50 protein-coding genes (1 of these 50 only partly in view) are annotated in these 55,698 nt (G+C 66.8%); 28 read left to right on the top strand and 22 right to left on the bottom strand.

Annotated elements, in window-relative coordinates:
* The 7 genes from ACVOLJ_RS14050 to ACVOLJ_RS14020 all read left to right on the top strand — a co-directional run.
* A protein-coding gene (locus ACVOLJ_RS14050; protein WP_475279114.1) for a redoxin family protein crosses the window boundary here: on the top strand, positions 1-567 show its 3' portion. 237 nt of this gene lie to the left of the window's left edge; only the last 567 of its 804 coding nucleotides appear in the window; the start codon falls outside the window, past its left edge; the stop codon is at positions 565-567.
* A gap of 30 nt (positions 568-597) precedes the next feature.
* Entirely contained in the window at positions 598-1,440 is an 843-nt protein-coding gene (gene dsbG, locus ACVOLJ_RS14045; RefSeq protein ID WP_475279113.1) for a thiol:disulfide interchange protein DsbG, read from the top strand.
* Positions 1,441-1,953: 513 nt separating this feature from the next.
* A complete protein-coding gene (locus tag ACVOLJ_RS14040) occupies positions 1,954-3,372 on the top strand; it encodes a DcaP family trimeric outer membrane transporter (protein WP_475279112.1) in 1,419 nt (472 codons plus the stop codon).
* Between the two features lie 76 nt (positions 3,373-3,448).
* Positions 3,449-4,801 (top strand): arginine/agmatine antiporter, encoded by a 1,353-nt coding sequence (gene adiC, locus ACVOLJ_RS14035; RefSeq protein WP_475279111.1) that lies wholly within the window; start codon positions 3,449-3,451, stop codon positions 4,799-4,801.
* A 20-nt stretch (positions 4,802-4,821) separates the two neighbouring features.
* Complete coding sequence (locus ACVOLJ_RS14030) at positions 4,822-7,110, top strand: Orn/Lys/Arg family decarboxylase (protein WP_475279110.1); 2,289 nt, start codon at positions 4,822-4,824, stop codon at positions 7,108-7,110.
* 27 nt (positions 7,111-7,137) lie between these two features.
* On the top strand, positions 7,138-8,040 hold the full coding sequence (locus ACVOLJ_RS14025) for a cation diffusion facilitator family transporter (RefSeq protein ID WP_475279109.1): 903 nt from the start codon (positions 7,138-7,140) through the stop codon (positions 8,038-8,040).
* Positions 8,041-8,154: 114 nt separating this feature from the next.
* Complete coding sequence (locus tag ACVOLJ_RS14020; protein ID WP_475279108.1) at positions 8,155-8,595, top strand: RidA family protein; 441 nt, start codon at positions 8,155-8,157, stop codon at positions 8,593-8,595.
* A 159-nt stretch (positions 8,596-8,754) separates the two neighbouring features.
* Here the strand turns inward: ACVOLJ_RS14020 and ACVOLJ_RS14015 are convergent, their stop codons facing one another.
* The 4 genes from ACVOLJ_RS14015 to ACVOLJ_RS14000 form a co-directional block, all read right to left on the bottom strand.
* Entirely contained in the window at positions 8,755-9,297 is a 543-nt protein-coding gene (locus ACVOLJ_RS14015; RefSeq protein WP_481564399.1) for a hypothetical protein, read from the bottom strand.
* A gap of 84 nt (positions 9,298-9,381) precedes the next feature.
* The gene (locus ACVOLJ_RS14010; RefSeq protein ID WP_475279106.1) at positions 9,382-9,606 is read right to left on the bottom strand and encodes a hypothetical protein; all 225 of its coding nucleotides are present in this window, start codon (positions 9,604-9,606) and stop codon (positions 9,382-9,384) included.
* Complete coding sequence (locus ACVOLJ_RS14005; RefSeq protein ID WP_475279105.1) at positions 9,591-10,304, bottom strand: glutamine amidotransferase; 714 nt, start codon at positions 10,302-10,304, stop codon at positions 9,591-9,593. Before ACVOLJ_RS14005 ends, ACVOLJ_RS14010 begins: the two co-directional genes overlap by 16 nt.
* Entirely contained in the window at positions 10,301-11,074 is a 774-nt protein-coding gene (locus ACVOLJ_RS14000; RefSeq protein ID WP_475279104.1) for a YggS family pyridoxal phosphate-dependent enzyme, read from the bottom strand. Before ACVOLJ_RS14000 ends, ACVOLJ_RS14005 begins: the two co-directional genes overlap by 4 nt.
* A 77-nt stretch (positions 11,075-11,151) precedes the next feature.
* Between ACVOLJ_RS14000 and ptsJ the strand changes: the two genes are divergently transcribed.
* Positions 11,152-12,435 (top strand): MocR-like B6 salvage transcription factor PtsJ, encoded by a 1,284-nt coding sequence (gene ptsJ, locus ACVOLJ_RS13995; protein WP_475279103.1) that lies wholly within the window; start codon positions 11,152-11,154, stop codon positions 12,433-12,435.
* A gap of 46 nt (positions 12,436-12,481) precedes the next feature.
* Here ptsJ and ACVOLJ_RS13990 read toward each other — a convergent pair whose 3' ends face one another.
* The 7 genes from ACVOLJ_RS13990 to ACVOLJ_RS13960 form a co-directional block, all read right to left on the bottom strand.
* Positions 12,482-12,988, bottom strand: coding sequence for a hypothetical protein (locus ACVOLJ_RS13990; protein WP_481564398.1), 507 nt, complete (start codon positions 12,986-12,988; stop codon positions 12,482-12,484).
* Positions 12,989-13,067: 79 nt separating this feature from the next.
* On the bottom strand, positions 13,068-16,181 hold the full coding sequence (locus ACVOLJ_RS13985) for an error-prone DNA polymerase (RefSeq protein WP_481564397.1): 3,114 nt from the start codon (positions 16,179-16,181) through the stop codon (positions 13,068-13,070).
* A gap of 6 nt (positions 16,182-16,187) precedes the next feature.
* On the bottom strand, positions 16,188-17,597 hold the full coding sequence (locus ACVOLJ_RS13980; protein ID WP_481564396.1) for a Y-family DNA polymerase: 1,410 nt from the start codon (positions 17,595-17,597) through the stop codon (positions 16,188-16,190).
* Between the two features lie 9 nt (positions 17,598-17,606).
* Positions 17,607-18,221: a translesion DNA synthesis-associated protein ImuA gene (imuA, locus tag ACVOLJ_RS13975; RefSeq protein WP_475279099.1), complete on the bottom strand. Its 615-nt coding sequence runs from the start codon at positions 18,219-18,221 to the stop codon at positions 17,607-17,609.
* Between the two features lie 299 nt (positions 18,222-18,520).
* A complete protein-coding gene (locus ACVOLJ_RS13970; protein ID WP_481564395.1) occupies positions 18,521-19,528 on the bottom strand; it encodes a cyclase family protein in 1,008 nt (335 codons plus the stop codon).
* Between the two features lie 31 nt (positions 19,529-19,559).
* A complete protein-coding gene (locus ACVOLJ_RS13965; protein WP_475279097.1) occupies positions 19,560-20,210 on the bottom strand; it encodes a DsbA family oxidoreductase in 651 nt (216 codons plus the stop codon).
* 92 nt (positions 20,211-20,302) lie between these two features.
* Positions 20,303-21,253 (bottom strand): LysR family transcriptional regulator, encoded by a 951-nt coding sequence (locus tag ACVOLJ_RS13960; protein WP_481564394.1) that lies wholly within the window; start codon positions 21,251-21,253, stop codon positions 20,303-20,305.
* Positions 21,254-21,384: 131 nt separating this feature from the next.
* Here ACVOLJ_RS13960 and ACVOLJ_RS13955 point away from each other — a divergent pair, with 131 nt between their 5' ends.
* Entirely contained in the window at positions 21,385-22,272 is an 888-nt protein-coding gene (locus ACVOLJ_RS13955; RefSeq protein ID WP_481564393.1) for a sterol desaturase family protein, read from the top strand.
* Between the two features lie 9 nt (positions 22,273-22,281).
* On the opposite strand, the gene ACVOLJ_RS13950 is transcribed toward ACVOLJ_RS13955, so the two are convergent.
* Together ACVOLJ_RS13950 and ACVOLJ_RS13945 are read right to left on the bottom strand one after the other, a co-directional pair.
* On the bottom strand, positions 22,282-22,959 hold the full coding sequence (locus tag ACVOLJ_RS13950) for a helix-turn-helix domain-containing protein (RefSeq protein ID WP_475279094.1): 678 nt from the start codon (positions 22,957-22,959) through the stop codon (positions 22,282-22,284).
* Between the two features lie 80 nt (positions 22,960-23,039).
* On the bottom strand, positions 23,040-23,474 hold the full coding sequence (locus ACVOLJ_RS13945; protein WP_475279093.1) for a VOC family protein: 435 nt from the start codon (positions 23,472-23,474) through the stop codon (positions 23,040-23,042).
* 337 nt (positions 23,475-23,811) lie between these two features.
* On the opposite strand from ACVOLJ_RS13945, the gene ACVOLJ_RS13940 reads away from it, so the two are divergent.
* Entirely contained in the window at positions 23,812-26,607 is a 2,796-nt protein-coding gene (locus tag ACVOLJ_RS13940) for a beta-glucosidase family protein (protein ID WP_481564392.1), read from the top strand.
* Between the two features lie 142 nt (positions 26,608-26,749).
* Here ACVOLJ_RS13940 and ACVOLJ_RS13935 read toward each other — a convergent pair whose 3' ends face one another.
* Positions 26,750-27,655, bottom strand: coding sequence for a LysR family transcriptional regulator (locus tag ACVOLJ_RS13935; protein WP_481564391.1), 906 nt, complete (start codon positions 27,653-27,655; stop codon positions 26,750-26,752).
* A gap of 105 nt (positions 27,656-27,760) precedes the next feature.
* Here ACVOLJ_RS13935 and ACVOLJ_RS13930 point away from each other — a divergent pair, with 105 nt between their 5' ends.
* The 3 genes from ACVOLJ_RS13930 to ACVOLJ_RS13920 all read left to right on the top strand — a co-directional run bounded on the left by ACVOLJ_RS13930 (position 27,761) and on the right by ACVOLJ_RS13920 (position 31,572).
* Complete coding sequence (locus ACVOLJ_RS13930) at positions 27,761-29,119, top strand: MFS transporter (RefSeq protein ID WP_481564390.1); 1,359 nt, start codon at positions 27,761-27,763, stop codon at positions 29,117-29,119.
* Positions 29,119-29,505: a DUF4440 domain-containing protein gene (locus tag ACVOLJ_RS13925; protein ID WP_481564389.1), complete on the top strand. Its 387-nt coding sequence runs from the start codon at positions 29,119-29,121 to the stop codon at positions 29,503-29,505. The genes ACVOLJ_RS13930 and ACVOLJ_RS13925 overlap by 1 nt, the downstream gene beginning before the upstream one ends.
* Positions 29,506-29,661: 156 nt before the next feature.
* The gene (locus tag ACVOLJ_RS13920; protein ID WP_475279088.1) at positions 29,662-31,572 is read left to right on the top strand and encodes a CocE/NonD family hydrolase; all 1,911 of its coding nucleotides are present in this window, start codon (positions 29,662-29,664) and stop codon (positions 31,570-31,572) included.
* Between the two features lie 136 nt (positions 31,573-31,708).
* Here the strand turns inward: ACVOLJ_RS13920 and ACVOLJ_RS13915 are convergent, their stop codons facing one another.
* Positions 31,709-32,662, bottom strand: a complete 954-nt coding sequence (locus ACVOLJ_RS13915; RefSeq protein WP_475279087.1) for a helix-turn-helix transcriptional regulator — start codon at positions 32,660-32,662, stop codon at positions 31,709-31,711.
* Positions 32,663-32,753: 91 nt separating this feature from the next.
* The gene (locus ACVOLJ_RS13910; protein WP_481564388.1) at positions 32,754-33,107 is read right to left on the bottom strand and encodes a hypothetical protein; all 354 of its coding nucleotides are present in this window, start codon (positions 33,105-33,107) and stop codon (positions 32,754-32,756) included.
* 109 nt (positions 33,108-33,216) lie between these two features.
* Here ACVOLJ_RS13910 and ACVOLJ_RS13905 point away from each other — a divergent pair, with 109 nt between their 5' ends.
* The 7 genes from ACVOLJ_RS13905 to ACVOLJ_RS13875 all read left to right on the top strand — a co-directional run bounded on the left by ACVOLJ_RS13905 (position 33,217) and on the right by ACVOLJ_RS13875 (position 41,017).
* Positions 33,217-33,975 (top strand): SDR family NAD(P)-dependent oxidoreductase, encoded by a 759-nt coding sequence (locus ACVOLJ_RS13905; RefSeq protein ID WP_475279085.1) that lies wholly within the window; start codon positions 33,217-33,219, stop codon positions 33,973-33,975.
* 129 nt (positions 33,976-34,104) lie between these two features.
* Entirely contained in the window at positions 34,105-34,554 is a 450-nt protein-coding gene (locus ACVOLJ_RS13900; protein WP_481564387.1) for an MgtC/SapB family protein, read from the top strand.
* 180 nt (positions 34,555-34,734) lie between these two features.
* Positions 34,735-36,393, top strand: coding sequence for an L-lactate permease (gene lldP, locus ACVOLJ_RS13895; protein ID WP_481564386.1), 1,659 nt, complete (start codon positions 34,735-34,737; stop codon positions 36,391-36,393).
* Between the two features lie 50 nt (positions 36,394-36,443).
* Positions 36,444-37,208 (top strand): transcriptional regulator LldR, encoded by a 765-nt coding sequence (gene lldR / locus ACVOLJ_RS13890; protein ID WP_481564385.1) that lies wholly within the window; start codon positions 36,444-36,446, stop codon positions 37,206-37,208.
* Positions 37,209-37,225: 17 nt separating this feature from the next.
* Positions 37,226-38,365, top strand: a complete 1,140-nt coding sequence (gene lldD, locus ACVOLJ_RS13885) for an FMN-dependent L-lactate dehydrogenase LldD (protein ID WP_481564384.1) — start codon at positions 37,226-37,228, stop codon at positions 38,363-38,365.
* Complete coding sequence (gene dld, locus ACVOLJ_RS13880) at positions 38,362-40,068, top strand: D-lactate dehydrogenase (protein WP_481564383.1); 1,707 nt, start codon at positions 38,362-38,364, stop codon at positions 40,066-40,068. Before lldD ends, dld begins: the two co-directional genes overlap by 4 nt.
* Positions 40,069-40,135: 67 nt before the next feature.
* On the top strand, positions 40,136-41,017 hold the full coding sequence (locus tag ACVOLJ_RS13875) for a hypothetical protein (RefSeq protein WP_481564382.1): 882 nt from the start codon (positions 40,136-40,138) through the stop codon (positions 41,015-41,017).
* Between the two features lie 55 nt (positions 41,018-41,072).
* On the opposite strand, the gene ACVOLJ_RS13870 is transcribed toward ACVOLJ_RS13875, so the two are convergent.
* On the bottom strand, positions 41,073-41,366 hold the full coding sequence (locus ACVOLJ_RS13870) for an I78 family peptidase inhibitor (protein WP_475279078.1): 294 nt from the start codon (positions 41,364-41,366) through the stop codon (positions 41,073-41,075).
* 168 nt (positions 41,367-41,534) lie between these two features.
* Here ACVOLJ_RS13870 and ACVOLJ_RS13865 point away from each other — a divergent pair, with 168 nt between their 5' ends.
* Together ACVOLJ_RS13865 and ACVOLJ_RS13860 are read left to right on the top strand one after the other, a co-directional pair.
* Entirely contained in the window at positions 41,535-42,197 is a 663-nt protein-coding gene (locus ACVOLJ_RS13865) for a decarboxylase (protein WP_481564381.1), read from the top strand.
* Between the two features lie 93 nt (positions 42,198-42,290).
* A complete protein-coding gene (locus ACVOLJ_RS13860; protein ID WP_481564380.1) occupies positions 42,291-43,073 on the top strand; it encodes a CDP-diacylglycerol diphosphatase in 783 nt (260 codons plus the stop codon).
* Here the strand turns inward: ACVOLJ_RS13860 and ACVOLJ_RS13855 are convergent.
* Positions 43,070-43,642, bottom strand: coding sequence for a GNAT family N-acetyltransferase (locus ACVOLJ_RS13855; protein WP_481564379.1), 573 nt, complete (start codon positions 43,640-43,642; stop codon positions 43,070-43,072). The two genes, ACVOLJ_RS13860 and ACVOLJ_RS13855, sit on opposite strands and share 4 nt — an antisense overlap.
* A 246-nt stretch (positions 43,643-43,888) precedes the next feature.
* On the opposite strand from ACVOLJ_RS13855, the gene ACVOLJ_RS13850 reads away from it, so the two are divergent.
* Together ACVOLJ_RS13850 and ACVOLJ_RS13845 are read left to right on the top strand one after the other, a co-directional pair.
* Positions 43,889-46,615: a TonB-dependent receptor plug domain-containing protein gene (locus ACVOLJ_RS13850; RefSeq protein WP_481564378.1), complete on the top strand. Its 2,727-nt coding sequence runs from the start codon at positions 43,889-43,891 to the stop codon at positions 46,613-46,615.
* A gap of 110 nt (positions 46,616-46,725) precedes the next feature.
* The gene (locus ACVOLJ_RS13845; protein WP_481564377.1) at positions 46,726-47,352 is read left to right on the top strand and encodes a hypothetical protein; all 627 of its coding nucleotides are present in this window, start codon (positions 46,726-46,728) and stop codon (positions 47,350-47,352) included.
* A 29-nt stretch (positions 47,353-47,381) separates the two neighbouring features.
* Here ACVOLJ_RS13845 and ACVOLJ_RS13840 read toward each other — a convergent pair whose 3' ends face one another.
* Positions 47,382-48,023 carry a hypothetical protein gene (locus ACVOLJ_RS13840; protein WP_475279072.1) on the bottom strand — a complete coding sequence of 214 codons (642 nt, stop codon included), beginning with the start codon at positions 48,021-48,023 and terminating at the stop codon, positions 47,382-47,384.
* A gap of 184 nt (positions 48,024-48,207) precedes the next feature.
* Between ACVOLJ_RS13840 and ACVOLJ_RS13835 the strand changes: the two genes are divergently transcribed.
* Positions 48,208-49,368 carry an amidohydrolase family protein gene (locus ACVOLJ_RS13835; protein ID WP_481564400.1) on the top strand — a complete coding sequence of 387 codons (1,161 nt, stop codon included), beginning with the start codon at positions 48,208-48,210 and terminating at the stop codon, positions 49,366-49,368.
* Between the two features lie 97 nt (positions 49,369-49,465).
* On the opposite strand, the gene ACVOLJ_RS13830 is transcribed toward ACVOLJ_RS13835, so the two are convergent.
* Together ACVOLJ_RS13830 and ACVOLJ_RS13825 are read right to left on the bottom strand one after the other, a co-directional pair.
* Positions 49,466-49,912: a DUF3806 domain-containing protein gene (locus ACVOLJ_RS13830; protein ID WP_481564376.1), complete on the bottom strand. Its 447-nt coding sequence runs from the start codon at positions 49,910-49,912 to the stop codon at positions 49,466-49,468.
* A 161-nt stretch (positions 49,913-50,073) separates the two neighbouring features.
* Positions 50,074-50,955 (bottom strand): LysR substrate-binding domain-containing protein, encoded by an 882-nt coding sequence (locus ACVOLJ_RS13825; RefSeq protein WP_481564375.1) that lies wholly within the window; start codon positions 50,953-50,955, stop codon positions 50,074-50,076.
* A 94-nt stretch (positions 50,956-51,049) separates the two neighbouring features.
* Between ACVOLJ_RS13825 and ACVOLJ_RS13820 the strand changes: the two genes are divergently transcribed.
* Both ACVOLJ_RS13820 and ACVOLJ_RS13815 read left to right on the top strand, forming a co-directional pair.
* Entirely contained in the window at positions 51,050-51,751 is a 702-nt protein-coding gene (locus tag ACVOLJ_RS13820; protein ID WP_481564374.1) for an ankyrin repeat domain-containing protein, read from the top strand.
* A gap of 50 nt (positions 51,752-51,801) precedes the next feature.
* Complete coding sequence (locus tag ACVOLJ_RS13815; RefSeq protein ID WP_481564373.1) at positions 51,802-53,250, top strand: amidohydrolase family protein; 1,449 nt, start codon at positions 51,802-51,804, stop codon at positions 53,248-53,250.
* A gap of 33 nt (positions 53,251-53,283) precedes the next feature.
* Here the strand turns inward: ACVOLJ_RS13815 and ACVOLJ_RS13810 are convergent, their stop codons facing one another.
* A complete protein-coding gene (locus tag ACVOLJ_RS13810; RefSeq protein ID WP_475279067.1) occupies positions 53,284-54,213 on the bottom strand; it encodes a LysR family transcriptional regulator in 930 nt (309 codons plus the stop codon).
* A gap of 94 nt (positions 54,214-54,307) precedes the next feature.
* On the opposite strand from ACVOLJ_RS13810, the gene ACVOLJ_RS13805 reads away from it, so the two are divergent.
* A complete protein-coding gene (locus ACVOLJ_RS13805; RefSeq protein WP_475279066.1) occupies positions 54,308-55,501 on the top strand; it encodes an MFS transporter in 1,194 nt (397 codons plus the stop codon).
* Positions 55,502-55,698 lie beyond the last annotated feature (197 nt).

Below are 55,698 nucleotides of genomic sequence, written 5' to 3'. Positions count from 1 at the left end.
GGCGGGTATCACGTCATTGTTGTGGTCGGCGCGGGCTTCGCATGGGCGTTGTGGCGACTGCGTGGTCAACGCTCCCTGAGAGGGCCGGTACTGGGAAGCGCTCTGCTTGGGGTGCTGCTCTGGGTTGGCGCCAGCCAGGGGCTCGCCTACTGGCAGGCGCAGCGGATGCCGGTGCCTTCATTGGAGGTGGTTGATCTGCAGGGCAGAACGATTGATCTGCAGCAGTTTCGAGGCAGGCCGCTGGTGCTGAATCTATGGGCCAGCTGGTGCGGCCCGTGTCGGCGGGAGATGCCGGTACTGGCGGTGGCACAACAGGCGCATGCCGATATCCAGTTCGTTTTCCTCAACCAGGGCGAAACGTTTGAGGACGTGCAGACCTTTCTTGCGGCTGAACATATCGAGCTGGGCAACGTCCTGCTGGACGAGCCTGCGACCGCATCGGCCACACTGGGCGTCAAGGCGTTTCCGTCGACCCTGTTCTTCGATGCACAGGGGCGGCTGCAGGAACTGCATCTCGGCGAGCTGACCCAGGCGGGCCTTGAACACAAACTGCGCCAGCTGCGGTAGCCTGCGCTGGCATCTCACTTCGGAGTTTCCATGTTGTCGATTTCCCCGCGCATCGCGTACACGCTGCTGCTGCCGGCCATGATGGCGCTGGCCGCCTGCAGCCAGGCACAGACCCCGCCGGGCAAGGGGGCCGCCACGTCGGCCGCCGCTTCTGCCGCCGCACCTGCCAGCAAAGGAGATCTGCCGGCAGTCCTGAAGGGTGTCGAGAAACACGGTTTCGAGGTGGTGGCCGAATTTGATGCGCCGGGCGGCCTGCGTGGATTTGCCGGCATGGTCGGCGGCCAGCAGCCTGCGGCCGCCTATGTGACCGCAGACGGCAAGCATGTGCTGGTAGGCAGCATGTTCGATGCTGAAGGCAACGAGGTGGCGGCCGAGACGTTGGAGAAACTGGTGGCCGCACCGATGTCGACCAAAATGTGGAGCAAGCTGGAAAGCAGCGCCTGGGTGCGCGATGGCAAGGCCGATGCACCGCGTGTGGTCTACACCTTCAGTGATGCCAATTGCCCTTACTGCCACAAGTTCTGGGAAGCAGCGCGCCCTTGGGTGGACGCCGGCAAAGTGCAGCTGCGTCACATCATGGTGGGCGTGATCCGTGAGGACAGCCCAGCCAAGGCGGCCGCGATCATGGCCGCGCGCGATCCCAGTGCTGCCCTGCTGGAGAACGAGCATCAGTTCGATCGCGGCGGCATCAAGCCATTGGCCAGCATCAGCCGTGAGATCGCGGGCAAGCTGGATGCCAACCAGGTGCTGATGGTTGAAATGGGCTTCCAGGGCACGCCGGGCATCCTGTTCCAGGATGCACAAGGCCAGGTGCAGCGACGTGCCGGCCTGCCGCAGGGCAACGATCTGCAGGCGGTGCTGGGCCCGCGCTGAGGCGATCCGCACCCGCCGCAATCAACGACAGGCCCGCATGGCAACGTGCGGGCCTGTTGCGTTATGCGCCATCGTCGGCGCCGAAGCACTGCGCATGCCCGGATGCCGGTCACGTCTGAATCGTGACTGACATCAAGCATTTCGCCTTGATTCCAATCAAGGCCAAAAACGACAGTCGGACTAGCCTTGACGCATGGAATACAGCGTCACCGCGCGATGGACACTGCATGCGACGCGCGCCGAAACGCGCGTGTGCGCGGTGCCATTCACGACAGTCTCACCCCGTGCTTGTTACCCAGACCGCTGCGGTCGCCACCTCCTTGGCAGCACTGCCGCAGCGGAAGCTGTCTGGATGCAGGCTCGGCAGTGTCATTGTCCTGTTGCCGACAGGGCGCAGGCTGGCGACGGTCGTCAACGCAGTACCCGCATTTCCAGAAACGGCGCGTTCGGGTCGGGATGGCGCGCGCATGCAGTGTGGTCGCGCAGCGAGGATTTCAGTCCAGGGAGGATGCAATGCGATTGGCGGTAGTGACGGTAGCGTGCCTGGCCGCGATGGCGACACCGGCGTACGCACAGGACGATGCACAGGCATTGCGTCGCGAGATCGACACGATGCGACGGTCGCTGGAAAGCATGCAGCAGCGGCTGGACCAGCTTGAGCAGCGTGAGGGGCGTGTCGGCGCGCCGGCAACGTTGCTCGGCCCGCAGGCGAGCACCTTGCAGGCGAGTACTGGCGCGCTGCATCCGACCCAGGTGCCGGGCGTAGCGCCGCCCGTGCTGCCGCAGCGCGAGTCGGTGGCTGATCCGTCTACCGCGGCCTCGCGTCCCGACAGCGCCGCTGGTCCGACCGATCCTGATCTGAAGGGCTTCTTCGCCATTCCCGGTACCGATACGGTGATCCGCATCGGCGGCTACGCCAAGCTCGATGCCATTGCCGATTCGCGTGCAGCAGGCGATGAGGACCAGTTCATTCCGTCGTCGATGCCGGTGGGCGGCAACCATCGTGATGTCTCCAACTTCAACATCCACGCCAAGCAGACCCGTTTCAGCTTCGAGGCGCGGCGCCCGACCACGCACGGCAACCTGCGCTTCTACCTGGAGAACGACTTCTTCGGCAGCGGCGATGGCTACCAGTTCCGCCTGCGCCACGCCTATGGCCAGCTCGGCAATACCTATGCCGGTTACGGCTATTCCAGTTTCATGGATCCGGACAGCCTGCCCGATACGCTGGACTTTGCAGGGCCCGGCGGCGCCGGCTACCTGCTGGTAGCTGGCATCCATCACAGCTTCGCGATGGGCAAGGGCAACACCCTGACCATTGCCGCAGAAGATCCGAAGACCGAGCTGGCCGCTGCCAGTGACGCACTCGCGGCGGTCAATCGCCTCCCGGATGTGACGGCGAGCGCGCGCCTGGAACGGGACTGGGGTCATCTGCAGATGGCGGTTGTCGCGCGCAATCTTGCCTATGACGGCGCGCTTGATCGTGATCGCGTGCTGGCAGGGGGCGTGCAGCTCAGTGGCTCGGCGTCGGTAGGCGAGCGCGACCTGCTGTTGTTCGGTGCCCTCGGCGGGCGTGGCCTCAGCCGCTACACCGCCGACCTGACCGGCTCAGGGTTGGATGCGGTGGTCGGCGCAGACGGTCGCCTGGATGCGCTGGACCTGCATGGTGGTTTTGTGGGCTACACCCACTACTGGTCCGGACTGTGGCGATCGAACCTGATCTTCGGCCAGCTGACCCTGGAGCGGAATGCCGCACTGGCGACCGACGCATTCCGGCAGAGCCGCTACGGCGTGTTCAACCTGATCTGGAGCCCGGCGCCGTCGTGGACGATGGGCATGGAGCTGCTGTACGGACGCCTGGAACAACAGGGCGGCGCACGCGGCGACACGGTCCGGGTGCAGGGCAGCCTGCAATACAACTTCATCAAATAGGCGCCAGCGGCAGCACGCCAGCGTAGCCAGTCCCCACGCCCGGCTTGCCGGGCTCATGCCAGTACAGGAGTGTGTCATGGCAGAAGCAAAGAAAATCGGGGTGGTCGGAGCCACCTTCCTCGTCGCCGGCAACATGATGGGCTCAGGGGTGTTCCTGCTGCCTTCCAGCCTGGCCAAGATCGGTACCGCCTCGATCTGGGGCTGGTTGATCACCACCGCCGGTGCACTGCTGCTGGCCTTCGTGTTCGCCAAGCTCGGCAAGCTGGCACCGAAGGCGGGCGGTCCCTATGCCTATGCGCGTGACTGGTTCGGCCCGTACATGGGCTTCCAGACCAACACCATCTACTGGTTCGCCAACTGGATCGGCAACGTCGCCATTCCGATCGCAGCGGTGGGCTATTTCAGCTACTTCTTCCCGATCCTCTCGGAGCCGCTGGTGCGCTGCATCGCGGTGCTGATCCTGGTATGGGCGCTGAGCTTTGCCAACATGATCGGCCCGGCGTTCGTCAGCCGCGTGCAGACGGTCACCACCAGTTTCGCGCTGGTGCCGATCCTGGGCATTGCCATCTTCGGCTGGTTCTTCTTCGATGCCGACATCTTCAAGGGTGCCTACAACGTATCGGGTGAATCGAACTTCGGCGCGATCTCCAGTGCCGCCGCGCTGACGCTGTGGGCATTCATCGGCGTGGAGTCGGCCTCGGTGACCGCCGGCGTGGTCGAGAACCCGGAAAAGAACGTGGCCCGCGCCACGTTGGCCGGTGTGTTCCTGGCCGCCATCGCCTACATCGCCAGTTCCTCGGTGATCATGGGCATGGTGCCCAACGGTGAACTGCAGACCTCCGATGCGCCGTTCGCACTGGCCGCGGCCAAGGCCGTCGGTGGCTGGGGTGGAGCGCTGGTCAGCCTGTGCGCCTTCATCGGTGCCGCCGGTTCGCTGGGTGGCTGGATCCTGCTGACCGCGCAGAGCGCCAAGGCGGCGTCCGACGATGGCCTGTTCCCGAGCATCTTCAGCAAGACCAACAAGGACGACGTGCCGGTCAAGGGCGTGCTGATCGTGGCGGTGCTGATGACCCTGGCGGTGCTGGTGACATCCACTTCGAAGACCGCGTCGGCCCAGTTCGATGTGATCACGTCCGCTGCGGTGGTGCTGACCCTGCTGCCGTACATCTATTCGTGCGTGGCGTGCTACTTCGTGGTCGAGCGCTCGCACACGCTGGTGCATACCGGTGCGTTCTGGACCCTGACCAGCCTGACGGTCGTGTACTGCCTGTGGGCCATCTACGGCTCGTCGGGAACGATCGTGCAGTACGCGTTCCTGTTCGTGCTGTTCATCACTGTGTTCTATCCCTTCTTCAGCGAGGAGCGTCGCCAGCAGCGGCAGCGTTCCCGCGAGGCCTCGGCGATCGTTGCCGATGCCCAGCGTTCCTGAGTTCGTCAAGGAGAATCAACGTGTACTTCAAGTCCCTGGATTACCCGGTCATCGTCATCGACGGCGACTACGACTCGCCGCGCATCGGCGGCATCCTGATCCGCGCCCTGGTGGAAGAGCTGCGCAGCAACGACCAGCGCGTGCTGTGCGGCCTGAACCTGGATGATGCGCGTGCCGGTGCCCGCACCTATGTTGCCGCCTCGGCGGTGCTGATCTCGATTGATGGAAGCGAGGAAGTGGATGGCGAATTCCAGCGCCTGACCGCGTTCCTGCGCGAGCAGAGTGCACGTCGCGCCAACCTGCCGGTGTTCCTGTACGGCGAGCGGCGCACGATCGAGAAGGTGCCGAGCAAGCTGCTGAAGTACATCCACGGCTTCATCTTCCTGTTCGAGGACACCAAGAGCTTCATCTCGCGGCAGGTGATGCGCGCGGCCGAAGACTACATGCAGAACCTGCTGCCGCCGTTCTTCAAGGCGTTGATCCACCATGCGGCCGAATCGAACTATTCCTGGCACACCCCGGGCCATGCCGGCGGCGTGGCGTTCACCAAGTCGCCGGTGGGGCGTGCGTTCCACCAGTTCTATGGTGAGAACACCCTGCGCAGTGATCTGTCGATCTCGGTGCCTGAGCTGGGTTCGCTGCTGGACCACACCGGCCCGATCAAGGACGCCGAGAACGAGGCCGCGCGCAATTTCGGTGCCGACCATACCTTCTTCGTCACCAACGGCACGTCCACCGCCAACAAGATCGTCTGGCATGGCACGGTGGCGCGTGGCGATGTGGTGTTCGTCGACCGCAACTGCCACAAGTCGCTGCTGCATTCGTTGATCATGACCGGTGCGGTGCCGGTGTACTTCACCCCCAGCCGCAACGCGCACGGCATCATCGGCCCGATCAGCCTGGACCAGTTCACGCCGGAGGCACTGCAGCAGCGCATCGCTGCCAATCCGCTGGCCAGCCAGGCCTACCAGGCCGGTTCCAAGCCGCGCATCGCGGTGGTCACCAATTCAACGTACGACGGGCTGTGCTACAACGCCGAGAAGATTGCCGAGGAGATCGGCAGCGCGGTCGATTTCCTGCACTTCGACGAAGCCTGGTACGCATATGCGGCGTTCCATCCGTTCTACGAGAACCACTACGGCATGGCCAAGGGCAAGCCGCGCGAACAGGATGCGATCATCTTCACCACCCATTCCACCCACAAGCTGCTGGCTGCGTTCTCGCAGGCGTCGATGATCCATGTGCGCAACTCGGCAAGCCGCGACCTGGACGCCGAGCGCTTCAACGAGGCATTCATGATGCACACCTCGACCAGCCCGCACTACGGGGTGATCGCGGCCTGCGATGTGGCCTCGAAGATGATGGAAGGCGATGCTGGCCGTTCGCTGGTGCAGGAGATGCACGACGAGGCGATCGCCTTCCGTCGCGCGATGCTGCATGTGCGCGATGATCTGGGTCGGGATGACTGGTGGTTCAGCGTATGGCAGCCGACCCAGGTCGAACGCAGCCTGGACAAGGGCGATACGCCGGCGCCGCTGGTGGCCAAGCGTGAGGAATGGTACCTGCAGCCCGATGCGCATTGGCACGGTTTCGAGAACCTGGTCGATGACTATGTGCTGATCGATCCGATCAAGGTGACGTTGCTGACGCCGGGGCTGTCGATGGACGGCAGCATGGGCAAGCTGGGCATTCCAGCGGCAGTGCTGAGCAAGTTCCTGTGGGGACGCGGCATCACCGTGGAGAAGACCAACCTGTACTCGGTGTTGTTCCTGTTCTCGATGGGTATCACCAAGGGCAAATGGAGCACGCTGGTCACCGAACTGATGGCGTTCAAGGAACTGTATGACCGCAACGCGCCGCTCAGCCAGGCACTGCCGTCGCTGGCCGCGGACTATCCGGTGGCCTATGCCGGCTGGGGCCTGCGTGACCTGTGTGACGCGCTGCATGCGTTCAACCAGGAGTTCGCGGTGGCCAAGGTGATGCGCGAGATGTACGTGGACCTGCCGACGCCGGTGATGACCCCGGCCGATGCCTACAACCACCTGGTGAAGGGCGAGATCGAACGGGTCGACATCGAGCAGATCAGTGGCCGCGTGGCGGCGACGATGCTGGTTCCGTATCCGCCGGGCATCCCGACCATCATGCCGGGGGAGCGTTTCGGTGACAGCGATGAACCGATCATCCAGTCGCTGCGCATCGCCCGCGAGCAGAACGCGCGCTTCCCGGGCTTCGAGTCGGATGTGCATGGGCTGATCATCGAGCGCGAGGGCGACGTGACCTCGTACAAGGTGGAGGTACTGAAGGCCTGACCGGCAGGGTCGGCCCTTCGGCGAACGATGGATACCACGCGCGAGCAACGCATCCTCACGTTCTCGATCGGGGTCACCGTCGCGGTGAGTGCGGTCGGCTTCATCGGTGGCCTGCTGGTGGGATCGCAGGCCATCCTGTTCGACGGCGTGTACAGCCTGGTCGATGTTGCGCTGACGCTGGTGTCGTTGTCGGTACTGCGGCTGGTGGCGCGGGAGCACAGCCCGCGCTTCCAGTATGGCTATTGGCACCTGGAACCGATGGTCGAGGCGCTCGGTGGTGTGATCCTGTCGTTGGCCTGCGTGTATGCGCTGGCCAATGCGGTGATCGGCCTGACCACCGGCGGGCATGAAGTGAAGTTCGGCCCGGCGCTGTGGTGGGCCGGGGTGCTGAGTGCCAGCAACCTGGGAATGGCGGTGTTCGTGGCCCGGCGCGCCCGCCGGCTGCGCTCGGCACTGTTGTGGCTGGACGTGCGCGGTTGGCTGCTGGGCGGCCTGATGAGCCTGGCCGTGGTGGTGGCCTTCGTGCTGGCACTGGCCCTGCATGGTGGCCGGTGGCATCACTGGGTGCCGTACCTGGATTCGATCGTACTGGCCTTGATCAGCCTGGCGGTGCTGCCGGTGCCGGCGCGCAGCGCGTGGAAGGCCATGCGCGAGGTGCTGCAGGTGGCGCCGGATGACCTGGACGGGCGCGTGCAGCAGGTGATGCAGGCGTTCGTCGCCGAGCGCGGCTATGCCGGTTTCACCAGCCATGTGGCGAAGATGGGGCGGATGCGCTTCATCGAAATCCATATCCTGACCTCGCCTTCAACCCCGCTGGGCACGGTGGGTGAGGTGGATGCGATGCGTGACGACATTGCGATGCGGTTGGATGCCCGTGGCAGTACGTTCTGGTTGACCATCGATTTCACTGCCGACCCGGCGTGGACCTGAGGCCGCGATCCCGATTGTTGCGTGGGATGGACGGGTCTGTTGCATCGGCCGGATTTGACCTCAACGCAGGTTGAGGTCGCAGACTGCCGGCTCTTCCCCCCAGAGAGCCGTGGCATGAACCTGTTGCACACCCCGGATTTCAGCCATGGCCTGGTGGAGTTGTTCGATCCGCCCGGTCTTTACGATCCCAGTGCCAACGGCTATTCGCACGTTGCGGTGGTGCGGCTGCCGGCACGCGTGATCCATATTGCCGGCCAGGGCGGCGAGGACGACGACGGCAATCTTTCGCCGCGCTTCGAGGAGCAGGTTTCCCAGGCGCTGGACAATCTGCAGACCGCGCTGCGGTCGGCGCATGCCGGCATGGGCGATGTCGCACGGCTGCGGATACTGGTGGTCGACCACGATGAGGACCGCCTGGGAATCATCGCGCGGCAGGTGCGGCGGCGTTGGGAAAACCGGGCCGCACCGACCTGCACCCTGATTCCAGTGCCACGCCTGGCACTGGATGGCATGTTGTTCGAGATCGAAGCCGAAGCCTACACGGCGCAGGGCTGATACGTCTCCGGCGAGCCGCCGGGTGGCTTCCTCGTGGTCGCTGGCGGCGCCGACCTGGAAGCATGCGGTGGCTGCGGGGCGGGCGGCGCGGCCGTGATCGATGCCGTTGCGGAACTGGCATCGGTCGCGGCCGCTGGCGGGTGCGCGCCGGAGGGGGGATCAGCCGATACGGCTGGCGCGCCGCATCTCCAACAGCAGGCGGTGGGCAGGGAACGTACGCAACGTGGGATGCCTGTGCCGGTAGTAGGCATCCCAGTAACTTGCGGCGCGCTGTATGCAGCGTTCAAGGAAGGCGGGGTTGTCGCGGATCAGGGGCACGTAGGCAGCCAGTCCGATCTGCCGGGCCTGCTGGTCGATGGCCAGGGCGATCTCTTCAACATACTCGTTGAGCAGTGTCAGGTGGAACGCCAGGACCCAGGGGGCAGATGCTGTTCCCAGCGCTTCGACGGCGCGCTGCCGCAGATGACCGTCGGCGTGACGGGTGGCAACGCACAGGCAGAGCAGGCGCGCGTCCCCCTGCAGCGAGGACGCCAGCCGCCACAGGCGCGCAGCATCGACGTAGATGCGATACGGAAAGCAAAGTGTTTCCTCACCCAGCAGCAGCTGGTAGTGGTCGTCGCTGGGCGGCGCGCCACCGATGTGGTGCAGGCGTTGCTGCAGATCCAGGGCGATGTCACGCAGGCAGACAGGTACGTCGAGCATCCTCGCAGTATCGCCTGCGCGAAGGGCGCGAGCCAGCAGTTCGCGGCATCGCCCATGCTCCCTTGACCCGCCCGGCTGTGATCGTCAGAGCGTGCGGTACTGGATCTGCGCAGCCAGCACGCGAAGACCTTCGCTGGTGCTGGAGAGGATCCGTTCTTCACCAACGCCCTTCTGTTGCTGCAGGCTGAAGCCTTCTGCGCTGGGCAGGCGTGCGGCAATGTCCTGCATGCGCTGCAGGGCATCGGGGCCATCGCAGTCGAAATGCCCCCAATGGATGCCATGGCGCTGGATGGTCAGGCGGTAGTGCATGGGCGGGTCTCCGGTAGGTCGTGCAGCCAGTGGTGGAACATGGCGGTTGCCGCTGTGGCCAGCGGCCCGCCATAGCGACGTGCCTGGGCGCGCAGATCGGCCGCATCGATGCCGGCCTGCGACAGTTCCAGGGTGTGGCCGATCAGCCAGCGCTCGAACTGGCGCGCATCCAGTTCCGGGTGGCATTGCAGGGCGAGGGCATGGTTGCCGATGGCAAAGGCCTGGTGGCGGCAGGCCGGTGTGCTGGCCAGGCGGCGCGCGCCTGCGGGCAGTTCGAAGGCCTCGCCATGCCAGTGCAGCACGGGAATGCCCTGCAGTGCCAGCAGTGGTGAACGCTGGCCTTCGTCGGTGAGCAGCAGGGGTGCGAAGCCGATTTCCTTGCCGCCGGTAGGGGCGACCTGGGCGCCGAGCGCGCGCGCCATCAGCTGTGCACCCAGGCAGATGCCCAGCGTGGGCCGCTGTTGCTGCAGGCGACGCTGCAGCAGGGCGATGCTGTCGGCGAGGAATGGATAGGCCGGTCCATCGTTGGCGCTGATCGGGCCGCCCAGTACCACCAGCAGGTCTGCTTCTTCCGCGCTGTCCAGGGCATCGATGCCTGCCTGCAGCGTCTGCAGCTGCCAGCCCTGGCCGAGCAGCAGCGGCTGCAGGGTGCCCAGGTCTTCGAAGCTGACGTGCTGCAGGATGACCGCGCGCTTCATGCCGAGGCTCCGCCGGTAGGCCAGTAGAAGCTGTCCGGGGTGGCACGCGCGCCGAAAATCGCCTGGCCGACACGGACCACGGTGGCGCCTTCCTCGATGGCCACTTCGAAGTCGCCGGACATGCCCATCGACAGCTGCGACAGGTCGATGCCGGCCGGTGCTGTCTGCTGCAGCTGATCGCGCAGCTCACGCAGGCGCACGAAGCAGGCGCGCACGCGCTCCACCTCGGGGGTGAACACCGCCAGGGTCATCAGCCCACGCACGCGCAGGCGATCGAACGCCGGGAGCTGCTGTACGAATGCCGCTACGGCCTCTGGTTCCAGGCCGTACTTGCTGGGTTCGGCGGAGGTGTTGACCTGCACGAACACGTCCAGGCTGCGACCTTCCAGCTGCAGGCGCTGCTGCAGCGCCTCGGCCACGCGCGGGCTGTCCAGCGCCTGGAACTCGCTGGCGAAGCGGGCCACGTCACGGGCCTTGTTGGTCTGCAGGTGGCCGATCACCGACCAGTGCACGCCCAGGTCGGCCATGGCCTGGGCCTTGCGCTGCGCTTCCTGCACCTTGTTTTCGCCAAGTTCGTGGCAACCGGCGGCGACGGCCATGCGGATGCGGGCTTCATCGACGGTCTTGCTGACCGGCAGCAGGCGCACGCTGGCCGGGTCGCGGCCGACGCGGGTGCAGGCGTGGGCGATGCGCTGGCGCACCGTGGCCAGGTTGGCGGCAATCTGTTGGATGGACTGGGCAACCGGCCAGTCGGCAGGGGCAAGGGGCATGACGGGGCACCTCCGGTGCGGAAGGCCAGGGTGGGATACACTGGCACAGGACAACGAGAAGTTTGACATAGGACAAAATGAAAATCACCGGGCGCAGTGCCGAAGCGATCTTCGACAGCATCCGCCAGGGCATCGGCGATGGCCGCCTTGCGGCCGGCAGCGTGCTTCCCCCCGTACGTGATCTGGCCGACCAGCTGGGCGTCAACCGCAATACGGTGGCGTCAGCCTACAAGCGGCTGGATGCTGCCGGCCTGGCCAGCACGGCCGGGCGCCGCGGCACGGTGGTGCAGGGCTTGCCGGTATCGATGGCGCGCGAGGGCAGTGCACCGGACCTGGCATTGCACGATCTTGCCGGTGGCAACCCTGATCCGCGCTGCCTGCCACGCCTGCGTTTCAGTCCAGCCGCGCCGCGCCTGTATGGCGTGGCGACGGTCGATCCGCGCATGCAGCGTCTTGCGCGGGCATCGCTGGATGCGGATTGCCCGCAGGGCTACGCATTGGAGCTGACCCACGGCGCGGTCGATGGCATCGAGCGCCTGCTGTCGGCCTGGCTGCTGCCGGGTGACCTGATTGCGGTGGAGGATCCATGCTTCCTGGGCAGTCTCAACGTACTGGGTGCGGCCGGGCATACGCCGCTGCCGGTAAACGTGGATGCACATGGCATACAGGTGGAATCGCTGCGACGGGCACTGGATGCCGGTGCCCGTGCGGTGCTGCTGACCCCACGCGCACACAATCCGACCGGTGCCAGCCTGGATGCCCGGCGGGCGCGTGCGCTGCGGCAGCTGCTGGCGGGCTACCCGCAGGTAGCGGTGTTGATCGACGATCACTACGCGCTGCTATCGCAGCAGGCGTATCACTCGGTGCTGCCGGTGGATGGGCGGCGCTGGGCGCTGCTGCGGTCGTTGTCCAAGGCGCTGGGGCCGGACCTGCGGTTGGCATGGCTGGCCTGTGATACGCAGACCGCCGCGCGGCTGCGCCTGCGATTGGCGGCGGGCACCGGCTGGGTCAGTCATCTGTTGCAGGATGCGGCCAGTTCGGTATTGGAGTCGGCACCGCAACGGGCGAAGGTTGTGGCCGCTGGCGAGTGTTACCAGCAGCGGTTGCAGGGTTTGCAGGCCTTGCTGCAGGCACGCGGGCTGCCGACGCCGGCCTGCATGGAAGGATTGAACCTGTGGCTGCCGCTGCCGGCGGACAGCACGCCGCAGGTGCTGGCACTGGCGGCGCGCGGTTGGCATGTGCGCGGCGGTGAAGTCTTTGCGGTATCCGCGCCGGCGCATGGGCTGCGCATCACATGCGCGGCATTGGGCGGGGTGCAGCAACGGCGGCTGGCCGATGATCTTGCCGTGGTACTGGGGTGATCCGGTACCCGGCTGGCCGGGCAGGCGCGACGCCACAGGTGGGGGATCAGGGCACGGCGGTGGCGCCGGGGCGTACGTAGTAGGACTGGCCGCTGTCGTCGAGGAACACCAGTTCCGGCTTGCCCTGCCAGGACGTCAGCATGGCCCCGGTGTTGTTCTGGTGCTTGACCATCAGCGTGGCGCCACGATCAGGATTGGCAACCACCTTGAACACCTCGGTGGTACCGGTTGCGTCGTCCAGGGTCAGGATGGCTTCGCCACCACGATCACTGGTGCCGTAACCACCACGTTCGGAACCGTCCGGGCCAAGCAGGATCATGCCTGACAGTGCAGTGGCGCGCGGTCCTTGCCGATGGCCCCTGCTGAGTGGATCGGGAACCGGTGCGCCGAGGATCATCCGCGGTTGGCCATTGCCATCGTGGATGATCAGGCCGCGCGCCTCGATGACGCGCTGGGGTGATTGGCTGCGATGCAGGTTCCAGGCAGTCCAGCCGGAAACAAGCAGCGCGAGGATGGCGACCACCAGGGTGGTCAGGGTCAGCACACGGGCCACTGGAGCGTCCTTCCTTGGATGTGCCGACGATAGCGGATGCAACAGGCGATGGGTAGAGCCGACGCCACGCGCTGCGGTATCAGTGGAAATCGCGGCTGTGGCTGCGCAGGCCCTGCAGGAGTTCGTCCAGGCAGTGCATGCGCTGCACGATCACGTGCTGCACGCCATCGACGCGCTCCAGGCGGCCATCGATCTGCATCAGCTGTGTGTCCACCAGCACGTGGTGCTGGCGATCGGCCAGGTGGCGCCAGACCACGGCGTTGACCATCCCGGTTTCGTCTTCGAGGGTGAGGAAGGTGACGCCACTGGCGGTCTGCGGGCGCTGGCGCATGCGCACCAGGCCGGCAATGCGCACGCGGCGACCGTGGCCGTGGCTGGCCAGTTGCACGGCATCAATGCAGCCGCGGCTGCGTAGCTGGGCACGCAGGAACGATAGGGGATGGCGTCCCAGCGTGGTGCCGGTGCTGCGGTAATCGGCCTGCATGTCTTCCCATGCGCTGGGCAAGGGCAGGGCCACGCGCGCTTCGCTGGTGGCGCGTGCGTGATCGAACAGTGGCAGGCGGTTTTCCACGCCGGAGATGTCCCAACGGGCGCGATGGCGATGGCCGCTGAGGCCGCGCAGTGCACCGGCATCGGCCAGCAGGCCCTGCTGGCGACGGTCGAGCGCGGTGCGCTGGCAGAGGTCGCCGACATCATCGAAAGCCCGCCGTGCACGCTCGCGCATGATGACCCTGGCGGCCTGTTCGCTGCAGCCGTCGACCAGGCGCAGGCCGAGCCGGATCGCTGCGGCGCCTTTGCTGAAATCCAGCGTGCAGTCCCAATCACTGTGGCGCACGTCCACCGGCAGCACGCCGATGCCGTGCCGGCGTGCGTCCTGCAGCAGCTGGTCTGGGCTGTAGAAACCCAGGGGCTGGCTGTTGATCAGGCTGGCAGCGAATGCGGCCGGGTGATGGCACTTCAGCCAGCAGCTGGCATAGGTGAGCAGGGCGAAGCTGGCCGCGTGGCTTTCCGGAAAACCGTAATCGCCGAAGCCCTTGATCTGCTCGAACAGGTGCTCGCCGTATTCAAGGCTGAAACCATTTTTCAGCATGCCCGCCAGCAGCTTCTCGCGGTGCGGTTCCAGCCCGCCGCGGCGTTTCCACGCCGCCATCGAGCGGCGCAGCGCGTCGGCTTCGCCGGCGGTGTAGTCGGCCGCATCCACCGCCAGCTGCATCACCTGCTCCTGGAACAAGGGTACGCCCAGGGTGCGCGCGAACACGCGTTCCAGTCGCGCTGGATAAAGCGGGTTGTCCGGATCGTTCAACGCGTCCGGGCCCTGTTCGCGCAGGATCCGTCGGCGTTCCAGGTAGGGGTGCACCATGTCGCCCTGGATCGGGCCGGGGCGCACGATCGCCACTTCGATCACCAGATCGTAGAAGGTGCGCGGCTGCATGCGTGGCAGCATCGCCATCTGTGCGCGCGACTCGATCTGGAACACGCCGATGGTATCAGCGGCGCAGATCATGTCGTAGGTCTTGGCATCCTTGGGCGGGATCGCATCCATTCGACCACTGTGCATGCCGTGCTGCTGCAGCATCGCCAGGCATTTGCGGATGGCGGTGAGCATGCCCAGCGCCAGGCAGTCGACCTTCATCAGGCCAGTGGCATCCAGGTCGTCCTTGTCCCATTGGATGACGGTGCGGTCAGCCATCGCCGCGTTCTCTACGGGGACCAGGGTTGACAGGGGGTGCTCGGAAATCACGAAACCGCCCGGATGCTGTGACAGGTGTCTCGGGAAGTCGATCAGCTCGGCGGTCAGTGCCAGCAACCGTCGCATCAGCGGGGTTTCCGGATCGAAGCCACGCTCGCGCAGGGTCTCCGGCAGCGGCACGTGGCCGCCCCAGTGGTCCATCGCCGCGCCCAGTTCGTTGACCTGGTCCATCGGCAGGCCCAGCGCACGGGCGACATCGCGGATCGCGCTGCGGCCACGGTAGCTGATCGCTACCGCAGTCAATGCAGCACGTTCGCGGCCATAGCGTTTGAACACATACTGCAGCACTTCCTCGCGGCGCTCGTGCTCGAAATCGATGTCGATATCCGGTGGTTCGTCGCGCTCGGCGGAAATGAAACGCTCGAACAGCAGGTTGCTGCGTGCCGGATCGATCTCGGTCACGCCCAGCACGAAGCACACCACCGAGTTGGCCGCCGAGCCACGCCCCTGGCAGAGGATGTCCTGGCTGCGGGCGAAGGCTACGATGTCCTGCACGGTGAGGAAGTAGGAGGCGTAGTTCTTCTGCTTGATCAACGCCAGTTCGTGCTCGATCTGTTGGCGCTGTGCCTCCTGGATGCCCTTCGGCCAGCGCCAGGGGATCTTTTCTTCGACCAGCTCGCGCAGCCAGCTGTCCGGGTCATGGCCTTCCGGCACCAGCTCGCGCGGGTAGGTGTACTGCAGCTGGTCCAGGGTGAAATGGCAGCGCTCGGCGATGCGCAGGGTCTCGGCCAGCAGCTCGGACGGGTACAGTTGGGCCAGCGCGGTGCGCGGGCGCAGGTGGCGCTCGCCGTTGGGGAACAGGCGCCAGCCGGCTTCGGCCACGCTGCAGCGGTGGCGGATCGCGGTCAGCGTGTCCTGCAGGGCGCGGCGGCGGCGCACGTGCATGTGCACATCGCCACTGGCGACCAGTGGCAGCTGGTGACGCTGACCGAAATCCTGCAGCTGCTGCAGGCGGCGCGCGTCGTCGTGTTCATGGTGCAGCTCCACCGCCAGCCACAGGCGATCATTGAAACCGTCACGCAGCAGTTGCAGGTCGGTGGCGGCCGGTTGCCGGTCCAGCCACAGGCATAGCAGGCCGCTGGGCAATCCATGCAGATCCTCGCGCAGGCAGCGGTATTCGCCCTTGGCCGCGCGTCGGCGGCAGATGGTGATCAGCTGGCACAGGCCGGTATAGGCGGCCTGGTCGGTACACAGCAGGGCCAGCTTGGGCCCGTCCTCGACCTGGAATTCGGCACCGATGATCAGCGCCACACCGTGTGTTTTCGCCGCCTGCCACGCACGCACGATACCGGCCAGCGAGCATTCATCGGTGATCGCCAGTGCGCGGTAGCCCTGGCCGGCGGCGCGTGCGAACAGATCATCGGCGATGGAGGCGCCGCGCTGGAAACTGAAGGCCGACAGGCAATGCAGTTCGGCGTAGTCGGGCAGTGGGTTGGTGTGCATGGCGGTTCAGCCGAACCAGCCATGCAGCATCCAGGGCGCATGTGGATCGTTGCGTGCACGGAACGCCCAGCCACGCTGGCCCTGCGCGGTTTCCACCACGTAGTAGTCGCGGCGCGCATCGCCCTGGTCCCACCACCCCGATTCGATCCGTTCCGGCCCGGCAACGATGCGCAGGCGCGGATCGCGCAGGGGTTGCGGTGCATCCAGCAGCCAGCCCGGACGCAATGGCCAGTAGGCCGGTGGCTTCGCCGGAGGCTGGTTGCCGCTGGCACGCTCGGGACGATGGTCGGCCTGTACGGCCAGCGGCTGCACGGCATCATCGCCGAGGCGTGCGCGCAGGCGCTCGCGCAGCTGTGTCCACGGCATGGCCTGTGCCGGGCGGGTGTCGAACAGGTCACGCGCGGCGGGTACGAACGGTGGCAGCTGCTCGGCCTGCAGGCGCAGCGCACGGCTGCCGGCGGGCAGGGCGAAGGCTTCCATGCGGTTGCGTGCGATCTCGAACAGCAGTGCCGCATCGCGTTCGGCGGCGAGCAGGCCGATGGTCAGCACGCTGGCCGGCAGCAGGTCGTGTTCGAAATGCAGCTCGAAACGCTGCACGCCGCCATCGCGCGAACACAGGAACGCCGCCAGATCCAGCAGCAGGCGCCGCAGCGGAAACAGCAGGGCCTGGCTGGATTCGATCTCGTACTCGAATTCGATGCGGGCATCGAAGCGGTCCGGCGGCTGGTAATAATGCAGCGGCGTGCTGGACAGGCCGCGCACCGCATCCAGTTGCTGCAACACCTCCGGCGCGAAGCGGCGGGCCAGGCTGTCGCGGGGCAGGTTGAACGCCGCGCCAAGCGTGCGCAGGCCGGAACGGGCGAGCACGGTGACCGCATCGGCGGGCAGCCCGCTGCGTGCCAGTGGCAGCGGCGCCAATGCGTTGGCCAGGTGCTGCGCATCGATGCTGATGCCATCGTGCACATTGGCCAGTACACGCGCGGCGTGTGGATTGGGCGCGGCCACCAGCCGATGGCGGAAACCCAGTTCGTGCAGGCCGCTGCGCAGGCGCTGTTCGATCTGCAGCCAGTCGCCGAACAAGGCGCGGCTGGCGCCGATTTCCAGCACCAGCGCATGCGGGAAATCGAGACTGACCTGCGAGCTGGTGGCATACAGCCAGCTGGCCAGCAGTTGCCGGGTGTGCTGTTCAGCGGTGGGGTCGTAATCGTGCAGATGCAGATCCTTGACCAGCACCTGCGCGGCCGACAGCAGCATGCCCGGGCGCAGTCCGGCTGCCCGCGCGGCCGGACTGACCGCACGCAGCACGCGACGCTGCGCCGGCCCCTGCAGCAGTGCCAGCGGCCGCTGCGGGTCCGGTTGCAGGCGCAGCACGCTGTCCAGCGCCAACTGCGGCAACAACAGGCAGGCCCAGTGCATGGCGCGGCCTCAGTGGGCGATGGCCAGCGGCAACGGCTGCGCTGGCGGCAGCCCGCCGCGGCATTTCAGCACGCGCACCTGGCCGTGCTCGAGCTGCAGGCGCAGGCTGGCCGGGGAAGGGTTGCGCGCCGCGCGTGCCTCGCGGAACACGAAGCCCAGGCACTGGCCGCTGTCGGCGGCGACCTGCAGGCGGCGCAGGGCGCGATCATCGGCATGTTGTGGCCAGCACAGCACCGCCGCGCAGGCGGCAGAACGCAGGCATTGTTCGGCGGCCCACAGCGCCTGTCTGGGCGCGGCGTGGATGACCTGCAGCTGGGCCAGATCGAGCCCTGCGGCGGCCCAGGCCGGGGCATGCGGGCGATACGGTGGGGCGATCAACACGATCGGGCGATCGCGCTGGCTCAGCTTGGCCAGCGCCGGCCAAACCAGTGCCAGTTCACCCACCCCGGGCGCGCCCTGCAGCACCTCGCACAGCCCGCTGGCCGGCCAGCCGCCGCCGGGCAGGCGTGCATCCAGCGCCGGGTGGCCGCTGGCCAGGTGGTCGCTGGCCTGCCCCTGGCGGGCCGGGCCGCGCCAGAGCTGGCGGCCATCCAGCAAGCGGTCGAGGGCAATGACAGCACCCATCAGCCGGTCCTCCAGGAGAGGCGCCGGGCGGGCTGGAAACGGCAGGAACGGGCGGAAACGGCGGGCATGGAGCGAGTATCGACAGGCCGGTATCAGGGGCTGAGACCGGACATGCTACTCGCCGCATGAGTAAAATTACTAATGAAATCGGCGGATCAGGTTTCAGGTTGCTGAAGGGGGAAGGCATCCACGCATGGCGTGGATCTACCGGGGTTATCTCCAGTAGATCCACGCCATGCGTGGATGCGGGCAAGAGCGGTGCCGACCGTGGGCGGCACCCCCAGCACGGGCGTTCCCGGTTACGGGCGGACCGGCAACGCGACCGGGCGCAGCGGCGCGGCATCGCCGCCGCGGATCTTCAAGGGGCCGCCGATGAAGGCGAACTCGTAGACCTTGTCGCGGGCCAGTTCGTCCAGCGCCACCAGTTCGATGATCGGCGCGCCCTGCTGGGCCAGCAGGTAGGTGTGCAGCGGCACGTAGTCGTCGGACACCTCCGAGGGGAAGGTCTCGAAGCTGAGGTTGTCGGCGCCGACGATCATCGCGCCGCTGTCCTCGACCAGGAAGCGCGCCGCGTCCAGACCCATGCCCGGCGGGTTGGCCATGTACGCCTTGGGTTGTTCGAACAGGCGCATGCGGCCGGTGCGGATCAGCACGATGTCACCCTGCTGCAGCTTCACCTGCTGGCGTGCCAGCGCATCCTTCAGGTCCTGGCGGGTGACGCGGTAACTGTCCGGCAGCATGTCCATGCCCTTGGCGCCGGCCACGTCGATCAGCACGCCGCGCGCGATCAGCGGCGGGAATTTCTCGATGCCGGTGACGTTCCAGCCACGGTCGCCGAGGTGCTTGTCGGCCTCGAAGCCGTTCCAGATCTTTCCGTGGATGCCGAAGTGGTTCAGCGCATCGATATGGGTACCGGTGTGGCTGTACATCGAGAACGCGGTGCCGGTGTAGCTGCGGGTGAGGTTCATGGTCTCGCCCACGCCCATCGGGTCGTCCATCACCGTGCCGCGCGGGGTGTGGGTCATCCAGAACTGGTAGTGCGGGTCGCCGGCGTCCTGCCAGCTGGGCATGCCGACGTAGTACTCGGTGGCCAGGTCATAGGCCTTGCCGCCACTGACCCGCGACAGGATCGCTGCGCGCGAGGCTTCGGTGATCAGGTTGAGGCGGCCGATCTCGTCCTTCGGCCCCCAGGGGCTGGTGCCGACCTGCTGGCCGGAGGGGACGCGTTCGTGCGCGGACACGGTGGTGGAAATGGCGGTGCCGGCCAGCAGCAGGGCCAGCGCAGTGGCCAGGGTACGTGGGGTCATGGGGAATCTCCTTGCAGGGTGGGGGTACGGCTCAGGCTGCGACCAGGGATGCCAGCACCTGGCGCAGTTGCGGCAGCGGCAGGGTCTGCAGGCGCAGGCCGTTGCCGCCGATCACGGTGGGAATGGAACGGATGCCAAGGGCCGCGGCTTCGGCACGATCGGCCTGCACGCGCTGGCGGACGTCGTCGCTGCGCATGTGGTCAGCGAAGGCCCCGCGTGGATGGCCCAGCGCCTGGGCGATATCGAGCAGCACTTCGGGATCGCCGATGTTGCGGTGCTGGTGCAGGTGCGCCCATTGCACGGCGTCGAACATCGCGCCATGGGCATCATTGCCGCCGAGCACGCCGGCGGCCTGGCAGGCCAGTGCGCCGAGCCAGCCGGAGGGATATTCGAAGTCCTGTGCACGCATGCCTTCGATATCGATGCGCGCGCTGTCTTCATGCGCAGCGCAGTCGGTCCAGTGGCGCAGGATGATGGCCTTGGCGCGCTCCATCGAGCCGAACACCTCGACCATCTGCGCGCGCGAGTCCTGCAGCACGAAGCTGCGATGGCGCACCTGGATGCCGAGTTCGGCCGAGACCTGCTGCAGGCGCGGGGCCAGCACGAAGCACCAGCCGCAGACCACGTCGTGGAAGAAATCGACCACCGGCGCTGCGGTGGCGGGTAAGGAAACGGAAGACATCTGCCTGCCATCGGTGAGAGGGGAGGCGGCAGAGTAGGCAGCGCGGCGCGTCTGAAACAGCACGCCGCGGGCAGCTCAGTTTTCGCTGGCGGTTACGAATCCAGGCCGGCGCAGCCGGGCAGCTCGGCGTGCAGGAAATCGATGAAGGCGCGCACCTTGGGCTGCAGGTGGCGCGAGGTGGGATAGACCGCATGCACGAAACGCGGCGGGTAGCGGTGATCGGGCAGCACCTGCTGCAGGGCACCGCTGGCCAGCGCCGGAGCGGCCAGGAACGAGGGCAGGGCGCCGATGCCCATGCTGGCCACCAGCAGGTCGCGCAGCAGCAGGCTGTTGTTGACGGTGACGCGTGCCGGCAGGGTGATCGTCACCTGCCCATCGGGGCCGAGCAGCGGCCAGCTGCCGGGCGAGTCGGACAGGCTGTAGGCCAGCACGCTGTGCGCCTGCAGTTCGTCCACCGCCTGCGGCGCCGGGTGCTGCTGCAGATAGGACGGGGCCGCACACAGCACCTGCTGCAGCGACGCCAGCCGGCGCGCGACCAGCCGCGAATCATCCAGTTCGGCACGCAGCCGCAGCGATACATCGAAGCCTTCGCCGACCGCATCGAGCAGGCGGTCTTCCATCACCAGGTCCAGCGACAGCTGCGGGTGCTGCTGCAGGAAACGTGGCAGCAGCGGTGACAGCGTGCTCAGTGCGAACGATTGCGGCGCGTTGACGCGCAGGCGCCCGGCGACATCACCACGCTGTTCGGCGATGCCACGTTCCAGTGCCTCCAGTTCGTCGAGCAGGCGGCAGCATTCGCGGTAATAGGCATGGCCGGTTTCGGTCAGGCTCATGCGCCGCGTGGTCCGCTGCAGCAGCACCACGCCCAGGTGCGTTTCCAGCGTGCGCAGCTGCTTGCTCAGCCCGGCCGGCGACATGCCCAGGTCTTCGGCAGCGCGGGCCAGCCCGCCGCGTTCGACGATGCGGCGGAAGGCGCGCATCAGGTTGAAGGAATCCATGCCGGTCTCGGGCGCGATCAGGTCGCCATTGTAGATCCACGCCATGCGTGGATGCGGGAAACGCGGTGCCGTCCACGATGGTCATCCACCAGGGGCGCACCGGGTTGCGCCGTTTGTTCAAGCCGGCCACCCGCATGCCGCGCCAGCATGCAGGCCCCTCATTTTCCGGGTTGTCCATGAAGCGCTGGATCCTGCGCCTGTATGCGCCGCTGTTCCTGTCTGGTTTCCTTGCCATTGCCATCGTATGGGTCGGTCATCAACGCGGTGATCCGCTGTGGCTGCTGGCTTTGCTCGCGGTTGCCATTGCGGTCTCGTTCGCTGCCGAACGTGCCTGGCCGTACGACTCGGCGTTCAACCACGACCAGGGCGACAGCCTGCGTGACACCCTGCATGCGCTGGTCAACGAAAGCCTGAACCTGCTGTCGATCGCCGCGGTGCCGCTGCTGGCGGCGATCATTCCGTGGCAGCTGTGGCCGCTGCAGTGGCCGTTCGTGCTGCAGGTGCTGCTGGCCATCGTCTGCGCCGACCTTGGCATCACCCTGGTGCACTACGCCAGCCATCGCATCGGCTGGCTGTGGCGGTTGCATGCGGTGCATCACAGCGTCACCCGGATGTATGGCTTCAACGGATTGATGAAGCACCCGCTGCACCAGGCGGCCGAGGCGCTGGGGGGCGTGCTGCCGCTGCTGCTGCTGGGCCTGCCGATGTCGGTGGCCGCAGTGCTGGCGTTCGCCATTGCCATCCAGCTGCTGCTGCAGCATTCCAATGTGGACATGCGCCCTGGCGTACTGGGCCGGGTAATGGCATGGGCGCCGCTGCATCGCTTCCACCATATGCGCTACGGCACGGCCGGCGATGTCAATTTCGGTTTGTTCCTTACCGTGTGGGACCACCTGCTGGGAACTGCGTTCGATGCGCCGGGCTATCGCCTGGGCCGGCGTGACCTGGGCATCGGCAGCCAGCCCGATTACCCGCGCGGCTATGCCGGGCAGTTGTCGGCACCGTTCCGTGAGCTGCCACATGGCGATGTGCCGGAATTGCCGGAGGCGCTGCGCCGACGCTGAGGGCATGCGTCAGGCCGGGCGCAGTTGCAGTCCCTGCAGCTGCGCCGCGCCGATGCCGAACATGCGGCGCAGGCTGCGCGACAGATGTGCCAGGTCGGCAAAGCCGGCCGCATGTGCACTGTCGGTCAAACTGTGGCCTGCCAGATGCTGCGACAGGGCCACGCGCAGCCGTTGCCACAGCACCCAGCCGCGCAGGGTCACCGCCATGTCGGCCTGGAAGCGCCGATGCAGCTGGCTGGTCGACAGGTGTGCGGCGTTGGCAATGTCGGCAGCCGGGACCGGGCCGGGCAGGTGGTGGCTGATGCGCGCGATGGCCGCCTGCAGGCGGCGGTCCAGCGGCTGCGGTGTGCTGAGCATGGGCAGCCAGCCCAGCAGCCCGGCCGGCGTGACCGGCAGCGCATCCAGATGCTGTTGGATCTGCTCGATGTCGGCATGCCCAGGCTCAAGAAATACCGTGCAGCCTTGTTCTGGTGCCGATACGATCGCGTGCGACTGGAAGGAGGGGAGCCACATGCGTTGCCCCTGCTGCAGCACGCCATCGACCTCGACCTGCCACGGTGCGCCCCCGCTCAACAGCAGCTGGTGCGCGTAATGCGCGTGCGTGTGGCTGTCACCAGCGTGACCGTGCAGCACGGCCACGTGCGCATCCAGCAGCAGCGTGCCATTCCAGGGGAGAGCGGGGGCCATGCAGGCATTGTAGATCCACGCCGTGCGTGGATGCAGATGCCGGGTGAATTCAAGCGAGAACATCCACGCACGGCGTGGATCTACCTGCCGTGTGGGTCCGGGCGGTGATGCACATACTCCACGACCGTGCCATCAGGATGCACCGCATTGAATGCCGCGCCGGTCGGTACGACCTGCAACGGGAAAATGATCTCGGCCCCGGCGGCTACCAACCTGTCGTGATAAGGCCGGACATCGTCGACCAGCAGCGTGCCGGTGGTCGAGGTGAATGGTGCCAGCGCGTCATCGCAGCCTTCGATCAGCAGGAATGCACCGACCATCGCCAGGCGCAGGCCCGCGTCGGGAAACGGAAAGCCCGCATCGGCCACCACGCCCTGCAGCTGTTCGTAGAAGGCGACGCTGCGCTCCAGTTCGCCGGGGGCGACAAAGACCCGGATCAGGACGCGCGGGCTGCGCTGGCTGGAGGTATCACAGCGGTCGCGCCAGAGATGATCGAAGTCGCGGTGTACGGTCATGGGCGGGGGTCGTGGCCGGGGGCATCCCATTATCGGCAGCGCCGGGCAGGCCGTTGATGACCGCCGGTGATGGCCTGATAACCGCAGCGCAGGTCACTCCTGTGACTTAGGTCCTGTTGACAGCAACGAACGCCCTCGCACAATCTTCACATGTTGGGTCGCCCTGCGCGGCCCGGACAGGCCGGTTGTCACGCATGGGAGGAGGGTCCCACGCGCAGACCGGCCCGTCCTTCGGCCTGCATGGCGTTGCCTGTCAACCCCTGCGCGGCATGACGCTGCACCCTTCGGCGGCACTTTCCCTGGACCGATTGCCTTGGCAACGGAATTACGCCCGCCGATGAAAACGTTTACAAAGCCGCTTGCCCTGTCCCTGGCGCTGTCTGCCGCACTGGCCGCCCCGGCCTGGGCCGACTCTGCCGCCTTCACCGTATTGACCCTGGAACAAGCGCCTGCCGCAGACGCAATGCGGGCCCTGGCCGCCCAGTTGAAGACCCTGCAGGTGGACGCGGTCAGCGTGCGCCAGGTGCAGCGTGGCATCGGCCAGGTCGATCCGCTGCAGCTGCTGGCCGATGGGCTGGGCTATGAGTACCGCTTCATTTCCACCGGCAAGGATGACGGCCAGACCCAGCACGGGCAGGCGGTACTGACCCGGCTGCCGATCGCGGCCGAATCCGGTCCGGACCAGCCGGGCCTGAACTACCTGCGCCTGGATGACGGTCGCCATGCCGTGGCTGTCTACACCGACGCCGGTGCCGGTGCCTCGCAGCTGCCGGCCCTGGTGTCGCGTTCGCGACTGGGCGCGCCGGCGGTGCTGCTTGGTGCGGTGGCCGGTGAGTCGGCCAAGGCCGCCGGCTTCGACCCGGCACGCGTTGCCCTGGAGGCCGATGCCAGCTACTTCAGCGATGGTTTCCAGGCGGCCAGCAGCGCGCCCTTCAAGGTGGAAGGCAGCAGCCTGCGGGCAACCCTGCTTACCCTGGCCTATGCCGCCGACAAGGGCGGTGAACGGCCATGGATGGACACCACGCTCACCGCCGACGCGCGCGCTGCGCTGCTGCTGAAGGCGATGACCGAAGACGAGAAGTTCCAGATGCTGCACAGCTACTTCGGGCTGGGCAAGGATGGCGGCAAGCTGCCGGAAGGTGCGGTGGGTTCGGCCGGCTTCGTGCCCGAAGTAGCGCGCCTGGGCATTCCGTCGCAGCAGTCGGCCGATGCCGGCGTCGGCGTGACCAATCCGGGTGGCATCCGCCCGGGTGATTTCGCCACGGCCATGCCGTCGGGCCCGTCCACCGCCTCCACCTGGAACCGTGCGGTCGCCTTTGCCGGCGGCGCGACCATGGGCCGCGAAGCGTGGCAGCAGCGCTTCAACATCCTGCTGTCCGGCAGCGTCAACCTGCAGCGTGACCCGCGCAACGGCCGCAACTTCGAATATGCCGGTGAAGACCCGCTGCTGGCCGGTTCGATGGTCGGCGCGCTGATCCAGGGCGTGCAGAGCCAGCACGTGATCTCGTCGATGAAGCATTTCGCGCTGAACGACATGGAAACCCGGCGCAACTTCCACGACGTGCGCATCGGCGAACAGGCCATGCACGAGTCGGACCTGCTGGCCTTCGAGATCGCCCTGGCAGCCGGGCGACCGGGCGTGGCGATGTGCTCGTACAACAAGATCAACGGCACCTACGGCTGCGAGAACGGCTACCTGATGAACCAGGTGCTGAAGCAGGAATGGAAGTTCCCCGGATTCGTGATGTCCGACTGGGGCGGCGTGCACAGCGGTTCGAAGGCGGCGCTGGCCGGCCTGGACCAGCAGTCGGCCGGTGAAGTATTCGACGCGGCCGTGTTCTTCGACGAACCGCTGCGCCTGGCCGTGCACGGTGGCGTGGTGCCGATGGAGCGCCTGAACGACATGGTGGCGCGTATCCTGCGCACCATGTTCCTGCACGGCAACTTCGACAACCCGCCGCAGCACCAGAAGGTGGATGCCGAGGCCGGCTTCGCCGTCGCCCAGCGCACGGTGGAAGAAGGCAGCGTGCTGCTGCGCAATGAAGGCAACCTGCTGCCGCTGGCCGACAGCGTGAAGCGCATCGTCATCATCGGTGGCCACGCCGACAAGGGCGTGATCGGTGGTGGTGGTTCATCGATGGTGGGCGTGACCGCCAAGGGCACCAACGCGGTGCCGGGCGTGCTGCCGACCACCTGGCCGGGCCCGGTGATCTTCCACCCGTCCTCGCCGCTGGAATCGCTGCGTGCAGCGCGTCCGGATGCGACCATCGAATATGTGGACGGCACCAACGCCGCCGCTGCGGCCAAGGCTGCAGCGCAGGCGGATGTGGCCATCGTGTTCGCCACCCAGTGGGCGGCCGAGTCGGTGGACCTGCCGGACATGCAGTTGCCCGACAGGCAGGACGCACTGATCTCGGCGGTGGCCAAGGCCAACCCGAAGACCGTGCTGGTACTGGAAACCAACGGCCCGGTGCGCACGCCGTGGCTGGCGCAGGTGCCGGCGATGCTGCAGGCCTGGTACCCGGGCATCCGCGGTGGCGAAGGCATTGCCGCATTGCTGACCGGCCAGGCCAACCCGTCCGGGCGCCTGCCGGTGACCTGGGTGGTGGACGAATCGCAGTTGCCGCGCCCGCACATCGACGGCCTCGGCTTCAAGCCGGCCAAGCCGTTCGGTGATGTGTTCGATTTCGATATCGAAGGTGCCAACGTCGGCTACAAGTGGATGGCGGCCAAGGGCCTGACCCCGACCTTCGCCTTCGGTCACGGCCTGTCCTACACCTCGTTCGCCTATGAAAACCTGAAGGTGAGCGTGGAAGGTTCGCGCCTGGTCGCCAGCGTCGACATCCGCAACACCGGCAAGCGTGCCGGTGCCGATGTGGCCCAGCTGTACCTGAAGCTGCCGGCCGGCAGCACCACGCCGATCCGCCTGATCGGCTACGACAAGGTGCAGCTGCAGCCGGGCGAACAGCGCCGCATCCGCATCGAGGCCGAGCCGAAGACGCTGGCCCACTACGATGCGCAGGCGCGGCAGTGGAAGATCGATGGCGGCACCTACCAGGTGCAGCTGTCGCGCAATGCCGCCGAACCGCTGCAGAGCGTGGATGTGCAGCTGGTGGAGCAGGTGCTGCGCTGATACGGCGCGAGACTTATGGTTGAAGACACGGCCCCGCAAGGGGCCGTGTCTGTTTGCGGGCTGCCGCTGCGCTCGCCGGGCATGGCCCGGCGCTACCACGGCATCGCAAGTAGCGCCGGGCCGTGCCCGGCGAGCGCCGTCATCAGCCGGGCGTGCCGGTGAACCATCCGCGCAGGAAGTCGATCAGCTGCCGCACCTTCTGCGATGCCTGCGTGCTGTGCGGGTAGACCGCATACACGCTTTGTTCGGGGAATCGATGCAGGCGCAGCACGGGCCGCAGACGCCCCTGGGCCAGGTCGTCTTCGATCAGCCATTGCGGCAGCACGGTCACCCCGGCGCCCGCTACGGCAAACGCGCGCAGGCTGCTGGCGCCATCCACCCGCACCACGGCGTTGCCGGGGTTGGTGGCAAACAGCGCATCGCTGCCATCTGGGGCGATCACCGGCACATCGGCCAGGCGCGGATAGCCAAGACGGGGCAGGGTACCAAGTTGCGCCGGGTCATCCGCGGCCGCTGCAGATGCCAGGCGTGCCAGCAGTACCGGCGCGGCGACTGCGCACAGTGGGTGGCGTTCCAGTTCGGTGGCGTGCAGTTGCGAGTCGGGCAGGCGACCAAGGCGGATGGCCAGATCGAAGCGTTCGGGAATCAGGTCGGCCGGTGCCGGTGAGGTCGACAGGTGCAGCTGCAGGGCCGGATGCCGCGCACGGAACGCCTCCAACGCCGGAATCAAGCGTAGCTGGGCGTATTCCGGCGTAGTGGTCAGGCGCAGCACACCCTGCAGCTGGTGCTGGTCGCGGCGCGCGGCATCGATCGCCGCCTGCGCGGCATCCAGTGCCTGCACGCAGTGTTGGAGAAACTGCTCGCCGGCTTCGGTCAATGCCAGGTGGCGGGTACTGCGCAGCAGCAGGGTCACGCCCAGCTCCTGCTCCAGCCGCTTCAGGTTGAAGCTGACCACCGCGCGGCTCAGACCCAGGCGATCGGCGGCGGCGGTCAGGCTGCCGGCCTCGACCACGGCGCGGAAGATATCGAAGCGATCGAGGCTGACCATGATGATCCATTGTCAAAAAATATTTGACAGTGTTGCAGCTGCTGCCGTGTTTTTCCAACAAGGTATCGCCGTCATGCTGCCCGCTTCCCTGCTGGAGCGCCGCCGATGCCGTCCCCCCGCCTGCGCCATGAGGCGATCTTCCTGCTGGTGTTCGCACTGGATCTGGTCAACATGTTCATCGCCATCGTGGCCTATCCGGCGCTGGCGGCCGAACTGCACGCCGATGTCGGCACGCTGGCCGGGGTAGGCACCGCCTACATGCTGGGCCTGAGCGTGGTGATTCCGCTGGCACCGTGGCTGGCCGCGCGCTGTGGTGAACGCCGCCTGCTGCTGGTGGCGCTGTTACTGTTCGCCACCGCGGCTGGCCTGGCCGGTGCAGCGTCCAGCATCGGCTGGCTGCTGGGCTGGCGCCTGCTGCAGGGCCTGGCCGGCGGCCTGTTGATTCCGGTGGCACAGGCGGCAGCCTATCGGCAGTGCACACCTGACCAGCGCGGTGCCTTGACCCGCCGCATCCTGCTGGTGGCACTGCTGGTGCCGGCACTGGCGCCAGCGTTGGGTGGGCTGCTGGTGCAGTGGTTGTCCTGGCGCGGTGTGCTCTGGGCCAGCCTGCCGCTGGCGATAGTGGCGATCGGGCTGGTGCTGGCGTGGATGCCGGCCGATGGCGCGCGCAGCGCACCGCGTCTGCAAGCCTATGCACTGTCCACCGCGATGCTGGCACTGGGGGCGCTGCTGCTGGCGCTGACCTGGCTGGGCGAACCGGGTCATCGGGCCGCCGGTGCCGCATTGCTGTTGATCGCATTGCTTTTGGCGGCGGCCCACCTGCGGCATGCACGGCGACAGGCGCACCCCCTGTTGCGTTGGTCGCTGCTGTCCCATCGCGGCCTGCGCATGGCCATGCTGGTGTACCTGGCGGTGCCTGGCGTGTTCATTGGCAGCCAGCTGGTCAGTACTCTGCAGTTGCACCAAGCCGGTTACAGCGCGGCACGCATCGGCGCGCTGATGCTGCCGTGGGCGCTGGCCTCGGCCATTGCAATCATGGCCAGCAAGCGCTTGCTGGCCCGCGTTGGCCCGGCCCCGGTCCTGCGCGGGGGCATGCTTCTGCAGGCCAGCGGCCTGCTGTTGATGGGGCTGTTGCCGCAACCGCACTTCGCCTTGGCCGGGCTGCTGTTCGCGCTGATGGGGGCCGGTGGCAGCCTGTGCAGCAGCACGGCGCAGACGCTGGCCTTCCACGGGGTCGAGGGCGAGGCCCTGGGCGATGCCAGTGCTCTCTGGAACCTCAATCGCCAACTCAGTTTCTGCCTGGGTACCGCGGCCATCGCGCTGCTGCTGGCGCTGGCCATGCAGTGGCTGCCGGACCGCGCCACCGGCGTGGCGCTGGGCCTGGCCGCTGTACTTACCCTGCTGCCGATGGCGTTGCTGCGGCGGCCGCAGATGCTCACCCTTTCGCAACAGGAGAACACCTGATGGATACCACCGCAGAACACGAAGTCCACCATCTGCACGACAAGCTGCAGGCCTGGTTCCGGGCCGATGTCGGTGCCGATGCACTGGACGATCTGATGGCGCATTTCTGCGCGGATTTCAGCATGGTCGGCATCTCCGGCCGCAGGCTGGACCGTGCGGCAGTGCAGGCGTTGTTCGCCGCTGGTCACGGTGCGCGACCGGGGCTGCAGATCTCCATCGAGGCCGTGCAGGCGATGGACGCGCCGTTGCCGCTGGCGGTGCTGCGCTATCGCGAAGGACATGCGGTGGGTGCGGGGGATACCGCGTGGCGCGAGTCGCTGGCGGTGCTGCGGCAGGAGGGAGGGCGCTGGCGCTGGTTGGCGCTGCACGAGGTGGTCGCGGGGTGATGGATCCGCCGGGCCACGCCCGGCGAGCGCAGCGGCAGCAGACCGCACATGTGCCATCAGTCCTGCCCGTATCCACCGCAGAATGCAAAGCCCGCCCACACTTCACGGCACAGGGCAGGAGTAGGCTTGGGTCTTTCCTGTCGGGAGGGATTGTCCATGCGTGTGCGTGCCGTAGCCGTTGCCATCGCCCTGAGCCTGTCCAGCGCCGTGCTGGCCGCCGATACCCCGCCGATGACCCCGGACGTCAGCGGCAAACCCTTCGTCGCCCCCGATGTCGGCCGCGACTACGACAAGCGCGTGGTGATGGTGCCGATGCGCGATGGCACCAAGCTGTACACGGTGATCGTGGTGCCGAAGGGCGCGCACAACGCGCCGATCCTGCTGACCCGTACGCCCTACGATGCCGCAGGCCGTGCCAGCCGCAGTGATTCGCCGCGCATGCGCGACACGCTGCCGCAGGGCGATGAGGTGTTCGTCGACGGCGGCTATATCCGTGTATTCCAGGACATCCGTGGCAAATACGGATCCGAAGGTGATTACGTGATGACCCGGCCGTTGCGCGGACCATTGAACAACACCAAGGTCGACCACTCCACCGATGCCTGGGACACGATCGACTGGCTGGTGAAGCACGTGCCGGAGAGCAACGGCAAGGTCGGCATGCTCGGCTCGTCGTATGAAGGCTTCACCGTGGTGATGGCGCTGACCGATCCTCACCCGGCACTGAAGGTGGCCGCCCCGCAGAGCCCGATGATCGACGGCTGGATGGGCGATGACTGGCTCAACTACGGCGCGTTCCGCCAGGTCAATTTCAACTACTTCGCGATGCAGACCGAGAAGCGCGGCAAGGGCACGCCGCTGCCCAGCCTGGGCTACGACGACTACAGCACCTTCCTGCGCATCGGCTCGGCCGGCGACTACGCGCGTTTCACCGGCGTGGACCAGCTGACCTGGTGGAAGAAGCTGGTGCAGCACCCCGCCTACGATGCGTTCTGGCAGGGCCAGGCGCTGGATGCGGTGATGGCGAAAACCCCGCTGAAAGTACCGACCATGTGGCTGCAGGGCCTGTGGGACCAGGAGGACATGTGGGGCGCCAACCATGCCTACCAGGCGATGGAAGGCCGCGATACCGACAACACCCACAACTATCTGGTGATGGGCCCGTGGCGGCACAGCCAGGTGAACTACAGTGGCAACGAGCTGGGCGCGCTGAAGTTCGATGGCGATACCGCGCTGCAGTTCCGCCGCGACGTGCTCAAGCCGTTCTTCGACCAGTACCTGGTGGACGGCGCGCCGAAGGCCGATACGCCGCCGGTGTTGATCTACAACACCGGCGAGAACCACTGGGATCGCCTGCAGGGCTGGCCTCGCAGCTGCGAGAAGAGCTGCACGGCCAGCAGCAAGCCGTTGTACCTGCGTGCCGGTGGCAAGCTGGCATTCCAGGCGCCGGCGGCGGGCGAGGGCGATTTCGAGGAGTACGTGTCCGACCCGGCCAAGCCGGTGCCGTTCGTGCCGCGCCCGGTGCGTTTCGGTGACCGCGACATGTGGACGACCTGGCTGGTCAAGGACCAGCGTTTCGTCGATGGCCGCCCGGATGTGCTGACCTTCATTACCGAGCCGCTGTCCGCGCCGCTGCGCATCGGTGGCACACCGGTGGTGAACCTGCAGGCATCCACCAGTGGCACCGACAGCGACTGGGTGGTGAAGCTGATCGACGTATACCCGGACCAGGAAGCGTCGACACCGGAAATGGGCGGTTACGAGCTGCCGGTGTCGCTGGCGATCTTCCGTGGGCGCTACCGCGAAAGCTTCAGCGCGCCCAAGGCGCTGGTGGCCAACCAGGCGCTGCCGTACCGCTTCGACCTGCCCAATGCCAACCACACCTTCCAGAAGGGCCACCGGGTGATGGTGCAGGTGCAGTCCAGCCTGTTCCCGCTCTACGACCGCAACCCGCAGACCTACGTGCCGAACATCTACCTGGCCAAGCCGGGTGACTACCAGAAGGCCACGCAGCGGGTCTGGCACAGCGCCGCGCAGGCCAGTTACATCGACCTGCCGGTGTATTGATGCCGATGGGGTGACGCCGGGCATGGCCCGGCGCTACCCCGGTCGCGCGATGTCGGTAGTGCCGGCCGCTGGCCGGCGTCCTTGATGACGCGAAAGCGTGTCGACCAAGGTCGACACCTGCCAGAGCAGATGGGCTTCAGCCAACCTTCGATGGGCCGGTGCGCCAGCGGCTGGGCACCAGCCCGAAGCGTTTGCGGAACGCGGCAGCGAAATTGCTGGGATGCCGGTAGCCGGTTTCTGCTGCGGCCTGTTCCACGCTCCATCCTGCTTCGCGCAGGCCTTGTTCGGCATGCCGCATGCGTTGTTCGTGCAGGTAATCGAATACCGAGCAGCCATACTCCTGGACAAAGTGCCGACGCAGTGCACTGGGGCTCATGCAGGCCAGCTGGGCAAGTTCCAGCAGGCTGTGCGCGTGGCCGGGGTCGTCGTGCAGGAACGTCCGTACGCGCTCCAGCCGCGCCCGCTGACCACTGCGCAGCGCACGCGCACCTTCGGCGTGCAGATCATCGGCCTGCAGGCCGGTGGACAGCAGCTGCAGGGCAATGCCCTCGCGCCACAGCGCGTCCAGGTCGTCCTGCCAAGGGCTGTCGAACAGCTGCGCGAGAGGCGGCAGCATCGCGTGCGGAATCGCCCAATGCCTGCATTCCATGTGTGAACCCAATGCCTGCTGCAATTGCGGTTGCCGCAGCAGGTCCGGGTCCAGATCGGCGGGCACCATCAGGCTGATGCCACGCAGTCGCGTGTTGCCCGGATGGACGCCGACCATGGCCACATGGTCGCGGTGGCTGGTGGTCACTGCAGTGCCTGCGCGCAGGCTGAAATCACTGCGGTTGGGAACCTGTACGTCGACCTGGCCCTGCAGCATCACGCGGATGACCAGGCCGGGCCGTTCGTGCGCTGTGGCGGTATAGGCGATGCGGTTGTGCACATCCGATGCGAGCAGGCTCATACCCCCGCGCAGGGTCTGTTCGTGCAGGTCGCCGTGACCGGCCCACTGTTCTTCGCGCAGGTGGCTTGGATCGGCACGGTAGTCATAGCCGTGTCGCTGGCCAAAACGGCGGTAATCGGCAAACGTGAAATATCGGGACATCGCTCGGCGCTCAACCATAGAAGATGGGTGCCGGCGACCAGTGGCCCGCACGTTCCATCGTGCACCTGCAGCGCGGATCGGTCCTGCGCTTTCAGAGGTAGAAATAGATCCCTGTCATTTTCTCCAATGCCAGCCCGAATGCGATATCCAACGGGTCAATCGATTGGCATTTATGGCCAAGTTGAAGCTCGCCCAGCAATGCGCGTGCGTACTGTAACTGCTCGGGGCAGCTGATCGATTCGTCTTCGTAGTGGTCAAAGAGCAGGCCGAACCGGGCATTGAGGGTAGTGAGGAAGCCGCTGTCGAACAGAAGATCGACCGCGGTAGCGCTGAGCATCACCTCGTACAGGTCGCCAGGCAGGCAGGAATCGGTATCCAGCCGCCGTTCGGCTTCGGCAGAAAGCGGAACGCAGGCTGTACGCAGGGGAGCTTCTGTGACGGGCATGCGCGCAAGTATCACCCATGCAGCGCTTTCGTCACGAAGAAGGGCGTACTGTCGATGAGGTCGGACGGTTCTGTCCGCATCGATTCCCAACAGCAGATGGAGACCACAGATGATTGATTACCGGCTCAACGGAAAAACCGCGATCGTAACCGGCGGTGTTTCCGGCATCGGCCTGGCGGTTGCCGAAACGCTCGCCGCATCGGGTGCGCGCATTTCAGTGTGGGACCTGAAACAGGACGCCGTGGATGCAACGGTGGCGGCGCTTGGCGGCAAGGGCGCGCAGGCCATCGGCATCGCCCTGGATGTCACCGACGAAGCGGCGGTTGAAGCGGCGGTGAAACGCACCGTGGATGAACTGGGCGGCGTGCAGATTGCAGTGAACAACGCCGGCATTGGCGGGCCTGCCGCAAGCAGCGGCGACTACCCGGTGGATGGTTGGAAGCGCGTGGTCGATGTGAACCTGACCAGCGTGTTCCTGTGCCAGCGGGCGCAGATCCAGGCGATGCGCACGGCCGGCGAAGGTGGCAGCATCATCAACATGGCCTCGATCCTCGGCCAGGTCGGGTATGCAGGATCGACCGCGTATGCGGCCGCCAAGCACGGTGTGGTCGGCCTTACCCAGACGGCTGCATGGGAGCATGCCGCCGATGGCATCCGTATCAATGCGGTCGGCCCGGGCTTCATCAATACGCCGCTGCTGGAAAAGATGGATGCCAAGGTACGTGCGACGCTGGAAGGGCGGCACGCGCTGAAGCGGCTGGGAACGCCGCAGGAAGTGGCGGCGCTGGTGGCCTGGCTGGCCAGTGACGATGCATCGTTCGCTACCGGTGCGTACTACGCCATCGATGGTGGCTATCTGGCGCAGTGATGCGCTGATCGCAGGCGACGGCGACGCCGGGCATGGCCCGGCGCTACCGGGTGAACGGGCTGTGGTGTGGCCTTCACCGTTGTGCCACGGCGGCTGCGCAACGCTCCGGAAAACTTCCGGAGCTTGCCCATGGAACTCACCCAGGATGTCTCGATCCTGCTGCGCGTGGCCGCAGCGATGCTGTTCGGCGGGGTACTCGGCGTCGAGCGCGAAATGGGCAAGCACGCCGCTGGCCTGCGCACCCACATGCTGATTGCCGGTGCGGCCGCACTGATCGTCGGCCTCGGCGATTCGGTGGCCGAGCACTTCCAGCAGGAGCGCTATCGCGATCTGCTGCAGGTCGATCCGGTGCGCCTGATTGAAGCTGTAGTGGCCTGCGTCGGTTTCGTTGCCGCCGGCACCATCCTCCGGGGCAACCGGGAAGACCAGGTCAGCGGGCTGACCACGGCCAGTTCGCTGGTGATGGCGGCTGCCATCGGCATCGCCGTGGGTATCGGCAAGTACGTGATCGCGCTGGGGGTGAGCGTGCTGTGCGTGCTGGTGCTGGCGTTGATCCGGCGGGTGGAGAAAAAGCTGTGACACCCTCAAATGGTACGACCAATAATTTCGTCTAACGCTATGGTCTAATAGGCTCTTCGCAGGATTGGCGGTTCAATTCGCGCCTGTGGTCCGAAGTCTGCATTTATTGGTACTACCAATATGCGGCGGACACGACGCCCCCACGCGGTGGGGAACCTCCTGTTCCTGTCGAGAGCCTCCATGCAGCCCTGGCAACACATCTACGACCCCGCCGGCAACATCTGGTTGTCGAGCCTGATCGCGTTGCTGCCGATCGCCTTCTTCTTCATCGCCCTGGCCGTGCTGCGCATGAAGGGCTGGATTGCCGGCACCCTTACGGTGGCCATCGCGCTGGGTGTGGCGTTGCTGTTCTACCGCATGCCGCTGGCACAGGCGCTGGGCGCCGCAGGCTATGGCTTTGTCTACGGCCTGTGGCCGATCGCATGGATCATCATCGGCGCGGTGTTCCTGTACAAGGTTTCGGTCAAGACAGGGCAGTTCGACATCATCCGGGCGTCGATCCTCTCGGTGACCGAAGACCAGCGGCTGCAGATGCTGATGGTCGGCTTCGCCTTCGGTGCCTTCCTGGAAGGTGCGGCCGGCTTCGGCGCACCGGTGGCAATCACCGCCGCGCTGCTGGTCGGGCTGGGTTTCAAGCCGCTGTATGCGGCCGGCCTGTGCCTGATCGTCAACACCGCGCCGGTGGCGTTCGGTGCGATGGGCATCCCGATCATCGTGGCAGGGCAGGTGACCGGTCTGGACGCGTTCGAGATCGGCCAGATGGCCGGCCGCCAGCTGCCGTTCCTGACCATCATCGTGCTGTTCTGGATCATGGCGATCATGGATGGCTGGCGCGGCATCAAGGAAACCTGGCCGGCAGTGCTGGTCGCCGGTGGGTCGTTCGCCATCGCGCAGTACCTGACCTCCAACTTCATTGGCCCGGAACTGCCCGACATCACCGCGTCGCTGGCTTCGCTGGTCTGCCTGACGCTGTTCCTGCGCCGTTGGAAACCGGTGCGGATCTTCCGCTTCGATACCGAAACCAGCGCCGAGGCGGCCGCACAGGCGCTGGAGGCGCCTGGCTACAGCGTGGGCCAGATCGCCAAGGCGTGGTCGCCGTTCCTGATCCTTACCGCGATGGTCACCGTGTGGAGCATCAAGCCGTTCAAGTCGCTGTTCGCGGCCGGCGGCGCGCTGGAAAGCTGGGTGCTGAAACTGCCGGTGCCGGGCCTGGACCAGATGGTGCAGAAGATGCCGCCGATCGTGGACGCGCCGCTCAGCTATGAGGCGGTCTATAAATTCGACTGGTTCTCGGCCACCGGCACCTCGATCATCCTCGCCGCAGTGATCGCGATCATCGCGCTGCGCATGCCGGTCCGGTCGGCGCTGCAGACCTTCGGCGAAACCGTGCGCGAACTGCGCATGCCGATCTTCTCGATCGGCATGGTGCTGGCGTTTGCCTTCATCGCCAACTATTCAGGGCTGTCGGCCACCCTGGCGCTGGCACTGGCGCACACCGGCAAGGCGTTTCCGTTCTTCTCGCCGTTCCTGGGCTGGCTGGGGGTGTTCCTGACCGGTTCGGATACCTCGTCCAACGCGCTGTTTTCGGCGCTGCAGGCGACCACGGCCCAGCAGATCGGGGTGTCGGATGTACTGCTGGTGGCGGCCAACACCACCGGTGGTGTCACCGGCAAGATGATCTCGCCACAGTCCATCGCCATTGCCTGCGCGGCAGTCGGTCTGGCCGGCAAGGAGTCTGACCTGTTCCGCTTCACCGTCAAGCACAGCCTGGTATTCACCACGATGGTCGGCCTGATCACGCTGGCGCAGGCCTATTGGCTGACCTGGATGATTCCCTGAGCCATGCGCAGGCCCCCCAACAGCGTGATGCTTCGGGCCACAATGGCGCCATGAGCACACAACGGGTTTCGGACAAGGTGGCCGCGCAGCTGCGCGTGCTGGTGAAGGAGCAGCAGCTGCAGCCGGGTGACCGGTTGCCGGCCGAGCGTACGCTGGCGGTGCAGATGGGGGTCTCGCGCACCGCGCTGCGCGAGGCCATCGCGCAGCTGTCCAGCCAGGGGCTGCTGACCGCGCGCGTGGGCGGTGGTACCTATGTGGGCGAACCCGCCGCACGTACCCGGCAGATGCTGGACGAACCGCTGGTGCCGTACCTGCCGCTGTTCCAGGGCGACCCCGAATACCGCTTCGACGTGCTGGAAATCCGCCATGCACTGGAGGGCGCGACGGCCTGGCATGCGGCGCTGCGTGCCACAGATGAGGACCGTGCCCGCATCGCCCAGGCGTTCCAGACCATGATGGATGCCCATGGCAAGGACGATCCAACCGGCGAGGCCGAGGCCGATGCGGCGTTCCATCTCTCCATCGCCGAGGCATCGCACAACCTGGTGCTGCTGCAGGTGATGCGCGGCCTGTTCGAGCTGCTGCAGACCAATATCTCGCAGAGCCGCGAGAAGCTCTACACCTCGGCGAAGACCTTTTCGCCGCTGTCCGACCAGCACCGCGCGATGATGGACGCGGTACTGGCCGGCGATCCCGAGCGCGCGCGCGCGGCCGCACACGCGCACCTCGAGTTCGTGCACACCACGCTGCGCACGCTTGATGACAACGAAGCGCGGCGTGCGCGTGCCTCGCGTCTCCCTTCCCCCCACGGCTGATTCCCCCGGTTGCTCCCATGATCATCTCCGCCTCCACCGATTACCGTGCAGCAGCGCAGCGTCGACTGCCGCCGTTCCTGTTCCACTACATCGATGGCGGCGCGTATGCCGAGCACACGCTGAAGCGCAATGTTTCCGACCTGTCCGACATCGCGCTGCGCCAGCGCATCCTGCGCAACATGTCCGACCTGAGCCTGGAAACCGAGTTGTTCGGCGAGACGCTGGCGATGCCGGTGGCGCTGGCGCCGGTGGGCCTGACCGGCATGTATGCGCGCCGCGGCGAAGTGCAGGCCGCGCGTGCGGCCGACAGCCGTGGCATTCCGTTTACCCTGTCCACCGTCTCGGTGTGCCCGATCGAAGAGGTCGCACCGGCGATCCGGCGGCCGATGTGGTTCCAGCTCTACGTGCTGCGCGATCGCGGCTTCATGCGCAATGCGCTGGAGCGCGCGCAGGCCGCCGGCGTGACCACGCTGGTGTTCACCGTGGACATGCCGGTACCGGGCGCGCGCTATCGTGACGCGCATTCGGGCATGAGCGGCCCGAACGCCGCGTTGCGCCGCATCGGCCAGGCCATCACCCATCCGCGCTGGGCGTGGGATGTGGGCCTGCGTGGGCGCCCGCATGACCTGGGCAACATCTCCACCTATCGCGGCAATCCGACCGGGCTGGAGGACTACATCGGCTGGCTCGGCAGCAATTTTGACCCCTCCATTTCCTGGAAGGACCTGGAATGGATCCGCGAGTTCTGGAAGGGGCCGATGGTGATCAAGGGCATCCTCGACCCGGACGACGCCCGCGATGCGGTGGCCTTCGGTGCCGATGGCATCGTGGTGTCCAACCACGGTGGTCGCCAGCTGGACGGCGTGCTGTCCACCGCACGTGCGCTGCCGGCCATTGCCGATGCGGTGCAGGGCGACCTGACGATCCTGGCCGACTCGGGTATCCGCACCGGCCTGGACGTGGTGCGCATGCTCGCGCTGGGTGCGGACACGGTGCTGCTGGGCCGTGCCTTCGTGTACGCGCTTGCCGCGCAGGGCGAGGCCGGCGTGGCCAATCTGCTGGATCTGATCGCGAAGGAAATGCGGGTGGCGATGACATTGACCGGCGCGCACCGTATTGCCGACATCGGCCGTGATTCGCTGGTCCGCCTGCCATGACCGATCGCGATGGCGTGCTGGCGCAGCTGCGTGCGGCGGTGGGCAACCGCCATGTGTTGACCGGTGACAAGGCAACCCGTCGGTTCCGCCGCGGCTATCGCTTCGGTGATGGCCCGGTGCTGGCGGTGGTGCGCCCGGGTACGCTGCTGGAACTGTGGCAGGTGTTGCAGGCGGCCGTGCAGGGCGGGGCAGCGATCATCCTGCAGGCAGCCAACACCGGCCTGACCGGCGGTTCGACCCCGGATGGCGACGACTACGGCCGCCCGATCGTGCTGATCAGCACGCTGCGCCTGACCGGCATCCAGTTGTTGAACGACGGCCGCCAGGTAGTGTGCCTGCCCGGCGCCACGCTGGACCGGCTTGAGCAGGCACTTGCGCCCCTTGGGCGCGAGCCGCATTCGGTAATCGGTTCGTCGTGCATCGGTGCCTCGGTGCTGGGCGGCATCTGCAACAACTCGGGCGGGGCGCTGGTGCGCCGTGGCCCGGCATACACCGAGCTGGCGCTGTATGCGCAGGTCGATGCACAGGGGCAGCTGCAGCTGGTCAATCATCTGGGCATCGCGCTGGGTGACAGCCCCGAGCAGGTCCTGACGCGCCTGCAGGCCGGTGACTACAACGCGGCCGACGTAAGCGATGGCGGTGGCCGCGCCGCATCCGATCCGCGCTATGCCGAAGACGTGCGCAAGGTTGATGCCGCTACCCCGGCGCGTTTCAACGCCGACCCGAGTCGCCACTACGAAGCGGCCGGTTCGGCCGGCAAGCTGGCGGTGTTCGCCGTACGCCTGGATACCTTCGAGAAGGAGGCTGCCGAGGTTTTCTACATCGGCAGCAACCGCACCGACAGCCTGACCGCGATCCGCCGCCAGCTGCTGACCGGATTCGAACGCGTGCCGATTGCGGGTGAGTACATCCATCGTGACGCCTACGACATCGGCGCGCGCTACGGCAAGGACAGCTTCCTGCTGATCGATCGCCTGGGTACCTCGCGGGTGCCGGCGGCATTTGCGCTGAAGAGCCGGATCGACGGCTGGTTTGAACGGTGGGGGCTGCGCGGTGTCACCGATCGGGTGATGCAGGGCCTGACCGGCCTGTTGCCGTCGCACCTGCCCAAGCGCATGGGTGAGTTCCGCCAGCGCTATGAGCATCATCTGCTGCTGAAGGTCTCCGCGCAGGATGCCGCCGCCACCGAGGCCTGGCTGCAGTGTTTCTTTGCCGATCACGAGGGCGGTTACTTTCACTGCACCGCCGAGGAGGGCCGCAAGGCGTTCCTGCATCGTTTCGCGGTGGCCGGTGCCGCCGTGCGCTATCGCGAAGTGCATCGCGGGCAGGTGCAGGACATCGTCGCCCTGGACATCGCCCTGCGCCGCGATGATGCCGACTGGTTTGAGCAGCTGCCGCCGGACATCGACAACCGCCTGCTGCACAAGCTGTACTACGGCCATTTCCTGTGTCACGTGTTCCACCAGGATTACATCGCCCGCCGGGGTGAAGACCCGATGGCGATCGAGCATGCGATGTGGGCGTTGCTGGACCAGCGGGGCGCGGAGTACCCGGCCGAGCACAACGTCGGCCACCTGTATCCGGCCAAGCCGGCGCTGGCCGATTTCTATCGTGGGCTGGACCCGAGCAACACCTTCAATCCAGGCATCGGCCAGACCTCGAAGGCACGCGGCTGGGGAAGCTGCGACTGCAGCGGGCATTGAGCCGCGTCCGGACGCCTGCGCTACCATCGACACCTGGCATGGATGCGCTGAAGCGCACGGGATGATCATGGATTTCTTGCGTGCTCCGACGATCGCGCTGGCGGCACTGCTGCTTTCGGTGCCGCTGCTTGCACCGGCTGCAGACCCTGTGCAACGGGATGCTGCCGGCAACCGCCTCGAACCCCTGCAGTTGCAGAACCCCGACGACACCGCGGCGCCGCTGCGCTACTGCACCGCCGATGGACAGTGGTGCGTGCGGGCATTGCCGGCCACGGCGGCGGATCAGCCGGGCGTGCTGGAAGTGGCCGAGCGGGTGCATGAGGCGGCAGAGCCGCAGATGCGCCACGTGCCTGTCACGGTCGGCGAGGGCGACGGCCAGGACGGTGACCTGCAGGTGTGGCCGTTCATCGTGCGCCTGGCACCTGCCGCGGGCGACACGCGGCAGCTGACCGATCCACGGCAGGCATCGCTGGAGGACGTACTGGTTGGCACCCTGGTGGAGCGGCGAGCGATGTACTCCGGTGGCGGCGCCAGCGCATCGACCCTGCAACTTGCGCGCATCGGTCACCTGGACGAGGGCATCCAGATCGATGACAACGTGTTGAACGTTGCATGGTCGGCCAACAAGATGATCCGGGCCTGTTTCAGCGAGCGCGATTTCGACCAGCGCGCCGGGGCCTGCCACGACGAGTACAGCTTTGACGCGGAACTGGCGCTGGCCGCCGACGCGCAGGCCATGCCGGTACTGCACTACCGGAGCCGGGCCACCAATTATCCGGCCGGGGTGTCATCGCAGCGGGATTCGCTGGCCATGGCGCGACTGAAGAAGAAGGACCTGCGTACCGAAGAAGACGCGGAATGCAGCTACACGCGGGTGTTCCGTTTCAGTTCGGGTCGATACCAGCCCGACCGGCCGCTGCCGGAGTGTTCGGGTTATACCGAGCCGTGAACCCGTTCCTGAGTCGAGCATGGCCCGACTCTACGGAAGGCATCTGCGCTGGCGGTTACTCGCAGCGGGTGGCAGTGATGATGTTGTCCTTGTCCACGAACACACGCAGGCGATCGGGACGGATGTCCTTGGTGGTGATGGTGTTCGGGCCAATCGGATTGACCAGGCCGGCGCCGCTTTCGCTGGACAGGCGACGGATGTTGGCTTCGTTGGCCGGCTGGCCGATGGCCCAGCCGAGCGGGCTGGCATCACAGCGACCGCTGCCCTTGACCTCCGGGCCGGGGGTGCTGACACACGCTGACAGCAACAGGGCCGAGGCGGGCAGCAACAAAGACAGGCGGATGGACATGCGGGCGCTCCTGCGCGGGGGATTGGCGGCACGATAGCACCGACGGCGCGGAAGCTGTCAGCGTCCCGGTCATTGCCGGTGCGGCTGCGGCACGGCATAGTGGCCGGCGTTGCCGGCAGCGTGCCGGCGGGCAGGCCGGGCCACTCCGGTGCAGGTGCGGGTTCGGGTATGACGGCAGGCAGCAGCGGGCAGGGCGGGCGCAGGATGATGCAGATGACGGCAGCGCTGTGGCTGTCGGGCGCTGCGATGCTGGCCACGGCAGAACCTGCTGCCACAGCCGCTGCAGAGGTGCCGGTGTTCGGTGCCTGGCGCAACCTGCAGACCGAGGCCGGTTACACGCCCGCACAGCGCAACCTGGCATTCGCATTGCTGCCGCAGGCGGCAACCCGGGGCGACCGCTTCGCTGTATTCGACCGTGAGGGCAAGCGCGCGGTGTGTTGCCTGCAGGTGGCCAGCGAGTCACTGGGCGTGGCGGCGCTGCGCGAGCAGTACCACCTGCCGCAGACAGGGGTGACCGACCTGAGCAATGGCCGCAGCCCCGCCCGGCCCTATCTGCCGCACGTCTATGCGATGCAGCGGGTGGATGAACTGGCCGATTACGTGTTTGCCGATGTGGCCGGTGCCTACAGTGACCTGGGCGGACTGCTGCTGCCCGACGCTGCGGCGCTGACCGGGGACGGTACCGGCGTACGCCTGGGCGACGCGGTCTATCACCTGCAGTTCCATCGCCAGCCGCTGGCCGACGACGATGGCGCACTGGACCGCTACACCCTGCAGCCGGTTCCGGCGGGCAGCCCGCTGGTGGTCGAGGTGCCGTTCGGTACTTACTGAGATCGGCAGCAGTGCCGATATCGGCTTCAGCGGCACGACTCTACAATAAGCATGCGACGCCGCCTGTCGCGCCTGATTACGTGAGTCGTTGCCGTGCCCCTGCGCCTTTCCTTGTTGCTGCCCCTGATGCTGCTGGCTGGCTGCGCCAGCGTGCGACCCGCGCCGGCGCCGGCACCTTCAGATGCCCTGTGGCGCCTGATCGAGCGCGACTGCCAGGGCCCGCAGTCGCCACGCGGTGACTGCCTGCAGGTACGCCCGGACGCCGAACGCCGTGACGTGCTGATCAAGGATGCGCACGGCGACTACCAGTTCCTGCTGATGCCGCTGGACAGGATCAGTGGCATCGAGAGCCCTGCGTTGTACCGCCACGGCACACCCAACTACTTCGCCGCGGCCTGGCAGGCGCGTGCACGCACCGAACAGGCGCTGGGCCGGACACTGCCACGCAGCGTCGCCAGCCTGGCGTTGAATTCGCCGCACGGGCGCTCGCAGCACCAGCTGCACATCCATGTCGACTGCCTGCGCGCCGATGTGCTGCAGGCACTGCAGGACAACAGCCGTGCGCTCGATACCCGCTGGGCACCCTTGCCGGTGCTGCTGCGTGGCCATCAGTACCAGGCCCGGCTGCTGCGGGGCGAAGCCTTGACCGCCAATCCGTTGAATCTGTTGGCCCACGACCTTGCTGGCATCGACCAGATCGGACAGTGGAGCCTGCTGGTGGCCGGGCGCGAAGACGTGCACGGCGCACCGGGCTTCATCCTGCTGGCCACACAGCTGGACGCAACTGGCGGCAACGAGGCCAGCGCCGAAGAGCTGCAGGACCATGCCTGCAGCGTGCTGACCGGCGCAGCAGATGCAATGGAACGGGTGCGCTAGCGCTGGCAGGCCGGGTGCGCCAGCCAGTCAGGCGCGGTAAGGGCATGCAGCCTGCGGTCCTGCCAGCCGGTCTGGTCCAGGTAGTGGTCACGCAGCACGCCCTCCTGCTTGAACCCGACCGATTGCAGCGCGGCCACCACCGGTGAGCTGGCATCCGGTGCCAGCATGGCGTACACCCGGCGCAGCCCGACCTGCTCGAACAGGAACGGGCACAGTGCCAGCAGCGAGGCGTGCAGCTGCCGTTGCTGCACGCACCCCAGCGGATGCAACCACTGCAGTTCGGCACTGCGCGCGTGTGCGCAGTCCAGGCGCACATGCAGCTGGTCCAGCAACGTGCCCTGCGCATCGAACGTGCCCAGCAGCAGGCGATCGTTGTCGTACTGCAGCTGCGATCGCTGTACACCCGCAAGGAACCGTGCCTCTGCATCGAAGTCGGCGGGATACCTGAGGCTGTGCTCGAGCTGGTGGTGATGCCGGCGCCATGCCAGCAGGTCGGCACGCTGCAACGGGCGCACCAGGATCGACCCATGCTGCAGCTGCAACAGGTGCCGGCGCAGAACCGGACGCATGGGGGGCGGGAAGGTTGGGGAATACATGGTCATGCGCGGACGATGGCGCAGCCCTCGCGGGGCGGCAATGAAACGAGTTGCAAATTGATTTGTGTCTGGACCTGTCGGTCTGAGTCGATTCAGACATAAGGCCATCAGGCCTGGTCATTTCCGCTGCAACCATCCGTTCAGGACACTTGGCGTACGGGAAGGCCGTGCGCGCAATGCCGCCGCTTCCCGCACCACCCCAACTCCCCCAGGAAGCCCATGTCCGCCTCTCCCCAGGCGCTGCGCCCGCGTCCGCTGGTGCTTGCGTTGTCGTCCCTGATGCTGGTCTCGTTGCCGGCCTACGCGCAGGAAAGCGCACCCACCTCGTTGCAGGAAGTGAAGGTCACCGGCTCGCGCATCCCCCGCGCCAGCGTCGAGGGGCCATCGCCGGTCACGGTGATCAGCCGCGAGCAGATCGACGCTCAGGGCTATCGCAACGCCTTCGATGCCCTGAGCGCGTTGACTGAGAACACCGGCAACGTGCAGGGCGAGGATTTCGGCAACACCTTTACCCCGGCCGCCAACACCATCAATCTGCGGGGACTGGGTCCGAACCGTACCCTGGTGCTGGTCAATGGTCGTCGCCAGTCCGACTATCCGCTGGCGTACGAAGGTTCGGTGAACGTGGTCAACCTGGCCAACATTCCCAGCGCATTGATCGAGCGCATCGAGGTGCTGGCCGCCGGTGCTTCGGCGGTCTATGGGTCCGATGCGATTGCCGGGGTGGTCAACATCATCCTCAAGGATCGCTACGAAGGCGTGGACGTGAATGTGCGCGCAGGCGGCACCGGGCAGGGCGGTGGTGACAGCCAGCGCGTGCAGGTGGTCGGTGGTGGTTCCGGCGAGCGCTGGGATGCGCTGTTCGGCTTCGAGTTCGATGTGCGCAAGGCAATCCACGCACGCCAGCGCGACTTCATGGATTCGCTGGACGATGACCCGGCCGGCAAGCCGCCCCAGGCGACCGCGATCGCCTATCGCCGCAATGCCGCCACCGGTCGCAACATCGACCCGGGCGTCAATGGCTGCGATGCAGCATCGGACATCTACGGCGGCAGCGTGTTCCGCGCCAACAACCCGCGGCAGGGTTGGTACTGCGGCAGCAACGAGGCGGCGGCCAGCTACTGGACCGTGCAGACCGAGAAGCGCAATCTCAACGGCTACGGCCTGCTGACCTTCCACGTCAACGAGACCACCGATCTGTTCGCCGATCTGGCGGTGGGCAGTGCACGCATCAGCAACAATACCCGCGCACCCACCTGGACCTCGTCACGCAACTACTTCTACAACCAGAACACCGGCAACCTGGAGAGCTGGTACCGCCGCTTCGCCCCGGAAGAAATCGGTGGCCTGCCGCGCAACGCCAACCGCTTCCTGGAAAACTCCTGGTCGTTCAATGTCGGCGCGCGTGGCCAGATCGGCGACAGCGGCTGGGACTATGAAGCGGTCTACAGCCGTTCGCGCTACGAGAACCGTACCCGTCGTCCCGTGCTGCTGGCCGGCATCAACGAGTATCTGCTTGGCCCGAAGCTGGGCGTGCGCAACGGCGTGGACGTCCATGCGCCGGACCCGGCGCGCCTGTTCAAGCCGCTGACGCCCAATGAGTACGAAGGCCTGTCCGGTTACCAGGAAAGCCGCAATGCGGCGTGGCTGCAGACCTTCAGCGCCAGCGTCAATGGCCGCCTGTTCGCGCTGCCCGGTGGCGACGCTGCGTTGGCCGCTGTGGTCGAAGCCGGCAGCCAGGGCTACCGCAACCGCCCGGATCCGCGGCTGGGTACCGGTGAGTTCTGGAACACCACGGCGGGTATTGGTGCCGGTGGAGAGCGTGACCGCTATGCGGCGGGCGTGGAACTGCAGCTGCCGCTGCTGCAGTCGCTGACCACCACCCTGGCCGGTCGTTACGACCAGTACCGCGCCGGCGGCGAGCACATCGGCAAGGCCACCTGGAGCTTCGGCGTCGAGTTCCGCCCCATTGAAAGCCTGTTGATCCGTGGTTCGGCTGCGACCAGCTTCCGTGCGCCGGACATGAACTACGTGTTCGCCACAGAGACGCGCGGCTACAACCCGGGCATGACCGACTACTGGCGCTGCCGCACGGCGGGCCAGTCGTACGACAACTGCGACTACAACGGCCTGTCGATCGACTACAGCAACCGTGCCAATGCGCAGCTGCAGCCGGAGTCGGCCAAGTCGTATGGCTTCGGTGTGGTCTGGTCGCCGTTGGCCGCGCTGGATTTCAGCGCGGACTACTACGACATCCGCATCGACAACGAAGTCACCAGCCTCGATACCAGCCGCATCCTGCGTGACGAGGCCGATTGCCGGCTCGGCCGCACGTTGGGCGGAGAAGCGCGCGACATCGGTTCGCCGCTGTGCCAGGACGCGCTGTCGCGGGTGATCCGCAATCCGTCCAACGCCACGGTGCAGCCGGACCAGGTGACCCGCGTACTGATCAATCCGATCAACGCGGCCTCCGAATCGGTGCGCGGCCTGGACCTGAAGGGCAACTGGCGTTTCGATGCGGGCCGCTACGGCCGCTTCAGCACGCGCCTGGCCTACACCGTGGTGCTTGAGCACAAGTACCGGCAGTTCTCCGATGATCCGGAGCGCGATATCCGCAACTCGCTGGATGACTACCAGTGGCGCAGCAAGGCCAACGGCAGCATCACCTGGAACCAGGGCGACTGGACCACCACGCTGTACGGCAACCGCTTCGGGTCGTTGCCGAAGACCGATGGCAGTGGTCGCATCGCGCCGTACATGACCTACAACGCCAGCGTGTTCCGCCAGTTCGGTGAAAACCTGTCGGTCGGCGTGATCGTCAACAACCTGCGTGACAGCCGGCCGCCGGCGGACAGGAACGGAGGTGGCTGGCCGTTCTATCCGGTCGGCAACTACGACCCGTATGGCCGCCAGTACTGGGTGCAGCTGGACTATCGGTTCCGCTGATCAGGCAGGCGAACGAAAGGCCCGGCATTGCCGGGCTTTTCTTTGTGCAGTGCACCGGTGCAACCGCTGCGCGCGTGGCATGCTGTGGCGATACACGGAGGGCGATGCGCATGGATGTCAGGGTGTGGGGTGTGATTGCAGTGGCGGCCATTGCGGGCTGCAGTGGCAAGCCGGCGGCCAGCGTGGACGCTGCGACGGAGGCGGCCGACGCCGCGTCGGTGCAGTCCGATTCCACCAAGCCAGCTGAGGCTGGATCAACGCGCGGGACAGCCGCATCGAGCGCGGCGACGGCTGCACACGGGCCTGCGAACCCGGAGGGTCACTTCCTTGAGGGCGAGCGCATGCTGCTGGCCGAAGGTGGGGTGTCTGTGGAAAAGAGCGAGGCGCTCCTCGGTTCCGACACGGCCTTCGCACAGGCAATCAGCCAGTTCGAACGGGACGCGGCCAGCCGTCCGGAGGTGCAGGACCAGACCCGTCTCTACAAGGCGGCCGCGACCCGGCTCATCGGCCAGGATGGCGCGCTGGTGTCCTTTGCCTGCGGCTACAGCCTGTGCGTCGGCGAGATCCGCAGCCGCACCGATGCGGGTTTCAGTGCCTGGTCCGAGGCGATTGGCATGGACAAGGCGGCCCCGGTCTACAGCCTGACCACTGCGCCGATGGCGTGGGGCCGCGACCAGCATGGTGGGCGTTTTGTGTTCTCGGTGGACCCGGCCGCCAATGGCATCACCGGCCAGTAGCGCCGGGCGATGCCCGGCGACACAACACGCTACGGCAGACCCTGTACCAGGTACGACTCGATGACGTAGCTGAAAGGCTGCTGCTGGCGGTCGCGCAGCAGGGCGCGTACTTCCAGGATCACGCCGCGGTCGCCTTCACCGCGTGGCGGCCAGAACGTCTGGTCGGCCAGGGTCTGGCGCTTGAAGCCGAGCGGACCGACCACCCGGCCGAAGGGTTCATCGGTGGTATCGAGCACCTGGTTCATGGCCGGACTGAGATGGTCGGGCAGGTACCAGTTGTCGGCTTCGGACAGTACGCGGCTGCCACAGGCCAGTTGCACGCGGCGGTAGCGCAGGGCGGTACGGGTGTCGGCAGCCAGCGCCTGCAGCACTTCGGCCGGGGCCGGCTTGTCGGTGCCACGCACGCGCACGGCGCGGACGCGGGCCTGTTCAGCCAAGCCGTGTTCGGCGCACCAGGTTTCGAGCGTGGCGGTGGCGCTCTGGCCGGCCAGCACGCGCTGATGCAGCATTTCCACCAGGGCAGCCGAGGCGATGCGCTGCTGCCCCGGCGGGGCCTGCAGCGGGGTACTGGCCGCCGCATCGGTGGCGGACAGGCTGGCAATCGGCGCGGCGGCGAGCAGGGAAGCGGCCTGCCAGCGGCGAAGACGATCGTGGCGGTCGGACGGGCCCATGCGGCATCACAGCGGAAACAGGTGCCTATGGTACCTGTTCAGGGGTGTGCACGGTGTCGCTGCGACCGGTGGTCGCAGGGGGCAGTCATCGATATGGTGAATGTGTGCCATCCAGATATTTCGTTGGCCGATGGCTGTATCGAGGCGCAGGATGACGCCAGTCTTGGCTTTCCGCGAGTTCCCGATGACCCAGCAGTTCGTCCACGGCGGTGTCGACCGCGACGGTGCATCGCTGCACTTCCATATCCGTGATGGCCGCATCAGCGGGCTCAATGGCGATGCCCGGCCCGCCGATGGGGCGGAATGCGTCGATCTGGAGGGCTTCGCGGTGCTGCCGGGTCTGGTTGATGGACACATCCACCTGGACAAGAGTTTTGTCGGCGACCGTTGGCATCCGCACCAGCCGGTCAGCAGCCTGCGTGAACGGCTGGCAGTGGAAAAGGCCGCCGTGGCTGCCGCTGCACCGATGGTTGATCGCGCCGAGGCGCTTATCCGCCAATGCAGTGGATTTGGCACCGTGGCGATGCGCTGCCATGTGGATATCGATGGCAGTACCGGCCTGAGTCACCTGCAGGCGGTGCGTGAGGCGGCGCTCCGCTGCGCCGACATCATGCGCATCCAGCTGGTGGCGTTCCCGCAGGCCGGCGTGATGTCCTGCGCGGGCACCGCTGCCGTCCTGCAGCAGGCCATCGAGGCCGGCGTGGAAGTGCTGGGCGGGATCGATCCGACCACGCTGGATGGCGATGCCGACGGCCAGCTGGCGTTGCTGTTCAACTTGGCCGAGCGCTACGGCGTGCAGCTGGACATTCATCTGCATGAGCCCGCAGAAACCGGCCTGGCCCAGCTGCTGCGCATCGCCGCACGCACGCGCGCTGCCGGCATGCAGGGCAGGGTGGCGGTCAGCCATGCGTACGCGCTTGGGGAGGTGCCCCTGGCACGCGCACTGCAGGTGGGTGAGGCGCTGGCAGCGGCGGGCGTGGCGATCATGAGCAACGCACCGGGCGACCATCCCTTTCCGCCGCTGCGTGCACTGCATGATGCGGGGGTTCGCGTGTTCGGCGGCAACGACAACATCCGTGACTGCTGGTGGCCCTATGGCAACGGTGATCTGTTACAGCGGGCAATGCTGCTGGGCTACCGCTCCGGCTTCCATACCGATGCCGACCTGATGCTGGCGCTGGACATAGTGACCACCCATGCCGCGCAGGTGATCGGACTGCCGCAGTACGGCCTTGCCGAAGGACATCCGGCCACCTTCGTGGCGGTGCGTGCCGACCATGGCCCGGCTGCGGTGGCCGCCGTGCCGGTCGAGCGGCGTGTGGTGCTTGACGGCCGTTGGCTGTAGATCCACGACACGCGTGGATGATGCTCGATCAAGGGCCGACAGATGTTCAGTAGATCCACGCCACGCGTGGATGATGTGATCGAAGCCAGCACGCGGGTCAGACGTAGTCGTCGGCGCGGGTGGCGACGAATTCCTCAAGCCACGCCAGCAGATGGGCGATGTCGATGATCTGGCCCTGCTCGACGCGCTTGAGCAGCAGCGTGCTGGCGCCGATCTGCAGGCTGCTGTCGGCATAGCGCAGCACCGCGTCGATGCCCCAGGCATCGGTGACCTGCATCCAGGCCAAGCCCGGCACACGCTGGGCCAACGTGTCGCCGAAAGCCACACCCAACGCTTCCCAGCCCTCGCAGTCGTCGTTCTCGATCAGCTCGGCATCGACTACGCGCTGTAGCATGCCGGGCGCTAGAGGCCACTGCACGGGCGCTGCCGGGAAAGCCGATGCAACCCGCGCGGCCACCTGCGCGCGCTGCTGCTGCATGTGCGCGAAAAGGGCGGGCGGCAGTGGATCGAATCGGATGTCGGTTTCGCTGGCTTCGTGGTTCATGGCGGGGTGATGTGGAAACAGGGGTTTTGTACTTTAGAGCGCAAGCTCGGGATCTGCCATGCGCAGCTCCCTGGCGATAGCTGTGCAGCTGAGGGTGCCCAGTACATCATCCGCCTCCTGCGCAGACCGGGCGGTGGGTTCTTTCCACGCACGGCGTGGAGCTACTCCGGCTCGCGCTGCACCTGCCGCCACAGCTCGCTGGCCAGTGCGCGCACCGCATCATCGGCGTCGGCCCGATGCAGCAGCCCGATCTCGTAATTGTCGATCACCGGCAGATCGCGCTCGCCATCGATGATGCGATGCTCGCGGGTGACCGCACGGCGCGGCAGCAGGCTGATGCCGATGCCATCGGCCACTGCTCCCTGGATGCCGCTCAGCGACGAACTGGTGAAGGCGATGCGCCAGCGCAGGCCCAGCGCCTCCACCGAATGGATCATCTCGTCGCGGTACAGCCCGCGCGGTGGAAAGGTCACCAGAGGTAGCGGGTCCTGCAGCAGGCAGCTGCTTCGCAGGCTGTCTATCCAGTGCATCGGCTCGCGCCGGCAGTGCACGGCCTGGCGGGTATTGCGGCGCTGCTTGACCAGTACCAGGTCCAGTTCGCCGTGGTCGAAGCCATGTGCCAGATCACGGCTGAGGCCACTACTGATTTCCAGCTTCACCTGCGGATGGCGACGGTTGAATGCGGCCAGCATCCGGGTGGTCTGGGCGTTGACGAAGTCCTCCGGCACACCGATGCGCACCGCAGTTTCGACGGTGGCTCCAGCCAATGCCTGCGCCAGTTCCTCGTTCAGATCCAGCATGCGCCGTGCGTAGCCGATCAGGGTGTGGCCGGCGTCGGTAGGATGCACGTCGCGGTGGCCGCGCTCGAGCAGCCGGTGGCCGGCCAGTTCCTCCAGCCGGCGGATTTTCTGGCTGATGGTGGACTGGGTGGAATGCAGGCGGGTGGCCGCGGTGGTGAAACTGCCGCAGTCGGCCACCATCACCAGGGCCCGCAGCAGGTCCAGCTCGAACAGGGTTCTATTCGATTTGGCACTGTCTTGCATTTGAACATTTCACTTCTGGATGCCAGGACCGACTTCTACCATGCAGGACAAGGGCCGGCAACGGCCGGTGCCGCCGCGCATGAGGAGAACCACGATGGGTTACGTTCGTTTCCGCCGCCGCTGGGCTGCAACGGGCCGCGTGCTGTTGCTGTGCGTGTTGGCCATGGCGGTTCCGGCGTGCGCGGCCAACCCGCGGGGGGATGCCGATGCACGACTGCGTGATGCGGCCACCCGCGGCGACGTATCGGCGCTACGCAAGGCGCTGGACGCTGGCGCCGGGCTGGACGCACGCGACGGGCAGGGCCGCACGGCGCTGCTGCTGGCCACCCACGCCAACAACGTGGAGGCCGCACGTGCACTTATCGAAGCCGGCGCGGACGTCAACGCGAAGGATGCGATGCAGGACAGCGCCTATCTCTATGCCGGCGCGCGCGGGCTGGATGAGATCCTGGCGCTGACGCTTGCCCATGGCGCCGACCTGCGCAGCACCAACCGCTATGGCGGTACCGCACTGATCCCTGCTGCCGAACGTGGACATGTGGCAACCGTGCGCACCCTGCTGCGCGCAGGTGTTGCGGTGGATCATGTGAACCGGCTGCATTGGACCGCACTGCTGGAAGCGATCCTGCTCGGCGATGGCGGCGCCCGCCATGTGCAGATCGTGCAGCTGCTGCTCGATGCCGGGGCCGATCCCGAGCGGGCTGACGGCGATGGCGTGACTCCGCTGGCACATGCACGCCAACGCGGCTACGCCGCAATCGAAACCCTGCTGCGCCAGCACGGCGCCACCCGCTGAATCCCGCCCCTTCCACCCGCACGCCGGTCGTGCCCACCAGGATGCTTTCCATGTTCCGTTCCCGCCTGTTGTCCCTTGCCATCGTTGTCGCAGTGGCGCCGCTGTCGGCGTCTGCCGCCGAGCGTGCCGACCTGCTGATCCGCAATGCCACCGTGGTCGATGTAGAGCACGCCCGCAGCATTGCCGGGCAGAGCGTGGTGATCCGTGGCGAAGACATCGTTGCGGTCGGCCCTGATGCGCAGCTGCGCGGCCAGTGGCAGGCCAGCCGCCAGATCGATGCCCAGGGCAAGTACCTGATCCCCGGGTTGTGGGACATGCACGTGCATTTCGGCGGCGGCCCGGCCCTGGTCGAAGAGAACAAGGCGCTGCTGCCGCTGTACATCGCCCACGGCATCACCACCGTGCGTGACTGTTCCGGCGACCTGCCCGAACACGTGCTGCAGTGGCGCGGCGAGATCGCCAAGGGCACGCTGTTCGGTCCGCGTCTGCTGACCTCCGGCGCCAAGATCGAAGGCATCAAGCCGGTCTGGAAGGGCACCATCGAAGTGGGCAGCGAGGCCGACGCCGACAAGGCGATCGCCCGCCTGCAGCACGACAAGGTTGATTTCGTGAAAATCACCGACAGCACGCTGAAGCCGGAACTGTTCCTGTACTCGACCAGTGCTGCGCGCAAGGCCGGGTTCAAGGCCTCGGGTCATATTCCGATGGCGCTGACCGTGGAGCAGGCAGTGGATGCCGGCCTGGCCTCGATCGAGCATCTGGACTATGCCTTCAAGGCTGGCAGCAAGGACGAGGCAAAGATCGCCGCGGACTTCGGTGCGGGCCGCATCGACCGCGCCGAAGCCAACCGCCGTCTCGACGCCAGCTTCGACCATGACACTGCGATGCACGCCTACCGTGACTTCGCCAAGCGTGGCGTATTCGTGACCCCGACCCTCAACGGCGGGCGCATCCTCGATTTCCTTGACCAGGATGACCACGCCAACGATGCGTACCTGGCCTACATCGGCCCGGGCCTGCGTGCGACCTACGCATGGCGCGTGGACCGCGCGGCGAAGGCCACGCCGGCGCAGATCGAAGCGCGCCACGCGCAGTACCATCAGGTGGCCGCCGTGTTGCCGCTGCTGCAGGAAGCGGGGGTGACGATCATCGCCGGCACCGATGCAGGCTTCCTCAATTCGTACAACTTCCCGGGCATCGCCCTGCACCAGGAACTGCAGCTGTTCGTGAAGGGAGGCCTGAGTGCACCGCAGGCGCTGTCGGCGGCCACCCGTTCCGGCCCGGCCTGGTTCGGCCAGATGGACCGTTACGGCGGCGTCGCACAGGGCAAGGCGGCCGACCTGGTGCTGCTGACCGCCAACCCGCTGCAGGACATCGCGGCCACGGAGAAGATCGACAGCGTGATCCTGCGCGGTGATGTGTACGACCGCGCCGCGCTGGACAGGATGCTGGCCGAGACCAAGGCCAAGGTGGCCGCGTGGAACGCCGAGGCAAAGTAGGTTCTCGCCATGCACCGATGATGCCGGCGGCGCCTAGCGCGCTGCCGGCCGCATGCCATGCAGGCGTGGCAGGGCTTCCTTCATCGCGTCGATGAAGGCGCGCAGGCGCAACGGTTGCTGACGCGCGGCCGGAAACACCAGGTGCACCGGCAGCGGCGGCGCCTGCCAGCCGGGCAGCAGTTGTACGAGGCGGCCTGTGGCCAGATCGTCGGCAACCAGCCACGCCGAAACCACGGCCGCGCCCAGCCCGGCCACGGCGGCGCGTTGCACCACGAACAGGTTGTCGCTGAGCAGGCGCGGGGCGATCGACAGCGTATGCGCGTGCCCCTGCGCATCGTGCAGCAGCAGCCGTTCGCGGTAGTAGGTGGCCAGTGCGATCCACGGCAGCGCCTGCGCCTGTTCCGGCGTGTGGATGGCTGCCGGGTCGGCCAGCGATGGGGCGGCCACCACGATGCGCGGCACCTCGGCCAGCGGCAGGGCAACCATGCGTGGTTCATCGACCGGGCCGACCCGGACCGCACAGTCGATGCCTTCGGCGATGAAGTCCGGGCGGCGGTCTTCGAGTATCCACTCCAGGCTCAGCTGCGGATGCAGTGCCAGGAAGTCGAGCATCGTTGGCAGCAGCTGCGCCTGGCCGAATGCGTGCGGCACCATCACCCGCAGGCGGCCGCTCAGCGTCTGGGCGTGCCCGTGCAGCTCTGCCTGCAGCGATTCCCACTCGTCGACCACCCGCTGCGCATGGCGCTGGCAGCGCTGGCCGTCTTCGGTCAACTGCAGGCCATGGGTGGAGCGCTGCAGCAGGCGCAGGCCCAGTTGCCGTTCCAGCGCCTGAAGCCGCCGGCTGACGGTGGGCTGGGTGGTTCCCAGCTGCACTGCGGCCGCAGACAGGCTGCCGCTGTCGACAATGCGCAGGAAGGTGCGCAGCAGATCCAGGCGGTCACCGCCTGCGACAAGGTCATTCATGCGCATGACGTATGTAAGGTATGTGCAGAAGCCTACTACAGGCGTATGGCGAATACTGCCAGGCTACGCACCGTTCCTTCCAACGGCCTGCGCCATGTCCACTCCCACGGTTTCAACCCTGTCCACGCCGCATGCGGCGCCTTCCTCATCACTGGTGCTGGCCATGGCTGCCGGCGCCGGCTTCTCGGTGGCGTCGCTCTACTACAGCCAGCCCATGCTGGGCCTGATCGCGCGCGATCTGGCCGCGGGTGAGCGCGCCGTCGGCCTGGTGCCGACACTGACCCAGCTTGGCTACGCGCTGGGCATCCTGCTGCTGGCGCCATTGGGTGACCGCTTCGATCGCCGCAACCTGATCCTGCTGAAATCGGTGCTGCTGGCGCTGGCCCTGGGTGCAGCAGCACTGGCCGGCCAGTTGCCGGGGCTGCTGGTGGCCAGCCTGCTGGTGGGGTTGATGGCCACGCTGGCGCAGGACATCGTGCCGGCGGCGGCCGTGTTGGCACCGGATGCACAACGCGGCCAGGTGGTAGGGCGGGTGATGACCGGACTGCTGCTGGGCATCCTGCTGTCACGCGTGGTCAGTGGTGTGGTGGCCGAGGCGTGGGGGTGGCGCCTGCAGTTCGGGCTGGCTGCGCTTTCGGTGCTGGCGATGGCTGCGGTGATGGCACGCACGCTGCCGCACTTCGCCACCACCAGCACGCTGCGCTATCCCGCATTGCTGGGTTCGTTGCTTGCACTCTGGCGTGAGCAACCGCAGCTGCGTCGTGCCGTGGCCAGCCAGTCATTGCTGGCGGTGGGCTTCAGTGCCTTCTGGTCGACGCTGGCGCTGATGCTGCATGCACGGCTGGGCCTGGGCAGTGCCGCCGCCGGTGCGTTCGGCATTGCCGGGGCGGCGGGCGCGTTGGCCGCACCGGTTGCCGGCCGCTTCGCCGATCGGCTGGGCAGCCCGGCCGTAGCGCGGTTGGCGATTGCGGTTGCGCTGTCTGGATTCGCGCTGCTGCTGGCGGAAAGCTGGCTGCCGGCCGCCGCGTTGTTGCCGTTGCTGGTGGTGAGCGCGCTGCTGTTCGATTTTGGTTTCCAGTCGGCACTGGTCGCTCACCAGACGCTGGTCTACGGCCTGGTGCCGTCCGCGCGCAGTCGTCTCAACGCGCTGCTGTTCACCGGCATGTTCATCGGCATGGCCGCTGGCGGTGCGCTGGGAAGCCTGGCGCTGGCGCAATGGGGCTGGCAGGGCGTGGCGTGGCTGGCAACGGTGTGTGCGGGCGGCAGTCTGCTGGTGCGGTTGCGGTAAGGGGGTGTTCGGCAGGGCTTGCAGCCCTGCACCTGCCGAAGCCAAAGCCAAAGCCAAAGCGGCTCGGGGAGATCTGTAGTTGGGTGGGGCGGTGGGGGGGGGGGGGGCCCACCCGAAAACCAACCCAGGGGGGAGGATTGGGCCCACCAATGAGCCCACAGTCCAGCACCACCACCCCCAACAACCCCCCCCACTTT

This window comes from Stenotrophomonas sp. STEN046 (assembly GCF_056759755.1).
This window is presented reverse-complemented; position numbering and strand designations above follow the sequence as displayed.

Excerpts from the sequence above, each read along its gene's own strand:
- ACVOLJ_RS13965 (WP_475279097.1), bottom strand. The coding sequence starts at position 20,210 with ATGTCTTCCGTTTCCTTACCCGCCACCGCAGCGCCGGTGGTCGATTTC.
- ACVOLJ_RS13910 (WP_481564388.1), bottom strand. The coding sequence starts at position 33,107 with ATGCCCGTCACAGAAGCTCCCCTGCGTACAGCCTGCGTTCCGCTTTCT.
- ACVOLJ_RS14025 (WP_475279109.1), top strand. The coding sequence starts at position 7,138 with ATGGATACCACGCGCGAGCAACGCATCCTCACGTTCTCGATCGGGGTC.
- ACVOLJ_RS13865 (WP_481564381.1), top strand. The coding sequence starts at position 41,535 with ATGACGGCAGGCAGCAGCGGGCAGGGCGGGCGCAGGATGATGCAGATG.
- ACVOLJ_RS13875 (WP_481564382.1), top strand. The coding sequence starts at position 40,136 with ATGGATTTCTTGCGTGCTCCGACGATCGCGCTGGCGGCACTGCTGCTT.
- ptsJ (WP_475279103.1), top strand. The coding sequence starts at position 11,152 with ATGAAAATCACCGGGCGCAGTGCCGAAGCGATCTTCGACAGCATCCGC.
- ACVOLJ_RS13940 (WP_481564392.1), top strand. The coding sequence starts at position 23,812 with ATGAAAACGTTTACAAAGCCGCTTGCCCTGTCCCTGGCGCTGTCTGCC.
- ACVOLJ_RS13900 (WP_481564387.1), top strand. The coding sequence starts at position 34,105 with ATGGAACTCACCCAGGATGTCTCGATCCTGCTGCGCGTGGCCGCAGCG.
- ACVOLJ_RS13905 (WP_475279085.1), top strand. The coding sequence starts at position 33,217 with ATGATTGATTACCGGCTCAACGGAAAAACCGCGATCGTAACCGGCGGT.
- ACVOLJ_RS13915 (WP_475279087.1), bottom strand. The coding sequence starts at position 32,662 with ATGTCCCGATATTTCACGTTTGCCGATTACCGCCGTTTTGGCCAGCGA.
- ACVOLJ_RS14015 (WP_481564399.1), bottom strand. The coding sequence starts at position 9,297 with ATGCTCGACGTACCTGTCTGCCTGCGTGACATCGCCCTGGATCTGCAG.
- ACVOLJ_RS13845 (WP_481564377.1), top strand. The coding sequence starts at position 46,726 with ATGGATGTCAGGGTGTGGGGTGTGATTGCAGTGGCGGCCATTGCGGGC.
- adiC (WP_475279111.1), top strand. The coding sequence starts at position 3,449 with ATGGCAGAAGCAAAGAAAATCGGGGTGGTCGGAGCCACCTTCCTCGTC.
- ACVOLJ_RS13950 (WP_475279094.1), bottom strand. The coding sequence starts at position 22,959 with ATGGCCCCCGCTCTCCCCTGGAATGGCACGCTGCTGCTGGATGCGCAC.
- dsbG (WP_475279113.1), top strand. The coding sequence starts at position 598 with ATGTTGTCGATTTCCCCGCGCATCGCGTACACGCTGCTGCTGCCGGCC.
- ACVOLJ_RS13825 (WP_481564375.1), bottom strand. The coding sequence starts at position 50,955 with ATGCAAGACAGTGCCAAATCGAATAGAACCCTGTTCGAGCTGGACCTG.
- ACVOLJ_RS13925 (WP_481564389.1), top strand. The coding sequence starts at position 29,119 with ATGGATACCACCGCAGAACACGAAGTCCACCATCTGCACGACAAGCTG.
- ACVOLJ_RS14020 (WP_475279108.1), top strand. The coding sequence starts at position 8,155 with ATGAACCTGTTGCACACCCCGGATTTCAGCCATGGCCTGGTGGAGTTG.
- ACVOLJ_RS13815 (WP_481564373.1), top strand. The coding sequence starts at position 51,802 with ATGTTCCGTTCCCGCCTGTTGTCCCTTGCCATCGTTGTCGCAGTGGCG.
- imuA (WP_475279099.1), bottom strand. The coding sequence starts at position 18,221 with ATGGGTGCTGTCATTGCCCTCGACCGCTTGCTGGATGGCCGCCAGCTC.
- ACVOLJ_RS13870 (WP_475279078.1), bottom strand. The coding sequence starts at position 41,366 with ATGTCCATCCGCCTGTCTTTGTTGCTGCCCGCCTCGGCCCTGTTGCTG.
- ACVOLJ_RS13835 (WP_481564400.1), top strand. The coding sequence starts at position 48,208 with ATGACCCAGCAGTTCGTCCACGGCGGTGTCGACCGCGACGGTGCATCG.
- ACVOLJ_RS14010 (WP_475279106.1), bottom strand. The coding sequence starts at position 9,606 with ATGCACTACCGCCTGACCATCCAGCGCCATGGCATCCATTGGGGGCAT.
- ACVOLJ_RS13935 (WP_481564391.1), bottom strand. The coding sequence starts at position 27,655 with ATGGTCAGCCTCGATCGCTTCGATATCTTCCGCGCCGTGGTCGAGGCC.
- ACVOLJ_RS13855 (WP_481564379.1), bottom strand. The coding sequence starts at position 43,642 with ATGCGTCCGGTTCTGCGCCGGCACCTGTTGCAGCTGCAGCATGGGTCG.
- lldD (WP_481564384.1), top strand. The coding sequence starts at position 37,226 with ATGATCATCTCCGCCTCCACCGATTACCGTGCAGCAGCGCAGCGTCGA.
- ACVOLJ_RS13850 (WP_481564378.1), top strand. The coding sequence starts at position 43,889 with ATGTCCGCCTCTCCCCAGGCGCTGCGCCCGCGTCCGCTGGTGCTTGCG.
- ACVOLJ_RS13985 (WP_481564397.1), bottom strand. The coding sequence starts at position 16,181 with ATGCACACCAACCCACTGCCCGACTACGCCGAACTGCATTGCCTGTCG.
- ACVOLJ_RS13970 (WP_481564395.1), bottom strand. The coding sequence starts at position 19,528 with ATGACCCCACGTACCCTGGCCACTGCGCTGGCCCTGCTGCTGGCCGGC.
- ACVOLJ_RS13980 (WP_481564396.1), bottom strand. The coding sequence starts at position 17,597 with ATGCACTGGGCCTGCCTGTTGTTGCCGCAGTTGGCGCTGGACAGCGTG.
- ACVOLJ_RS14040 (WP_475279112.1), top strand. The coding sequence starts at position 1,954 with ATGCGATTGGCGGTAGTGACGGTAGCGTGCCTGGCCGCGATGGCGACA.
- ACVOLJ_RS13810 (WP_475279067.1), bottom strand. The coding sequence starts at position 54,213 with ATGAATGACCTTGTCGCAGGCGGTGACCGCCTGGATCTGCTGCGCACC.
- ACVOLJ_RS13920 (WP_475279088.1), top strand. The coding sequence starts at position 29,662 with ATGCGTGTGCGTGCCGTAGCCGTTGCCATCGCCCTGAGCCTGTCCAGC.
- ACVOLJ_RS13820 (WP_481564374.1), top strand. The coding sequence starts at position 51,050 with ATGGGTTACGTTCGTTTCCGCCGCCGCTGGGCTGCAACGGGCCGCGTG.
- ACVOLJ_RS13945 (WP_475279093.1), bottom strand. The coding sequence starts at position 23,474 with ATGACCGTACACCGCGACTTCGATCATCTCTGGCGCGACCGCTGTGAT.
- ACVOLJ_RS13960 (WP_481564394.1), bottom strand. The coding sequence starts at position 21,253 with ATGGCGTGGATCTACAATGGCGACCTGATCGCGCCCGAGACCGGCATG.
- ACVOLJ_RS14000 (WP_475279104.1), bottom strand. The coding sequence starts at position 11,074 with ATGCCCCTTGCCCCTGCCGACTGGCCGGTTGCCCAGTCCATCCAACAG.
- ACVOLJ_RS13840 (WP_475279072.1), bottom strand. The coding sequence starts at position 48,023 with ATGGGCCCGTCCGACCGCCACGATCGTCTTCGCCGCTGGCAGGCCGCT.
- ACVOLJ_RS13805 (WP_475279066.1), top strand. The coding sequence starts at position 54,308 with ATGTCCACTCCCACGGTTTCAACCCTGTCCACGCCGCATGCGGCGCCT.
- ACVOLJ_RS13830 (WP_481564376.1), bottom strand. The coding sequence starts at position 49,912 with ATGAACCACGAAGCCAGCGAAACCGACATCCGATTCGATCCACTGCCG.
- ACVOLJ_RS13930 (WP_481564390.1), top strand. The coding sequence starts at position 27,761 with ATGCCGTCCCCCCGCCTGCGCCATGAGGCGATCTTCCTGCTGGTGTTC.
- dld (WP_481564383.1), top strand. The coding sequence starts at position 38,362 with ATGACCGATCGCGATGGCGTGCTGGCGCAGCTGCGTGCGGCGGTGGGC.
- ACVOLJ_RS13955 (WP_481564393.1), top strand. The coding sequence starts at position 21,385 with ATGAAGCGCTGGATCCTGCGCCTGTATGCGCCGCTGTTCCTGTCTGGT.
- lldP (WP_481564386.1), top strand. The coding sequence starts at position 34,735 with ATGCAGCCCTGGCAACACATCTACGACCCCGCCGGCAACATCTGGTTG.
- lldR (WP_481564385.1), top strand. The coding sequence starts at position 36,444 with ATGAGCACACAACGGGTTTCGGACAAGGTGGCCGCGCAGCTGCGCGTG.
- ACVOLJ_RS14005 (WP_475279105.1), bottom strand. The coding sequence starts at position 10,304 with ATGAAGCGCGCGGTCATCCTGCAGCACGTCAGCTTCGAAGACCTGGGC.